This window comes from Hallerella sp., assembly GCF_022776125.1.
GTDB lineage: Bacteria > Fibrobacterota > Fibrobacteria > Fibrobacterales > Fibrobacteraceae > Hallerella > Hallerella succinigenes.
Map to the genome: position 1 here is coordinate 1 of NZ_JALFIA010000082.1, position 57,671 is coordinate 57,671.

Annotated in this window: 42 protein-coding genes and 2 tRNA genes (1 of these 44 running past the window's edge); 10 read left to right on the forward strand and 34 right to left on the reverse strand. The window is 50.5% G+C overall.

Translation table 11 applies throughout. The features are described from left to right. The 10 genes from MR847_RS09780 to MR847_RS09825 form a co-directional block, all read right to left on the reverse strand. On the reverse strand, positions 1-219 hold a 219-nt coding region (locus tag MR847_RS09780), incomplete at its 3' end, for a type II toxin-antitoxin system RelE/ParE family toxin (protein ID WP_287723644.1). Further along, positions 209-580 (reverse strand): type II toxin-antitoxin system Phd/YefM family antitoxin, encoded by a 372-nt coding sequence (locus MR847_RS09785; RefSeq protein ID WP_287723645.1) that lies wholly within the window; start codon positions 578-580, stop codon positions 209-211. The genes MR847_RS09785 and MR847_RS09780, both read right to left, overlap by 11 nt. A 49-nt stretch (positions 581-629) precedes the next feature. Continuing rightward, positions 630-1,409 (reverse strand): succinate dehydrogenase/fumarate reductase iron-sulfur subunit, encoded by a 780-nt coding sequence (locus MR847_RS09790; RefSeq protein ID WP_353846855.1) that lies wholly within the window; start codon positions 1,407-1,409, stop codon positions 630-632. After that, positions 1,409-3,322, reverse strand: a complete 1,914-nt coding sequence (locus MR847_RS09795) for a fumarate reductase/succinate dehydrogenase flavoprotein subunit (RefSeq protein ID WP_287723647.1) — start codon at positions 3,320-3,322, stop codon at positions 1,409-1,411. Before MR847_RS09795 ends, MR847_RS09790 begins: the two co-directional genes overlap by 1 nt. 1 nt (position 3,323) lies before the next feature. Next, a complete protein-coding gene (locus MR847_RS09800) occupies positions 3,324-4,184 on the reverse strand; it encodes a succinate dehydrogenase cytochrome b subunit (protein WP_100424597.1) in 861 nt (286 codons plus the stop codon). A gap of 27 nt (positions 4,185-4,211) precedes the next feature. Beyond that, on the reverse strand, positions 4,212-4,667 hold the full coding sequence (ndk, locus tag MR847_RS09805; RefSeq protein WP_100424598.1) for a nucleoside-diphosphate kinase: 456 nt from the start codon (positions 4,665-4,667) through the stop codon (positions 4,212-4,214). Between the two features lie 48 nt (positions 4,668-4,715). Then, on the reverse strand, positions 4,716-6,773 hold the full coding sequence (locus MR847_RS09810) for a hypothetical protein (RefSeq protein WP_287723648.1): 2,058 nt from the start codon (positions 6,771-6,773) through the stop codon (positions 4,716-4,718). A gap of 29 nt (positions 6,774-6,802) precedes the next feature. Next, positions 6,803-7,162, reverse strand: coding sequence for an STAS domain-containing protein (locus tag MR847_RS09815; RefSeq protein ID WP_100424600.1), 360 nt, complete (start codon positions 7,160-7,162; stop codon positions 6,803-6,805). Continuing rightward, complete coding sequence (locus tag MR847_RS09820; protein ID WP_277002912.1) at positions 7,159-7,944, reverse strand: ATP-binding protein; 786 nt, start codon at positions 7,942-7,944, stop codon at positions 7,159-7,161. Before MR847_RS09820 ends, MR847_RS09815 begins: the two co-directional genes overlap by 4 nt. Then, entirely contained in the window at positions 7,941-8,222 is a 282-nt protein-coding gene (locus tag MR847_RS09825) for a hypothetical protein (protein WP_100424602.1), read from the reverse strand. Before MR847_RS09825 ends, MR847_RS09820 begins: the two co-directional genes overlap by 4 nt. Before the next feature lie 41 nt (positions 8,223-8,263). Between MR847_RS09825 and MR847_RS09830 the strand changes: the two genes are divergently transcribed. Beyond that, a complete protein-coding gene (locus MR847_RS09830) occupies positions 8,264-12,139 on the forward strand; it encodes a translocation/assembly module TamB domain-containing protein (protein ID WP_287723649.1) in 3,876 nt (1,291 codons plus the stop codon). Next, positions 12,139-14,046 (forward strand): BamA/TamA family outer membrane protein, encoded by a 1,908-nt coding sequence (locus MR847_RS09835; RefSeq protein WP_287723650.1) that lies wholly within the window; start codon positions 12,139-12,141, stop codon positions 14,044-14,046. The genes MR847_RS09830 and MR847_RS09835 overlap by 1 nt, the downstream gene beginning before the upstream one ends. A gap of 20 nt (positions 14,047-14,066) precedes the next feature. Here the strand turns inward: MR847_RS09835 and MR847_RS09840 are convergent, their stop codons facing one another. The 14 genes from MR847_RS09840 to pyrR all read right to left on the reverse strand — a co-directional run bounded on the left by MR847_RS09840 (position 14,067) and on the right by pyrR (position 35,193). Beyond that, positions 14,067-15,689 carry a glycoside hydrolase family 13 protein gene (locus tag MR847_RS09840; RefSeq protein WP_502798512.1) on the reverse strand — a complete coding sequence of 541 codons (1,623 nt, stop codon included), beginning with the start codon at positions 15,687-15,689 and terminating at the stop codon, positions 14,067-14,069. A 113-nt stretch (positions 15,690-15,802) separates the two neighbouring features. Then, on the reverse strand, positions 15,803-17,482 hold the full coding sequence (gene ettA, locus MR847_RS09845; protein WP_277002922.1) for an energy-dependent translational throttle protein EttA: 1,680 nt from the start codon (positions 17,480-17,482) through the stop codon (positions 15,803-15,805). A gap of 10 nt (positions 17,483-17,492) precedes the next feature. Continuing rightward, positions 17,493-18,002 carry a hypothetical protein gene (locus MR847_RS09850; RefSeq protein ID WP_287723651.1) on the reverse strand — a complete coding sequence of 170 codons (510 nt, stop codon included), beginning with the start codon at positions 18,000-18,002 and terminating at the stop codon, positions 17,493-17,495. Between the two features lie 56 nt (positions 18,003-18,058). After that, positions 18,059-20,170 carry a formylglycine-generating enzyme family protein gene (locus MR847_RS09855; RefSeq protein ID WP_287723652.1) on the reverse strand — a complete coding sequence of 704 codons (2,112 nt, stop codon included), beginning with the start codon at positions 20,168-20,170 and terminating at the stop codon, positions 18,059-18,061. A gap of 61 nt (positions 20,171-20,231) precedes the next feature. Further along, positions 20,232-25,529, reverse strand: coding sequence for an excinuclease ABC subunit UvrA (gene uvrA / locus MR847_RS09860; RefSeq protein WP_287723653.1), 5,298 nt, complete (start codon positions 25,527-25,529; stop codon positions 20,232-20,234). 102 nt (positions 25,530-25,631) lie between these two features. After that, on the reverse strand, positions 25,632-27,137 hold the full coding sequence (locus MR847_RS09865) for a secretin GspD/PilQ domain-containing protein (protein ID WP_106518980.1): 1,506 nt from the start codon (positions 27,135-27,137) through the stop codon (positions 25,632-25,634). Further along, positions 27,134-29,029: a hypothetical protein gene (locus MR847_RS09870; protein WP_287723654.1), complete on the reverse strand. Its 1,896-nt coding sequence runs from the start codon at positions 29,027-29,029 to the stop codon at positions 27,134-27,136. The genes MR847_RS09865 and MR847_RS09870 overlap by 4 nt, the downstream gene beginning before the upstream one ends. Next, positions 29,026-29,625: a type IV pilus inner membrane component PilO gene (locus MR847_RS09875; RefSeq protein ID WP_100424614.1), complete on the reverse strand. Its 600-nt coding sequence runs from the start codon at positions 29,623-29,625 to the stop codon at positions 29,026-29,028. The genes MR847_RS09870 and MR847_RS09875 overlap by 4 nt, the downstream gene beginning before the upstream one ends. Beyond that, positions 29,625-30,236, reverse strand: a complete 612-nt coding sequence (locus MR847_RS09880; RefSeq protein WP_100424615.1) for a PilN domain-containing protein — start codon at positions 30,234-30,236, stop codon at positions 29,625-29,627. The genes MR847_RS09875 and MR847_RS09880 overlap by 1 nt, the downstream gene beginning before the upstream one ends. Further along, complete coding sequence (gene pilM, locus MR847_RS09885) at positions 30,237-31,328, reverse strand: pilus assembly protein PilM (protein ID WP_157797835.1); 1,092 nt, start codon at positions 31,326-31,328, stop codon at positions 30,237-30,239. It lies immediately after the preceding gene. A gap of 124 nt (positions 31,329-31,452) precedes the next feature. Beyond that, the gene (locus tag MR847_RS09890) at positions 31,453-32,457 is read right to left on the reverse strand and encodes a PilZ domain-containing protein (protein WP_100424617.1); all 1,005 of its coding nucleotides are present in this window, start codon (positions 32,455-32,457) and stop codon (positions 31,453-31,455) included. A gap of 3 nt (positions 32,458-32,460) precedes the next feature. Continuing rightward, complete coding sequence (locus MR847_RS09895) at positions 32,461-33,702, reverse strand: dihydroorotase (RefSeq protein WP_241899409.1); 1,242 nt, start codon at positions 33,700-33,702, stop codon at positions 32,461-32,463. Beyond that, entirely contained in the window at positions 33,695-34,633 is a 939-nt protein-coding gene (locus MR847_RS09900; protein WP_287723655.1) for an aspartate carbamoyltransferase catalytic subunit, read from the reverse strand. The genes MR847_RS09895 and MR847_RS09900 overlap by 8 nt, the downstream gene beginning before the upstream one ends. Then, complete coding sequence (gene pyrR, locus MR847_RS09905; RefSeq protein ID WP_106518984.1) at positions 34,630-35,193, reverse strand: bifunctional pyr operon transcriptional regulator/uracil phosphoribosyltransferase PyrR; 564 nt, start codon at positions 35,191-35,193, stop codon at positions 34,630-34,632. Before pyrR ends, MR847_RS09900 begins: the two co-directional genes overlap by 4 nt. 81 nt (positions 35,194-35,274) lie before the next feature. Between pyrR and MR847_RS09910 the strand changes: the two genes are divergently transcribed. Together MR847_RS09910 and MR847_RS09915 are read left to right on the forward strand one after the other, a co-directional pair. Continuing rightward, positions 35,275-35,823 carry a peptidylprolyl isomerase gene (locus MR847_RS09910; RefSeq protein WP_100424621.1) on the forward strand — a complete coding sequence of 183 codons (549 nt, stop codon included), beginning with the start codon at positions 35,275-35,277 and terminating at the stop codon, positions 35,821-35,823. A gap of 104 nt (positions 35,824-35,927) precedes the next feature. Next, positions 35,928-36,000, forward strand: a tRNA-Ala gene (locus tag MR847_RS09915). Between the two features lie 143 nt (positions 36,001-36,143). Here the strand turns inward: MR847_RS09915 and MR847_RS09920 are convergent. Together MR847_RS09920 and MR847_RS09925 are read right to left on the reverse strand one after the other, a co-directional pair. Beyond that, positions 36,144-36,216 (reverse strand) — tRNA-Glu (locus MR847_RS09920). Positions 36,217-36,242: 26 nt separating this feature from the next. Beyond that, positions 36,243-38,198, reverse strand: a complete 1,956-nt coding sequence (locus tag MR847_RS09925) for a peptidylprolyl isomerase (protein WP_287723656.1) — start codon at positions 38,196-38,198, stop codon at positions 36,243-36,245. Positions 38,199-38,335: 137 nt separating this feature from the next. Here MR847_RS09925 and nadB point away from each other — a divergent pair, with 137 nt between their 5' ends. Then, complete coding sequence (gene nadB, locus MR847_RS09930; protein ID WP_100424623.1) at positions 38,336-39,925, forward strand: L-aspartate oxidase; 1,590 nt, start codon at positions 38,336-38,338, stop codon at positions 39,923-39,925. Positions 39,926-39,992: 67 nt separating this feature from the next. On the opposite strand, the gene MR847_RS09935 is transcribed toward nadB, so the two are convergent. Genes MR847_RS09935 through MR847_RS09950 form a run of 4 tightly spaced genes read right to left on the reverse strand, consistent with a single transcriptional unit; the run spans position 39,993 to position 45,567 of the window. Next, entirely contained in the window at positions 39,993-41,570 is a 1,578-nt protein-coding gene (locus MR847_RS09935) for a glycoside hydrolase family 57 protein (protein ID WP_287723657.1), read from the reverse strand. A gap of 22 nt (positions 41,571-41,592) precedes the next feature. After that, entirely contained in the window at positions 41,593-42,855 is a 1,263-nt protein-coding gene (locus MR847_RS09940; protein ID WP_287723658.1) for a DUF4912 domain-containing protein, read from the reverse strand. Between the two features lie 22 nt (positions 42,856-42,877). Continuing rightward, positions 42,878-44,125, reverse strand: coding sequence for a BamG-related protein (locus tag MR847_RS09945; protein ID WP_106518988.1), 1,248 nt, complete (start codon positions 44,123-44,125; stop codon positions 42,878-42,880). Then, complete coding sequence (locus tag MR847_RS09950) at positions 44,122-45,567, reverse strand: hypothetical protein (RefSeq protein ID WP_287723659.1); 1,446 nt, start codon at positions 45,565-45,567, stop codon at positions 44,122-44,124. Before MR847_RS09950 ends, MR847_RS09945 begins: the two co-directional genes overlap by 4 nt. 111 nt (positions 45,568-45,678) lie before the next feature. On the opposite strand from MR847_RS09950, the gene thrC reads away from it, so the two are divergent. Together thrC and MR847_RS09960 are read left to right on the forward strand one after the other, a co-directional pair. Next, entirely contained in the window at positions 45,679-47,019 is a 1,341-nt protein-coding gene (gene thrC, locus MR847_RS09955; RefSeq protein WP_287723660.1) for a threonine synthase, read from the forward strand. Between the two features lie 3 nt (positions 47,020-47,022). Beyond that, the gene (locus tag MR847_RS09960) at positions 47,023-48,267 is read left to right on the forward strand and encodes a spore maturation protein (RefSeq protein ID WP_100424629.1); all 1,245 of its coding nucleotides are present in this window, start codon (positions 47,023-47,025) and stop codon (positions 48,265-48,267) included. Between the two features lie 72 nt (positions 48,268-48,339). On the opposite strand, the gene pepT is transcribed toward MR847_RS09960, so the two are convergent. Both pepT and MR847_RS09970 read right to left on the reverse strand, forming a co-directional pair. Further along, positions 48,340-49,578: a peptidase T gene (gene pepT / locus MR847_RS09965; protein ID WP_100424630.1), complete on the reverse strand. Its 1,239-nt coding sequence runs from the start codon at positions 49,576-49,578 to the stop codon at positions 48,340-48,342. Positions 49,579-49,644: 66 nt separating this feature from the next. Beyond that, positions 49,645-50,793 carry a TlpA disulfide reductase family protein gene (locus MR847_RS09970; protein WP_287723661.1) on the reverse strand — a complete coding sequence of 383 codons (1,149 nt, stop codon included), beginning with the start codon at positions 50,791-50,793 and terminating at the stop codon, positions 49,645-49,647. Positions 50,794-50,858: 65 nt separating this feature from the next. Here MR847_RS09970 and MR847_RS09975 point away from each other — a divergent pair, with 65 nt between their 5' ends. Beyond that, positions 50,859-52,544, forward strand: coding sequence for a proline--tRNA ligase (locus MR847_RS09975; RefSeq protein WP_106518993.1), 1,686 nt, complete (start codon positions 50,859-50,861; stop codon positions 52,542-52,544). 124 nt (positions 52,545-52,668) lie between these two features. Further along, entirely contained in the window at positions 52,669-54,000 is a 1,332-nt protein-coding gene (locus MR847_RS09980; protein WP_277002964.1) for an MATE family efflux transporter, read from the forward strand. On the opposite strand, the gene mnmL is transcribed toward MR847_RS09980, so the two are convergent. Further along, positions 53,997-54,893 carry a tRNA modification radical SAM protein MnmL/YtqA gene (gene mnmL / locus MR847_RS09985; RefSeq protein WP_287723662.1) on the reverse strand — a complete coding sequence of 299 codons (897 nt, stop codon included), beginning with the start codon at positions 54,891-54,893 and terminating at the stop codon, positions 53,997-53,999. The genes MR847_RS09980 and mnmL overlap by 4 nt on opposite strands. Before the next feature lie 268 nt (positions 54,894-55,161). Between mnmL and MR847_RS09990 the strand changes: the two genes are divergently transcribed. Beyond that, entirely contained in the window at positions 55,162-56,229 is a 1,068-nt protein-coding gene (locus MR847_RS09990; RefSeq protein WP_287723663.1) for a sialate O-acetylesterase, read from the forward strand. Positions 56,230-56,487: 258 nt separating this feature from the next. Here MR847_RS09990 and MR847_RS09995 read toward each other — a convergent pair. After that, the coding region annotated (locus MR847_RS09995; RefSeq protein WP_287723664.1) for a sugar porter family MFS transporter crosses the window boundary (this coding region is incomplete at its 5' end): on the reverse strand, positions 56,488-57,671 show 1,184 of its 1,314 nt. Its footprint extends 130 nt past the window's final position.

The following is a 57,671-nucleotide window of genomic DNA, read 5'->3' on the forward strand; positions in this document are numbered from 1 at the left end:
TACGACCAATTCCCGATATCCACCGATTTGCAAAGCTTCCAATTCTGCAGGGACCTTCCCCATCTCCGGGAACTTTTCCAAGTTTTCACATTCGGTCTTGATCTTTGCAAATATCTGCCGAGCATTTTGCAGACTGTTCTCTGCAATGTACAAGACAATCCCTCTTAAATCTGCTGCGGCGGATTCTGTCCATTCTACAGCGAACTTTTTACTTGGCATCCAGTTCCTTCTCCAAAGAAGCAAAGAGATCTTTTTGACGGATGATTTTGCCTTTCGCAACTTCGCCTTCGCTTTGCGCAAACAGCTTAAAAAGCTTTAAACCGTCTTGCATCGACTGGTAAGTGTCAATGTCCAAAAGGACTCCCCTCGCCTCGCCATTTTGCGTCACAATATAAGGAGATCGCGTCTCACAGACATGATCCAAGACCTTTGCCGCATTGGCCTTGACATACGAGATAGGTTTAATGTTTTTTAATTCCGACATACATCCTCGCACTGGACTGAATTCAATACTAAATATAGTCTTTTCAAAACCGGATACAAAAAAAGGACCGCCTTTTTCAAGGCAGTCCTTTTTCAAAGCTAAGGTTTGCTTCGTGCCTACGGCACTCGCAATGACACTGAGCGGATTAGTCCTTACCGTAGACCTTTTCAGCGTAGGTAGCCGTAGCCATCAGGTATTCGCGGTTCATCTTAGCGATGTAATCCACGGTAATACCCTTCGGACAAGCCGCCTGGCATTCGTAAAGGTTCGTGCAGTTGCCGAAGCCTTCCTTGTCCATCTGGGCGACCATCGCGAGAACGCGCTTCTTCGCTTCGACCTTGCCCTGCGGCAAGAAGCTCAGGTGAGAAACCTTGGCAGAAACGAAGAGCATTGCGGAAGAGTTCTTACAGGCAGCGACGCAAGCACCGCAACCAATGCAAGCCGCAGCGTCGAACGCACGGTCAGCCTGATCCTTCGGAACCGGAATAGAAGCGGCTTCCGGAGCGGCACCCGTATTCACGCTGACAAAGCCGCCAGCCTGAATAATACGGTCGAATGCACCACGGTTCACCACGCAGTCCTTGATGACCGGGAATGCCGAAGCACGCCACGGTTCGATCACGATCGTATCGCCATCCTTGAACTTGCGCATGTGAAGCTGGCAAGTGGTAATGCCATGGTCAGGACCATGCGGCATACCGTTGATCACGAGAGAGCACATACCGCAAATACCTTCACGGCAGTCGTGGTCAAAAGCAAAGCCTTCCTTGCCCTGCTTCATTTCGCGATCGTTGACGATATCGAGCATTTCGAGGAAAGACATATCCGGGGAAATGCCGTCGATTTTTACAGTTTCAAATTGACCTTTGGTCTTGGCATTCGGCTGACGCCAGATTTTCAAAGTCAGATGCATATTTCCGCTCATTATTTGTAACTCCGGGTCACGAGGTGAACATTATCGAATGTGAGAGGTTCCTTGGAGAGTTCCGGCGCCTGTCCGTCACCCTTGTATTCCCAAGCACCGACATAGCAGAAGTTTTCGTCGTCGCGCATCGCTTCGCCTTCTGCAGTCTGATGTTCTTCACGGAAATGACCACCGCAGGATTCTTCACGGTGCAAAGCGTCGCGTGCGAGGAGTTCCGCGAATTCGAGGAAGTCTGCCACGTGGTTTGCATTTTCGAGATTCTGGTTGAAGTCACCTTCGCTACCGAGCACGTTCGCATTGTTCCAGAATTCGTCACGGATTTCCGGAATGCGTTCGAGAGCCTTTTCAAGACCTGCCTTGTTACGGCCCATGCCGACGTAATCCCACATCACCTGACCGAGTTCACGGTGAATGTCGGAAACGTTGCGCTTACCGTGAATATTCAAGATCTTGTTCAAGCGTTCCATCGTCTGAGCTTCCGCAGCCTTGAACGCCGGATCCGAAGCAGAAACCTTTTCAAGCTTCGTGCCTGCGAAGTAACCGCCGATGGTGTACGGAATCACGAAGTAACCATCGGAAAGGCCCTGCATCAAAGCAGAAGCGCCAAGACGGTTAGCACCGTGGTCAGAGAAGTTCGCTTCACCGAGAACGAAGCAGCCCGGGATCGTGCTCATCAAGTTGTAGTCTACCCAGAGACCACCCATGGTATAGTGGCTAGCCGGGTAAATGCGCATCGGAACCTTGTACGGGTCTTCGTCGGTAATCTTTTCATACATCTGGAAGAGGTTACCATACTTGGCAGAAACGCCCGACACGCCCATGCGCTTAATTGCATCGGCAAAGTCGAGGTAAACGGCACGCTTCGTTGCACCCACACCCATGCCTTGGTCGCAGACCATCTTTGCATTGCGGGAAGCCACGTCACGCGGCACCAAGTTACCAAAGGACGGATAACGTTCTTCGAGGTAGTAGTAACGTTCGTCTTCCGGAATTTCGTTAGCCGGGCGGGTATCGCCGACCTTTTTCGGAACCCAAATACGACCGTCGTTACGGAGAGATTCACTCATCAACGTGAGTTTCGACTGGTGATCGCCGGTAACCGGAATGCAAGTCGGGTGAATCTGCGTGTAGCACGGGTTTGCAAAGAGCGCACCCTTCTTATAAGCCTGCCAAGCCGGGCTCACGTTACAGCCCTTTGCGTTGGTAGAAAGGTAGAAGACGTTGCCGTAGCCACCCGTTGCAAGGCAGACTGCGTCAGCTTCATAGCTTTCAAGAGCACCGGTAATGAGGTTACGCACCACGATACCGCGAGCCTTACCGTCAATGACGACGAGGTCCTGCATATCGCGACGCGGGAACAGCTTCACAGAGCCCTTAGCGACCTGGCTCATCATCGCCTGGTAAGCACCGAGAAGGAGCTGCTGACCGGTCTGGCCACGTGCATAGAACGTACGGGAAACCTGAGTACCACCGAAGGAACGGTTAGCAAGAAGTCCACCGTAGTCACGGCCGAACGGAACGCCCTGAGCCACGCACTGGTCAATAATCAAATTCGAGTTTTCAGCGAGACGATGCACGTTCGCTTCACGTGCGCGGAAGTCACCGCCCTTCACGGTATCGTAGAAGAGACGATAAACGGAGTCGCCGTCGTTCGTATAGTTCTTGGCTGCGTTGATACCGCCCTGTGCTGCAATGGAGTGTGCACGACGTGGCGAGTCTTGATAGCAGAACGCAAGAACGTTGTAGCCAAGTTCACCGAGAGAGGCAGCGGCACTTGCACCGGCAAGACCCGTACCGACGACGATGACCTTGAATTTACGCTTGTTGGTCGGGTTCACGAGTTTGAGTTCAAACTTGTGACGCGTCCATTTTTCGGAGATAGAACCACCAGGAATATGGGCATCCAGAATCATATTAGCGAGCTCCTTCCTTGTTCATGACGTAGGAATACTGGAAACCATCTTCAAGCTTCACGGCGGAAGTCTTCTTGGATTCCTTTTCCTGCATCTGCTGTTGCTTCTGAACTTCAAGCTTCTGCTGGTAGACTTCGCTACGAGCCACTTCACGCATCTTCTTGACTTCATCGGTGTTAGCGATGTAGCAAGAGAAAGCGGCTTCGAAAGCGAAACCGAGCGCCACGATTACGCTGTAGACAACGCCTGCGAGGTCGATAATCGGAGTCCACTTCTGGTGAGCGACACCCATCGTCTGGAATGCAGAAGAAATCGCGTGGAACAAGTGCATGCCGATAACGAACATGCTGATCAAATAGAAGACGGTCCAGAACGGACTTGCGAACATGTCGATCGTCGTGAGCCACATGTCACGAATGATCATGCCTTTTTCATTTTCGTACAGGTAGTGAACGCCGAACTTGAGAACCATCAAATGCTGGATCACGAAGCCGAGAACGAAAATGCCGGACCAAATCATGGTGAAGCTTGCAAAAGTCTTGTGACCCTTGCGAGCGTTCACTTCATAAGCTTCAGGACCGCGAGCCTTGCGGTTTTCAATCTTCAGCTTAATAGCGAGGCCGACGTGAATGATGAACAGAGCCACAAGTCCGAGTTCGATGAAATAAATCATCGGCTTCATTCCCGTGAGCAACTGCGTGTAAGCGTTGTAGTGGGCCTGCGCGACAGATTGGTCCAAGTTGATAAGTTGCAAGTTACCAACCATGTGTCCAAAGATGAACAGCGCAAGGCATGCACCGCTAGCACCCATGATCTGCTTCTTACCGATAGAAGAAGTCAGATACTTGATTATCCATTGCATGTGGTTTTGTCTCCTTAAGTGTGAATATTAGCCGAGAACGGTGCAAGCCTTGTTGGAAGCCGCTTCGTACTCATAAAGATCTTCTTTCTTGAACCAGAAAGCCACTTCGCGTTCGGCGCTTGCCGGGCTATCGGAACTGTGGACGACATTTTCGGTCATCGACGGGGCAAAGTCGTAACGGAGCGTACCCGGTTCAGCCTTGGCCGGATTGGTAGCGCCGTTGATTGCGCGGACAGCCGCAATTGCGTTTTCACCAGCGAGAGCGATCATGACCGAAGGTCCCTTGGTCATGTACGCTTCGAGTTCCGGAAAGAACGGCTTGTTCACGTGTTCTGCATAAAAACCGCGGGCTTCTTCAGAAGTCATCTGGTGCAACTTGAGACCGACAACCGAGAGACGAGCGCTCGTGTAGCGATCCAAAATGCGACCGATAAGACCTGACTTCACGCCATTCGGCTTGATCATAGCAAATGTCATTTCCATAATATTATACCGCCTTGAAAGGTTGTCCAAATATAATTATTTCGTCTTTTATTCCTGCTCGGAAATCTTCCGATTCAATTCTTCCGACAGTTTTCCGCCGCTTTGGATGTCTTTAATAAGCCATTCCACCGACTCACGGAGGTCACTTTTCGGGTATTTTTCCATAAATTGAGTCAAAACAGCGAGAGCAGCGGTGTCCTTCTTCAAATTTTCACGCAGCTGGAAGCCACGGGCGAACATCGCCTTTTCCGCGAACGGAGATTCGGGCCACATCGAGAGGAAGGCCGCATATTCCTTTTCGGATTCCGCAAATTTTCCGCGTTCCGCATCGAGCTTCGCAAGTTCGAGGATCGAACGGGCATACAAGGAGTCTTCTTCATCGACCGAAAGATCCTTGATGCGTTCCCACGTGAGCCATGCACCAGAAAGGTTCCTGTTCGCATACATGGAATCCGCACGAGCTTGCAAATCCTCTGTCGAGAAGAGGTCTTCTCGCGGCAGGTAAAACTTGTCGATGACCGAAACCGGATGCTTCTTGAAGGCTTCCCTTCTAAAGCGTTCAAACCAGCTGCGGGCAAAGCCTGCCGCCGCACCCTTATAAACGAGTACCTTGATTGAATCCAAGTTTTCCGTTTTCGGAAGCTTATCCTGTTCACGGTAATATTCGTACAGGAAAGCCTTGTCCGGTGTCTGAGCAAAAACGCCCATGTCGCCGGAGACCTGTTCCAGAGTCGCATTCGGGAAGATTGCCGCGCCATACTTTGCAAAAACTGTCTTCAAAGAATCTTCCGGAGTAAAGAAGCCATTCTTCGCAAGCGAGTCAGAGAAAGCCTTTCGGTAGAAAGACATCTTGGCCATGAGCTGCAACTTGTTGAAGAGATCCGTCTTGTCGAGACCTGCGTCACGGGCTGCCAAGGCTTTGAGCTTCCACGTCGAAATCATCTGTACGCGGCGACGGCGCGGATACTGCGGACGAAGACGCTCCGGAAGTTCCAGATACAAGCCTCGCACATCCTTTTCGGTAACGAACGGCTTGCCGTCGATTGTCGCAAGCACATAGTTCGAATCCAGCGGGAGATCCTTACCGCCCGAAATTTTGCTTTCGATTTCCAAGGTAACGCTGTCGAGAGGCGCGCCATTGAATTCCGCGGCATGTGCGTCGTAATACTTTTGCACTTCCGGATATCGGATCGGTTCCAAGCGATACTTGTAACGCGCCTGTAACAGGCTGTCGCCACTATGCCCCGCCATCAGGTTCTTGAATTCCATCACGAAGCGTTCCGCAATGACCGAGTCGCGGCCTTCTTCCGGCAAAACGTCCGGTGCGCGGCGCAGCAGAACCTTCAAGGCGACAGAAGTCGACGGCCCTTGGATGAGGCGAACTTCACCGACCGCCAAGGAATCCTTGCCAAAGAGAATTTCACGGACGGAATCTACGGCCATAACCCCTTCACGCGAATTCGAAAGAAGGGTTTCTTGCTTCAAGCCTTGGATATCCGCAAGTGGAACCTTACGAGAATCCAAGTCCGCAAAAGCTTTGTTCACAAGAGCCGTATCAGCGGATACCACGTAGGCAAGTTCCACCTTGGAAATCGTCTGGGCATCGAGAAGTCTTTTGGTATAGCCTTGGAGCGTTCCAGAGTTTTCCTTCAGATACAGCTGCTTCGCCACATTTTCGCGACAATCGCTCAGACGATTGCAAGAATCCTTGGCGAACAAAGCCTTATTCTTGTCAAAATATTCCTGCAGAGCCGCATCCGTATGGCAAAGGTTCTGGGAGACGTAGAATTCGTCAAAGGCACGCATCAAGAAGCGATCCTGCAAATTCACCATCGTCTGCTGGATGTTCGGGTTTTCTTCCCCCACAAGCTTCTTCGCTTCTTGGTAGATCATGCGGGCTTCGATGATATTTTCAAGAGCCGCCTTTTCCTGACCCGGTTCCGCAAAAGAACGGGAAGCACGCTTCAAAAAATCCACATCGGACTGGTAAATTTTTTCCGCACCCACCTGAGCGACAATCTTGTCCGCAGGCTTGGACTGGCATCCAAACAACGCGCAAAGGCTCAACGCAGAGCCGACAGACGCAAGTATTCTAAACGTTTTCATCAAAGAAAAACTCCAAAAGGTCTAACAAATTAATTCAGGGAAGCAAGGGCTTCTTCCAAGGTCCTGTGGATTTCCAACAGCTGGTCCGCACCGATGATTTCGATGATTTCCAGAACGTTTTCGTTCACGTTCGCCACTTTGAAAACGCCGCCAACGCCTTTCACCTTCTTGTTTACAAAAAGGAGTGCGCCAAGACCCGTACTGTTGATGTAGCGCAAACGGGAAAAATCCGCGACAAGAGTCGTCACTTCACCGTCCAAGAGTTCGACGATCCGATTGGACGTCGCCTCGGCATTGGTGGAATCCAAATCGCCGACGAAGCGCAACAGGCGCGCCTTAGGACAATTTTCAATGGTTTCAATGCTCAAGAGTTCTGGATTTTCACTCATTTTCCCTCGCGTATCCTGACAATGTCGACTTCCACGCGGCGCGGTTCTACGCGGTAACGCATTTCAGACGACAGTTTTTTTACAAGTACAATTCCGCGGCCTCTTACCGAGTCCGGGTTCATTTTGGGATGTTCATACTTTTCAATCAAAGCCTTTTGAGCTTCATCGGAAAGTTCTTCACACTGGTTCGCCACCGTCAAATTGATTTTCAACTTGTCGAATTTCATCTTTAGTTCAAAGACGCCATCAACCGGCTTACCATGTTCAATTGCGTTATTCGCCAGTTCATCGACAATCGATTCCATGATGAAGGCGTCTTTTTTCCCGTAGCCCTTGCTACGCAAAATTCCCTCGATTAAACGGCGAGTCGGCGGAACGACTGAAGTATTTGCGGGCAAAACCAAATTCACTTCTCGCGAAGCGCCTTTGTATTCCCAACGAAAATGGTCCACGTATGCCTGCAGATTGCGGAATGCCGGAATCACTAGGTCCACGCCCATGAGCTTGAGCTTTTCGGCAAGGCGCGCATGAGCGGCAAAAACGGAAATGCTCCCTAAACGCGCAACGACCCGGGACCGCAGTCCCATAATCGCTCCGACAGCAGGCGAGCTTAAAAAGTTGACTTCGGAAAGGTCCACAGCCCAGTGCAGGGCGCCTTTCCCATAGTATTCGTCCACTAGAGCGGTAATTTGCGGAATTTCATTCAATCCGATATCACCGCTCAGTTTGAGCAGCGTGACTTCGGGCTCTTCGGCTAAGGGCTTTACAACAACTTGATTCATGCGACGGGGATTTCCCTTTTGGCAACCGGTTGATGGTCAGCGCCCAAAACGACAATCGAAATCGTCGTCGGTTCTGCCGAAATTTCAAGCGAAAAACAAGAATCCTTCCACGCAGAGAGTTCCTGTTCAAACAATTGTTCAGTTTCCTTTTCCACACAAGCTAACGCCGCTTCAGAGACGTCCAAAGCGGACGCATAGTCCTCGACGGATTTTTTCAGAGTCGGGAAAAAATCCTCATCGGCAGAAACAGCTAGGTGAATGGTTCGAATACCTTCCATACACCCCCAATATATATAGTTTTCTAGTTATATTGCAATATGTGAAACGGTTAAAGCCCGCTGTCGCCATTGGCATTTTCGCCATATTCGTAGGTTGCCTTGTGGCTTTAGCCTGGTTTGGACGCTATTATCTTAGTCTATATCTGAACACTTCCCACACCTACGGGGTCGTCCAAGTCCACTTCCAAGGGCATTCTTCGGGCGGTCTTTTGGACCACCGGTGGAATTCTATCCGGGTAGAAGGCCCTGGTTTTGACGTTGCTGTGCAAAAACCGCAGGTCAAAGCCCATATTATGCTTTCGCCCACAGAAGACTTTATCCATGTCGATATGGATACGGTGAAAGCAAAGATCCAGCCGTCCCAGTTCCCCAAATCCGAAAACGACACCGCGGCGTTCGCCATCCCGGATTTTCGCATTCCGCTGGACGCACGCGTAAGAATCGGCCACGTGCAAGCCGATGTGGATTCCGTCGGCAGTTGGAGCGTCGATTCCCTCAAGGTCAAACCTCTCGGCAACCGTGCGGCACAGCTTTCCTTCCAAGAAGCTCAAGGGGATTATTTGGAAAGGAAGATTTCGGGCAAGGTAATTCTCTCTTGGCAGGGCGAGTTCCTTTCGGCAAATGTCAAAGCGATTACCGAAGATAACGATAGCGTCACCGTCGCCCTCAACGCCCCGCAGAACTCCCTCAGCGATCTTTCGGGAACGGCCGAGCTTCACGTCAAAAATCCGAAGAAGCTCGTCAAAGGCGCGATTCCAAAAAGCGTTTCTATCAAAGACATCCATGTGAACGCTTCGTTTAGCGCAAATGCGGAAAAGAAGAAGTTTTCTTACGACGCTCGTCTCCGTACAAAGCTTGGCGCCTTTTGGCCATTGCCCGCCTTGAACGCGGACCTGCGGGTGCAGAGCAACGAAAAAATGAACTTCGTTGTGAACGGAAAACTGACCGGGAAAAATTCAAGTCAGCGCATCGACATTCGAGGCAGGGTCGATAAGAACCTGAACGGTAAAGTCAACGTGAACATTCAAGGCATTGAAGCTTTGTTCGGTCCCAGGTTCCAGCCGCTTGACTGTTCCGTTTCTGCCACCAAGAATTCCAAGGACGCGTTGAGCGCCCATGTGATTACCAAAGCAGGCTCGATCGTCAACGCAGAAATCTCCGGTCTCGACAAGGGTCCGTTTAACATTGATTTTACAGGCGACATCGCCGCGAACGAAGCTTGGACAAGACGTTGGAGCGGAGAGCATTTGAAGCTGAACACGCGTCCGCAGGTAAAGGGTTCTTTTCACGATGGGAAATTACATGCCGACGTAGCGATTGCCCCGGTAGAATACGCTTATACGATGAAGGCGGATTCCGTTTTCACCTCTCTTGTTTTGGACAAAAACGGAATCGACTTTATCAAGGGATTTATTCGAACGCCAAAAGAAAACTTCACCTTTACGGGTGACGTGAAATGGAAAGATTCCATCCCGCATACTTCTTGGCAGGTGAACCAATCCGACGGCGGTTACGGCAAAGCGTTCATCACCTTGGATTTGGAAATGGAAAGCGAAGCGCACAAGGTGCGTCTTTCCACGATTCCATTTGCAGACACGACCTTGCTCCAAGGTCTCGACGGTATTGCGACCGGTACGTTCAACCAAAACTTTGAATTTTGGAACGGCAACATTGAGTTGGACGTGGAAACGGAGATTGCCCAAATTCCTTTGAACGGGCACTTCAAGTTGCACAATTCCATCGACAGCATCTCTCTCGACAAGGCTTTGATTTCTACAGGTACAAACTCGATTGAAATCGAAGGCTCCGCGTTATTGCATTACGATTCAACCGAAGCTTTCTTTACCAGTGCAAAACTCGTGGACGTTTGGGCGTCGACCGACAAGTTTGACATTCCGCTTCTGCTTGCGCCTTATGAAAAGTCTCCACTTGCCACGGGTATGTTTAGCGGAAACGTTTCGTACCGCAAAGGCAGCGGTCTTCAAGGTTCCCTGCAGTTCTCGAACCTGAGTTTCAAGAATGTTTCCCCGGACTTTTTCTCGATTCCCAAGCTCGATGTCTTTGCGGAAACAGAAAAGATGCAGATTTCAGGCAACATCAGCGCGGGCGAGCGCACCTGGAACGGTGACTTGCAGATTGACGTGAACGGACTTCTAGAACCGAAGCGGCATATCTTTGCGTACTTCACAACGCCTGTCGGCGGCACCGCTTGGCTCGACGGCGACATTGATTCAACATTCAAATGGTCAGGCAAGGCCCAGCTGACCGGTTCTTGGTTCCTGCCCGAAAACATGGGTGAAATCGTTTACACGGATTTCAAGGCAGACGCGACTGGTGACTTGCGACACTTCCTCGACAGCTTAAATCTTTCGTTCCATTCCGACTCCACAGCAATCGACACTAAACGCGGTTTTCCAATTTTGCCGGTTTCTTTTAGTGGAACATTCAAGGATGGCATTTTCAACATTCCAGATGCAAAGCTGACAAACTCGCAAGGCGAATCCATTCTCGCAAGCGCAAGTTACAACCTCAAGAGTGGAACGCTAGGCAGCGTGGACATCAACACCGACCAGTTCTCGCTCACCTGGAATCAAATCCACCATATTCGTTTGAGCAAAATCAACGGTCACTTGGAAGATTCCGAAAAGGAATTCACCCTTTCGCTGCAACTGGACACGATTTCTTACAAATTAAACAAGCCTGAATGGGGCGACGCAGACGCATCGGCACACGGTACCGCTATCGTTCACTTGCCGCATGCCGTGAACGGAAGCTTTGCAAACCCCACGATTGAAGGGAACTTCCTATTGAACCGTGCCGTTTACAAGAAAGACTTCTCGGTGGAAATCGGATTTGGCAGTTTGAGCAAAATTTCAGCAACGCTTTCCGGATTCTTTACCAAGGTGCGCCGTACAAGACCTCCACTGAAAAAGACCGCCGCCAAATCCCGACCGCTTAACCTTTCGCTCCACATCAGCGATTCCCAGCGTGATACGATTGCAATCCTTACCAACCTTGCAAACTTCCCGCTGACCGTAGACCTTTGGGTTCTCGGAACCACCGACCATCCGCTGCTCCGAGGAGACATCAACAACTCCGCAAACGGAACGATCGGTCTCAAGGATCTTTTCCAGTTCGATCTGGAATCCTTTGCGATTTCTTTCCAAGACGTTCCATGGGACAGAGGAACTATCCACGTTTCAAGCGTTCAGAATTTGCCGTACTGTAAAACGACAGAGAACCGTGACGAAGATGAAACTTGCCCGGTGCACCTAGACATTCTCGGTACGCTGACCGCGCCAAAGCCAATGCCGAGCGCAAACTGCGGAGTAGACGATTCCCCAGCTTCGCTATATTACAGTGTTCTTCTCGGCTGTATGTCGGAAGAAGAAAATTCGACAATCGACAGAAATAAGGTGGCAGGAAAACTCATCGGTAGCGTTCTCACGACAACGGCAAACAAAACGCTTGGCGGTGAATATGTGGGCGACATCAGTATGAAGCTCAAGCTGTTTGACGAAGAAACTATCTCCGAAAAGGATTCGAGCTACCTCATGATTCCGATTTCACTCGACCGTTGGGTCAAAGATTTAAGCTTTGTCTTTGGATACAAGCAGGACCAGAGTGAAACACCGACATACGACCGCGCTCTCGAAGCGGGCATCACTTATACGATTCCCGCCTTCTCGGAAGAAGACAAGACCAAGAACCCGGAACATTACAGTCCAAAGCTCGACTTCGGTGCAAACCTGATTTCAAAGAACTACATTACCACGACAGATGAAGACGAACACCGTCTAGAGAAAAACGTGGGCTTTCACTACAGCTACAAATTCTGGTCTCCGCGCCTATTCGGATTTGGAAAAACTTCCGAAGAAAAGAAGAAAGAAAAAGAAGCTGAAAAGGAGAAGAAGTGATGCAAAAACTCCTTTGGATTCTCCTTTTCTTTTCTGTCGCCCTTTGGGCTATAGAACCGGATGCGGACACTACAGCCGTTCCGATTAAAAATCCGTGGAAGGTCTCGTTCATCGGCAACCACCTTTATTCCGACGAAGAGCTGGCTATAGAACTAGACATTCCGGAGGAATTCGGCATTGTCGATACGACGCGTCAAGACTTTTTGATGCGCGTCGCCAGAACCAACTTGGAACTTCTGTACTATTCTGCCGGTTACTTCAGCTATACGGCAAAACTTGAAGTGCTGCGCAATCACGTCGACAAAAACGACTCCGTTCCCTATACGCTCTACCGCTTCCGCATGGAAGAAGGCAAGCCTTACAAATTCAGCAAAATGCATATCGAGGGAGACTCCACCGCCGACACCGTGAAGCTCACGGGACTCCGCTTTAAGGAAGGAAGCGATTACGACCCACTCGTCGTCCCGGACGATGTGCAACAGATCCAGGTTCTTTACCGTGAAAAGGGATACCTGCATGTTCGCGCGGATTACCTCGAATACCTCGACACCTTGAATCACCAGGTAAACGTCGAAATCTACATCGAGCCCGGAAAACAGGTGCGTATGGGAGATTTCTCGAGCCATACTCAAAAGCCGCCACGCATTGCAAAGCTTGACACCACCGATACCGAAGGCTTATCGGATACCGCCTGGCTGAATTCTCTTTGGCGAATTCCCAAGGGAGAAGTGATCAACGGAAAAACCTATGCAACCTTCCGCAGCAAGCTTCTTTCTACCCAGATATTTACCTCGATTCACCTGGAAGACTCTCCACGAAACGACAGCCTTTCCGACATTCACTTTAGCGCCGTCGAACGCATGCCTGGCGAAGCACACTACTCCGTCTTCTTTGAAGAAGTTTACGGCTTTGGTGCATCGGCAATGGTCAAGCACAAGAACTTCCTTGGGCACTTCCACGAAGGATCGGCAAGCATTCTCGTGGCGCAGAATAAACAGGAACTCACCCTCGGTTATGCAAACCCGCTTTTGTTCGGAACGCGCTTTAACTTCATTCCGACGGCAATCCGTTTTGATGACCACATCAGTTTTAACCACGAAAAGACTTCCCCGCCAGCGTACCCGGACAGCACCGAAGAACGCTATGAAGTCATCAACCGTGGAGACTTGACCTTCGGTCTTTCCAAAAACATCCGCTTTCGCGCAACCCTCGATACGCGTTTTGTGCAAAAGAATGAATCGCGTCTGTTCAAAGTGAAAGGCGAAACCGCGTTGGCATTTGACTTTACCGATGATTACTTCAACCCGACAAAGGGTCTCCGCTTTGCTCCGCGTCTTGGTGCAGGTGCAAACTTTACCGGTAGCATCCGGAACGCCGAAATGAAGGGAAATCCGTACACCTATGGCGAATTGACATCGACCGGATACCTGCCGCTATTTGGGCCGTTCCTTTCTGCAGGCAGCGTAAGCTATGGACGTTTCTTTGACAAAGCGATGGAAGACGATGCCCGCATCTTCTACCAGGGTGGTTCCCGCACCGTCCGCGGTTACCGTTTCCGCAGCATTTATCCGAGCTATACAAGTACCGATGAAGAAGGCGAAGAAGTCATCCACACGGGACTTACACCGCAGTATTTACGCTTTAACGTAGAACTGCGCATCAATTCCCCCTTTGAAGCCATCAAGAACTGGCAACTGGTGGAATTCTACGACTGGACGCACGTCAGCGACAAGAACAGCGGTCTTTACAGCGGAAAGACAAACGCCGCCTTCGGAACGGGCATCCGTTACAAATGGGAATTCCTGACTTTACGTCTGGACTATACCTTCAAAAAGGATTTTTCGAACTGGGGAATGGAATCGTTCTCCTTTCAGAGAATCAACTTCGACTTGTCCCAAGCGTTCTAAACGCGCCGACGCAAGAGCCTTTATTCAAAAAGATTCGCTTCGAATGGACGGAGAACGCCAAGCGTCGGCGCTTCCTCGTTCGAAAGCAAAAGCTTTTGACCGCTTAAAAGAGAGAGAGCATAGCGGGCGTCTTTTTCAGAAAGGTTCACAAGTACAGTCACCGTTTTACCGTCAAGCGATCTGCGGAAGGCAAAGATCTGCGGATCTTCGGCAAGGATCGGCGTAAAGGTTCCCTGTAGCAGCACCGGGTTTTCTTTGCGAAGGCGTACCAGTTTGCGGAAATATGCCAACGGAGAATTTGAATCCTTTTCCTGAGTGGCAACGTTCAGCTGCACAAAGTTTTCATTCAGCGGAAGCCAAGGCTTTCCCGTCGTAAAGCCCGCATTGAATTCGGAGTCCCACTGCATCGGAGTGCGGGCGTTGTCACGGCTCAGGGCTTTCACAAAGCCAATCGCCTGTTCATGCGAAAAGCCTTCTTGGAGCGCCATCTCGTACTGGCTGCGGGAATTCAATTCGTTATAAGCGTCAATCGAATCCCAGTCCACATTGCTCATCCCGATTTCTTCGCCTTCATATACAAAAGGCGTTCCCCGAAGAGTCAATAACAGCGTCATCAAAGCCTTACTCGCTAGAGCCTTATCCGCCGAATCCGGGAAATAAGCATTGACAGAACGTGGCTTATCATGATTTTCAAAGAAGACCGGATACCAGCCATTCGTCGCCGTTGCCTTCTCGCTTTGGAAAATCGCCTTCTTCAAATCCAAAGTCGAAAGCAAATTCGGATTGTACCAAATGTCCCCACCCTGCAAATGGTTGAATTCAAAGAGCATGTCGAACACGCCTTCGCTCCCTACCCAATGCTTCAATTCTTCGGGACGAATGCCGTTCGCTTCGCCGACAGTGAAAACATTCTTGCCGTCCAAAACCTTCTTTTTGAATTCGTGCAAATAATCGAGAATGCCGTCCCGGTTGGCGGTCATTTCATGTATCAGCACCATACCGTCCGAAGCGTCCGGCTTCCCGTCTGCAAAATCCGCCGGTTTTTTGATGTAGACGACCGCGTCCATGCGGAATCCACCCACGCCTTTTTGAATCCAAAAATTCGCAATGTCGTAAAGCGCATTTCGCACTTCAGGATTTTCCCAGTTCAAGTCTGGCTGAAAATCGCCAAAGGTATGCAGGTAATACTGTTTGCGTTCTTCACACCATTTCCAAGCGGAACCGCCAAAGATTCCTCGCCAGTTGTTCGGTTTATCTCGCCAAATGAACCAGTCGCTCTTCGGATTATCCTTGCTCTTTTTCGATTCTTGAAACCAGGCGCTTTCTTCCGAAACATGGTTGAACACAAGATCCATCACAATTTTGATGTTCCGTTTGTCCGCTTCGGCAATCAGGTTTTCCATATCTTCCATGGTGCCATACAGCGGATTGATCTTGTAAAAATCCGCGACGTCATAACCGTTATCCTTCATCGGCGAAGCGTAAACAGGCGTAACCCAAATACAGCCCACACCCAAGCTCGCAAGGTAATCCAAGCGACTCGTAATTCCCGGAATATCCCCGATTCCGTCTCCATTCGAATCCTGGAAACTACTCGGATAAATTTCGTAACAAACGGTCTTTTTCCACCACTCGAAATCCATCTGCTTCATAAATGTTTCTTCTTGTTGATGACAGCCCAAGCCAAGGCTTGAGCCTAGACAAAAGAAAAAGCATTGGCCGATGAGGGCCAACGCTTTGATAAGTCTATATCGCTTTATTCACGTGTGAGCGTCTTATATTTGAAGCGCTTCGGCGTATCCGCGTCATCGCCCATACGTTTCCGGTAGTCCGCTTCATATTCGCTCCAGTTGCCTTCGAACCAGACAACCTTGGAATCGCCCTCGTAAGCGAGAATATGAGTTGCCACGCGGTCTAAAAACCAGCGGTCATGCGAAATAATCACGGCACAGCCTGCAAAGCGAAGAATCGCCTGTTCCAAGGCCTGCAGCGTTTCAATGTCCAAATCATTCGTCGGTTCATCGAGAAACAGCAAGTTGCCCGGACGCTGCAAATTCTTTGCCATGAGAACGCGGTTGCGTTCACCGCCCGAAAGCACAGAAAGTTTCTTCTGCTGATCGGCACCGGTGAAGTTGAAAAGTCCACAGTAAGCGCGAGCGTTCATCTTGCGTTCCCCGAGGATGATTTCTTCCTTGCCGTTGGCAATCGTTTCAAAGACAGTCTTCGTGTCGTCCAAGCTTTCACGGCCCTGTTCCATGGTGATCATTTCCACCGTATCGCCGATCTTGACGCAACCCGAATCCGGTTTTTCCTGACCCGTGATAATTTTAAACAGCGTAGATTTACCCGCACCGTTCGGACCGATAATGCCCACGATACCCGAACGCGGAAGCGTAAACGAAAGATCTTCGAAAAGGAGCTTGTCGTTGTATGCCTTGCGCAGATTTTCCGCCTGAATCACCACATTGCCGAGGCGCTTTCCGTTCGGGATGTAAATTTGGGCGACCTTGATCTGTTCGCGGCTGTCTTCCGCCAAAAGATCTTCGTATGCCTTCAAACGAGCCTTGTTCTTCGCCTGACGCGCCTTCGGGCTCTGCTTCACCCATTCCTGTTCACGGGCAAGGCGCTTCTGGCGATCGGATTCGCCCTTTTCTTCATTCTTCATGCGGTCCAGCTTCTGGTCCAGCCATTCCGCATAGTTGCCCTGCCATGGAATGCCACGGCCACGGTCAATTTCCAAAATCCAGCCCGTCACATTATCGAGGAAGTAACGGTCATGCGTCACGAGGATCACGGAGCCCTTGTATTCGCGCAAATGGCGTTCAAGCCAAGCGACCGATTCCGCATCCAAGTGGTTCGTCGGTTCGTCAAGGAGCAAAAGGTCCGGTTCTTCGAGAAGCAAGCGGCAAAGAGCCACTCGGCGCTTTTCACCGCCCGAAAGATTCGTCACCTGCCAGTCACCCGGCGGGCAGTTCAGGGCGTCCATCGCGATTTCGATTTTGCGGTCAAGGCTCCATAGATCTTCCGCATCGATCTGGTCCTGAAGCTTCCCCTGTTCTTCCATGAGCTTGTTCATTTCGTCATCGCTCATCGGTTCGGCAAACTTCATCGAAATTTCATTGTAGCGGTCAAGAATCGCCTGTTTCTTGGCGACCGCCTGCATCACGTTTTCTTTGACAGTCAGATTCGGATCGAGCTGCGGTTCCTGCGGAAGGTAGCCCGCGGTGCGGCCCGGTTCAATCCAAGCTTCGCCTTGGAATTCCTTGTCGATGCCCGCCATAATGCGGAGAAGCGTCGATTTACCACTGCCGTTCGTACCGATGATGCCAATCTTTGCTCCGTAATAGAAGCTCAGCGAAATGTCCTTGAGCACCGTCTTTCCGGGCGGATACATCTTGGTCATTCGGTTCATGTAAAAAACAAATTTTTCGGCCATGTGGATTCCTTTACTTCGATTCCGAAGGGTGATGGTCTTGAGTATTTTCTTCTTTTTGCTTCTGCTTGTTCAGCCTGTAATTCTTGATAATGACCGCCAAATCCATAGCGATACCGATTACGAGCAAGAATGAAATGCAATACGCACCGACCGCCGGTTCAACGGTCAGGAAGTCATAATGCTGCCGCACAACAGTTGCGCTTAAATTGTAGATAAAAACCCAGAGCGATGCAAAGGCAGCAAGCGCCATGGCAAGCGATCCAACGGGTGTAATGAATGCACAAGCCGCCGCTAGGGCCACAGCGACCGCAACCGGGATGATTGCACGCGAAGTTTTGATCGGCTGTTCAAAAAAAGCCTTCACCCGAGGGTCTTTTTCCTTCATTTCGTTCACGGCCTTCGACGTTTCTTCATCGAGAACCGTTTCCGGCGTCACCCCGGAGATGAATTCATAAACATTCGGTTCGGCAACAACCTTTTCCGAACAAGAAACATTCACAAGCGGAAAAAGGAATGCCAAGAAAATCAATAAGAATGGAAAAGAAGCAAGTCTTTGAAAAAGTTTCAATTCAGAATTCATGGTTCTGGCTTACCTTGAGCCTTTGAGGGGAACACGCAACGGAAACCAAGCGTATTCGCCCAATAACGCGGATCTTCATCGTCTTGATCCGTCAGATCCAATTCATCTTCGGTTTTGCTCTTCCAGGAACCGCCCTTGAACACGCGGGAGTCCCCAAAGAAGGAACCTGTCGGGTCCTCATCTTCCACGTAAAAAGAGAACCACGAATAGGAATCTCGCGTCCATTCCGCCATGTTGCCAGAGACATCGTAAAGGTCCCAGGCATTGGGCTTGGCCGAAGCGACGCGCTGCGGACCGTCTGCACGGAAAACAGCATACTGGAACGCCTGATCGCCTGTTCTTAAGCGCCAAAGCGAGCCTTCATTCTTTCCCGTACGAGCTGCAAATTCCCACTGCGCTTCTGTCGGAAGATCTCCGCCAATCGCTTTGCAGAATTCACGAGCCTTGTTCCAATTTACATTGTGAACCGGCATCAGACTATCGGTGAACGTGAATTTCGTCGTCGAATCCTTCATTACATCACGATATTCTGCAATTGTGACTTCTGTCTTGCGAATTCCGAACGGAGACATGTGCACAATGCGGTTCTTGAAGCGGAAAGTGCCCGAGTCGATTTCGGCAACGGCACGGCTGAGTTCTTCGATCGAAGGCTTAGCCACAGGCGCCTTTTCCTCTTTTTGCACCGTATCCGCGACCACTATCGGAGCCTTTTCTTCCTTTTTCGGATTCAGCCATTCCTGAACTTCCGGTTCTATAAGAAGATTCGCCGGCAAAATGAACTTTCCATCGCCCGCGTAAAGCGTGTTACGGAAGCGGACGTGAAGGCGCACAAAGCGGTACTGGTGACGGCTCTTAACACGGTAACCGTCATACTTCCAAACAGGCTTGTTTTCAAGCGTTAACACAAAGCGCATGGCATCCGGATTTTGAGATTCTGCTATCCACACGGAATCCTCAAGAGTCGAATCCAAGAGACCGACCCATTCCACCTGCGTGCGCTTCAAAGAATCGTTAAAGCAAATACGAATGCCCGAATCGGTCTTCGCAATCGATTCCGGGATCACTTCAAGCTGAATCGTATCCTTCTGCTGTTCCTCTAAGCGAGCGCGCAGAACTTGATTCATGGTGGTGATTTTTGCAAGGCGTTCCGAGAGCCACATCGCGCGAGCGCGGGTACGGGTCGCTTCAAAAGTCGCTGCATAGGCAACATACTGCGTATGCATAGAATCCATTCCTTTCGGAGGATTCTTTTTCTTCGGATAGACCGAATCAAAGGCTGCAGTTCCACTGCGATCGATATTCGCTGCGGTCAGATCTTCAATGAACCGGTCATAGAGAGCTTCCGTTTCTTCAAGAGAATGCGTTGCTATAACCTGCTCTTTTGTCACTTCCGTCTGAATTTCATACTGCAACGTATCCAGAGGGATAACGACCGATTTCAGCTTCGCACGCTTTCCATTCGTTACGTGCACGCCGGCAGTATACGGATACGCATTGGGGACAAATACAGTGGCAAAGAAAAGACCCGTATCGACAGGAGCAAACGTCATCGGAGCCCGGTAAACATCCGCACCGATTCGGATCATCGTACTATCGGGCAAGGAATCCACTTCGACAATTCCTGTAAGCGATGTCGGCGTCAGCTTTTGCCACTTACCGTTCTGGATAAAATAAAGCGTTTTGACACGGGAAGAATACAGATATTTCTTGTCGAAGTAAACCTGGGATTCGTCCTGGAACGGTCTCATGTGCGGCGTCGCATAAAAACGCATATGGACCGCTTCCAGAGCCGTCAAATGATTTGCCTGCAGATTAAATGCGTTTAAATCCTTGTAACAATCCGATTTGATAACACCCGAGAACCAACCGTACTGATTACCCTTAAGCTTGGATCGCAAATAGAGCGTTGCCGATTCCAACGGGAACTTCAGATGAATCGCTTCCAGGTGGGAAGCCTTGTCCCTATCGATGCATACGTTTTCACCATTGAGAATCTTAGCGTTATCCTTGAACTGTTCATCGGAAACGGAATACCGAAAATCTCTCGTCCCCCCTGCGATTGCAAATATCGACAAAAAAGGGATTACCATCCACGCTTTAAATTGCATAAGTCCTCCTGCCGGATTCTTTCAATTTAAGTTAAAAACGGCAGAATGTAATAGATTTCGTCTATTTTTTGGCAGAAGGAGCCCCCATATAGGTCACAAAACCGCCCGCATCACCGCCAGAAGGCCCAAGTTCCACGATATAATCGGAAAGACGAATCACATCCGGATGATGTTCGATTAAAATAATGGTATTTCCCTGCGCCGAAAGACGCCTTAAAAGATTCCACAGAATCTGTACATCCTTCAAATGCAAACCGGTTGTCGGTTCGTCGAGAAGGTACAAAACGCCCTTGCGGCCCGTTCCACGGGAAAGTTCCGCAGCAAGCTTCATCCGTTGCGCTTCTCCGCCCGAAAGCGTCGTCGCCGACTGCCCAAGGCGCAGGTATCCAAGTCCCACGTCCAAAAGGACCTGAAGTTTTTTTACAATCTTCGGAATGTCCTTAAAAAATTCACAGGCTTCATCAATGCGCATATTCAAAACGTCTGCAATGTTCTTGCCTTTGAATTCCACCGCCAAGGTTTCCTGATTGTAACGCTTGCCCTTACAGACATCACAGGTTTCCCACACATCCGAAAGGAAGTGCATTTCGACAGAAACCATACCACGGCCTTCGCATGCTTCGCAACGTCCACCGCCATTCGCCGAATTGTAGCTGAAACGGTTCGAGCCAAAGCCTTTCATCTTCGAAAGTTCCATCTTTGCGAAAAGATCGCGAATCGGATTCAAGACTCCGGTAAAGCTTGCAGGCGTCGAACGCGGCGTTCCCGAAATCGGACTCTGGTCCACGGCGAGAACTTCCTTGACCGTATCCGGGAAGATCGCCTTTAAGCGAGCCTTTTTACGCCTTTCACCACGGCCGTACGCCGCTTCCATCAGCGGAAGAATTTCATCCATCACCAAGGAACTCTTGCCCGAACCGGAAACCCCGCAGACCGTGGAGATGCAATTTTCCGGGAAGCGGACTGAAATGTTCTTTAAATTGTGCGAAGAAAGGTTCTTGAATTCCAGATACGAAGCGTCTTTCGAAATCGGTTTGAGCGGCGGATTGTACATGGGAACGGAACCGGTCAGGTACTTGACGGTCTCGCTATGCGGGTACACCTTGAGGGAAACTTTTTTCGAAAGCTGTTTCGGAGAACCTTCCGCAACCACCTCCCCGCCATATTCGCCTGCCATCGGACCCATATCGATCAAATGGTCAGCGCCCCGGATCATTTCCAAATCGTGTTCCACCACAATCAGCGTATTTCCCAGATCGCGCAGCCTGTACAGCGAATCCAAAAGTTTTTTCGTATCGCTTTGATGCAAACCGATCGTCGGCTCATCTAGAACGTACATCACGCCTTCAAGCCCACTACCGATCTGGCTTGCAAGACGAATGCGCTGCGATTCACCACCCGACAGCGTATCGCCCGTGCGGTTCAAATTCAAATATCCAAGGCCAACGCCTTCCAAGAATTCTAGACGTCCGAGAATTTCACGGAAGAGAGGCTTTGCGACTTTTTCACGAGCCCTATCCAACCGAATCTTTTTAAACCAATTCCGCGCCTCGTGAATACTCAGTTCCGAAGCTTCGGTAATGTTCTTTTCAGCGATCGTCACCGAACGGATTTCCGGTTTCAAACGAGCACCATGGCAATCCGGGCAAACTTCACCCGACTTCAAAACGCCCATACCAGCACAACGTTCACAGGCACCCCAGTGCGTGTTAAAGCTGAACTGCTTCGGGTCAAAATTCTGCGTCAAATAATAATGGCAATGCTTGCAGCTCGGGTAAAAAGAATACGGGACGATCTTTCCATTTTCCACACGAACGCCTGCGGAACGAGAACCGTCGTGATAAGCGCGTTCCAAAGCTTCGGCAAGGCGCGGCGCATTCGCATCGGAAACCGGTATAAGATCCGCAACTGCATACACTTCCTTCACATTCTTGGGAAGTTTCTTCAGCGGAAGTTCTGCGCGCGTTCCATTCACCAGAAGACGTCGGTAACCGAGTTCCTGTAAACGATCCGAAAGACCCACGATTTTACTTTCATCCGGAGCCATCCATTCGCAGTTGGAATCCGCTATAAAGATCGGCGTGAGAATTTCCACTTTTTTGCCTATGGATTTTTCAAGCAAATTTCCGATGATCGAAGAGATCGGTGCAAACTCCAAGGGGCGTCCACATTCCGGGCAATGCGCTTCGCCCGCTCGCGCCCAAAGAATTCTAAAGTAATCGTAGATTTCCGTAAGCGTCGCCACGGTACTTCTCGGGCTCTTCGAAGCGCTTCCCTGATCGATTGCAATCGCAGGCGAAAGTCCGCGGATAAAGTCCACCGATCCGCGATCCGGACGTCCGAGGAAACGGCGCGCGTACGTGCTGAGCGTTTCCACAAAACGGCGTTGTCCTTCCGCAAAAAGCGTGTGGAAAGCAAGGCTCGATTTTCCAGAACCGGAAACACCCGAAATCACCGTCAACTGATGACGCGGAATCGTCACGCTAAAGTTTTTCAAATTGTGCTTCCGCGCGCCGACGATCTGAATATCCAAGCAGTCCGCCACTTCTTTTTTGCGAGCGATGGACTTCGCTTCTTCTGTTTTCGGTGAAAGGACTTTCGCAAGGAATTTCCCCGTCAAAGACTTCGGATTTTTCGCTACTTCTTCGGGGGAACCTGTTGCGATAATTTCACCGCCGTTCACGCCCGCATCCGGGCCAAGGTCAATAATCCAGTCCGCGCATTTGATCACGTCCATATTGTGTTCGATGATCACCATGCTGTTGCCGAGATTACGCAGGCGCTTCAAGCAATCGAGCAAGTGGCGAATGTCTTCAAAATGCAGGCCGGTCGTCGGTTCATCGAGCAGATACAGCGTTTTTCCCGTACCCGGTCGACGCAGTTCCGTCGCAATCTTAATGCGTTGTGCTTCACCGCCCGAAAGCGTTGTCGACGGCTGACCGAGCGTCAAGTAGCCGAGACCGATTTCTTTCAACAGCTTCAACGGTTCCGCAATTTTCGGAATGTCCTTGAAAAAATCGCAACCTGCATCGATCGTCATTTCAAGCACATCGGTAATCGTCTTGCCCTTAAAATGCACTTCCAAAGTCGGATCGTTAAAGCGCTTTCCGTTACAGACGTCACACGGCACTTGCACATCCGGGAGAATCTGCATCTGCACAATTTTTACGCCTGCACCTTGGCAAGCTTCGCAACGTCCTCCTGCAACGTTAAAACTGAAACGGCTCTTCGTATAACCGCGGGCTTTACTTTCGGGAAGGCTTGCAAACAGGTCGCGAATGTCATCAAAAACTCCCGTATACGTCGCCGGGTTTGAACGCGGAGTGCGACCGATCGGCGTCTGGTCAATTTCGATGACCTTGTCGATGAATTCCGTTCCGGTCAGCTTATCGAATTTACCCGGCGTTTCCGTTGCCCCGTGGAACTGCCTTGCGAGTTCCTTCTTCAAAATCGTATTGATGAGAGAGCTCTTGCCCGAACCGGAAACGCCCGTGACGACCGTCAAAATTCCATCCAACGGAATCTTCACGTTCACATGTTTCAAGTTGTTTTCCGCAGCGCCAAAAATTTCCAGACAATGCGTATCCTTCAAAACCTTTTTGCGTTCTTTCGGAATTTCTATCCGCAATTTGCCCGAAAGATATTTACCCGTCAGCGACTTCGGATTCTTTTGCAGATCTTCAACCGTACCAGCGGCTACGACCGTACCGCCTTTCACACCGGCATCCGGGCCAATATCCACCACGTAATCCGCATAACGCATCGTCTCTTCGTCATGCTCCACCACGATCAGGCTATTGCCCTGCGAACGCAAACGCTCTAGAATTCCGAGGAGCATTTCATTATCGCGCGCATGCAAACCGATACTCGGTTCATCGAGCACATACAGCACACCCTGCAAACCGGCGCCCACCGCACTCGCCAAGCGAATGCGTTGCGCTTCACCGCCCGAAAGGGTCCTTGCGCCTCGCGCAAGCGTTAAATAGCCAAGTCCCACGTTCACCAAAAAATTCAGGCGATTGCGGATTTCCTTAAAGAGTTCGTGGCCAATATGCTCTTCCTTGTCCGAAAGCTTTAAGTTGCGGAAAAAATCTTCGAGCTTGTCCACGGGCATGTGACACATCTGATCGATCGTCATATCGCGGAATGTAACCGCATTCGCCACCGGGGAAACGCGCGTTCCATGGCAAACCGGGCAGTTGCTCTCATACATAAACTTGCGGAAATGCACAATGTGCCACTGGTTCCACAAATCCTGCATCAGCGGAATAATGCCATCTGTTCCCGCCTTCGGGGAGCCGTAAAAAATCGCATTCTTCGCACTGTCCGGAAGATCTTGCCACGGCGTTTCGAGCGAAAAGCCTTCGGCACGCGCCACACGAGAAAAATCCGACCAGCCAAAATCCGTAAAGATGACCTTTCCATCGGACTTCTGGCATTTGAGAGCGCCACCGCGAATCGAAAGGCTTGGATCCGGAACAATCAACTCTGGAGCAAAAACATAATCGCGTCCAAGCCCTTTACAATGCGGGCATTGGCCCTGAGGATCGTTGAACGAAAACAGTCTCGGTTCGAGCTCCGGAATTGAAACGCCGCAATCCGTGCAAGCGAGCTCCGTCCCCTGAATCCGGTATTCCCCATCGTCAAAGAGAAAAGCGACAAGCTTCCCATCGGTCAAATGTAAAGCGCCTTCCAAAGCCTCACGGATGCGAGAAACATTCTTGTCCTCGATCGAAACTCGGTCTATGACCGCTTCAATCGTATGCTTTTCATAGCGAACCAGCAGAGGAACTTCATTTGTGCGCAAAATTTGGCCATCGACACGCACACGGGCAAAGCCTTTTTCGGCAAGATCCGCCAGTTCCTTGCGATACTCGCCCTTGCGCTCCTGCACAATCGGAGCTAAAACCGTCAAGCCGCGGCCCTGATTTTCCACATAGAGATTATCGACAATCTGATCGATCGTCTGAGCCTGGATTACCTTTCCGCATTGAGGGCAGTGCGGCACACCGAGGCGCGCAAACAGCAAACGGAAAAAATCGAGGATTTCCACTGTCGTTCCAACCGTCGAGCGCGGATTTCGATTCACCGTCTTTTGGTCAATCGAAATCGTCGGAGAAATGCCCGTTACCGACTGTACATCAGGACGCTTCATCACCCCAATGAACTGGCGTGCATACGCCGAAAGCGAATCTACATAGCGCCTTTGACCTTCTTCAAAAATCGTATCAAAGGCAAGGCTCGATTTACCGGAGCCCGAGACTCCCGTCACCACCACAATAGAATCGCGAGGGATATCTAAACTGACATGCTTTAAGTTATGTTCGCAAGCATCACGAACGACAATGGATCGCGTCATGTTTAAAATATAGTGAACGTATGTTCACTTTTCAACTATTTTTATCTGCAAAAAAAAGAGTCCTGATTCAGGGACTCTTTTTCAACTGTTTAGCGTAAAAGCTTATTCTTCCCAGCCGTTTTCCGATTCCACGGCACCATCGCCAGCAACCGCAGCTTCGTCTTCCTGCGGAGCCGAATCTGCGGTTTCGGCCTTCGGCCGCACCTTTTCCGCATCTACAGCCGGAGCGGTCTTCACAGCAGCCTTTCCAGCTTCTGCGGCAGAAACAGCCTTGGTCTTCGGCGGTTCGGAAAGCGGGAACTTGCCGATGTAATTGTGAATGATTCGAGGCGTCACGAAAATCACGAGGTCATTCTTCGTCACCGTTTTCTTCGTGTACTTGAAGAGATTGCCGAGTACCGGAATGTCCATGAGGAACGGAATACCGGATTCTGTTTCCTGATGTTCATTACGGGTAAGACCGCCGATTACGACCGTTTCACCGTCTGCCACGACCACCTTCGTTTCCGCTTCCTGCTTGCTGATCACCACCTGACCCATTTCGTCATAGCGATAAGAGTCGTTCTGCGGATGCAAATCGAGCATAATGCGGTTGTCTCCAGAAACGTGCGGCGTCACCGTGAGCTTAATACCGGTTTGCACCATCTTAGTCGAGGATTCACCGTCATCGTCAATCACGCGGATCGAAATTTCGTCACCCATGTAGATGTTTGCTTCCACGTTATCCATCGTGGTGATCTGGGGAGTGGCGAGCACTTCGGTCGAAGCGTCGGAAAGGATGTTTGCGATAGCGACCTGGACGTTGTTATCCAAAACGCTTGCAGAAATCGCTGTCGTTGCATTGGCAACGCCCGGAGAAACACCGTTGTTCGGGAAAGACTGCATTGCAACACTCGTACGAGAAGCTCCCGCAGCGCTTCCACTCGGCGTACCAGCCGCACCCGGACTCAAAGAAGTCGTACCCATCTTAGCGGACCAGTCCACACCGAGTTCACGGGCGAGGTCGCTAGACACAACCACGAGCTTTGCCGTAATCATGATCTGCAGGGTTTCGACATCCAATTCTTCCAAAGCATTTTCCATTTGGGAAATGCTCTTTTCGGTATCGTAGACGATGATCGAGTTCGTGCGTTCCACGGTCGTAATCTTACCGCGGTTCGTCTTCATCGATTCGAGAACCTTCACAAGTTCTTCCGCCTTCGCATGTTCCACCTGGAAGTTCTTACGAACGAGCGGCGCATTGTTTTCTTCTGCAGCCTGCTTGTCGGCGAGCTTCTTCTGCTTTTCCTGATAAGCGGAGGAACGCTGGACGTAGATGTAATTGTCTTCGATGGTCCACGTCAAATCATACGTGTCGCAGATCAACTTGAGCACATCCTGCCAAGACTTCTTCGTCACCTGAAGATTGGTAATCTTGCCCGAGACATCGGGAGCAAGCACTATGTCGACGCCCGCAGTCGCGGATATCGAGTGGAACGCCGTACCAAAGTTCATATCCACGAACTTGAAATCGTACAGTTTATTATTTGGGGCGGATTCCTGTGCAATCGCAGAAGCGAAGCAGAGCGCAATCAGCGCAATCAGTGAAAATTGAACGATCTTTTTCATTTCGCGTCTCTCCCATATTTATCGGGCAAACTCATGGAATATCTACGACTTACCCCAAATTCTTGTAACAAGAACAGCACGTCGGTCTGGGTAATCTTCAAGACCTTGCCGTTCAAAATGCGGTCGCCTTCCTTCACAGCATAAGACACAGAAGGATTCTTCGTTTCCGCAAGGATTGCAATCGGAACTTCGGATTCCCAAATGATACCGACAAGTTCCACCTGATCAATATTGATTCCTTCTTCCATCAGACCCTTGATTTCGATGAACGGGTCACGACGACCGAAGGAACTATACGAAATCCGTTCTTCGATCGGACGATCGAAATGGACCGCGTTGGAATCCAAGGTTCCACCCTTTTCCAAAGCGATTTGTTTCAAACGTTCCGACTGCACAGCCGAAAGTTCATCCGGGAACGAAACCGCTCGGCGGTTCACATAACCGATCTTGGAGCCCAAACGAACCTTGTGATACAGACCATCCAGTTCGATATCTTCCAAGCGAACGCCAAATTCCAAAGTTTCCAATTCCTGAGCGTTTTCCGAAGGCTTTGTAAGGAACGGAGTCGCTTCTGCCACTACGATCAAATTACGAGCGACCGGACGCAGACCGAACGACTGGGAAACCGTCACGAGTTTCTTCTTGTCCTGATCCATATTCTTCGAGAAGTCTGCGAAGGATTCCGTCACGGCAGACGGGTTCGTCCACTTGCGCACATACACGCCAGCCGGCTTTGCCATATAGCAAACAAATCCCGGAGTCTTCGCCATATGGGAAATTTGAAGGATCAACGAACCCTTGTAAACGAGAATCAACGGTTGCACGTTCTTCTGTAGCTGAATGCGAAGACCCGAAGACATCCACGTCACCGACTTCACAATGTTACTCGTCGAAACATTGAACATCGGAGTTTTCTTCGGACCCGGAACATTCACATGGATAATCGAAGACTTTTCACGGTTCTGCACCATCGAAAGTTCGATATCGGAATCCGTATCAATGCGGAACTGTTCAATTCCATGGCTCTGGATGCCCGTCATTTCCTGAATGCCTTCGATCAAAGCGGAAACAACCTTCTTTTTAGACTGTTCCTTTTCTTCACGAATACTGTCGAGGCGAGCCTGCTTTGCAGCGGCGATACTGTCTGCCTTCGCTTTCTTGGCTACGGCAATGCTGTCGGACTTTGCCTTCTTTTCGGCTTCCGCTTTCAACTTGGCGGTCTTCAAGCTGTCGGACTTCGCTTTCTTGGCTGCGGCGATGCTGTCGGACTTTGCCTTCTTTTCGGCTTCCGCTTTCAACTTGGCGGCCTTCAAGCTGTCGGACTTCGCTTTCTTGGCTGCGGCAATGCTGTCGGACTTTGCCTTCTTTTCGGCTTCCGCTTTCAACTTGGCGGCCTTCAAGCTGTCTGCCTTCGCTTTCTTGGCTGCAACGGATTTAACTTCAGAAACCTTGGCGTTTTCCGCAACAGCCTTCTTCAAAGACCAAGAAGCACTCTTTGTCTTCGGAAACGAAATCACAAAGTATTTGCCCTTGGAAAGGCTCACCGGATTCTTGTCATTATGAATATCCGGTCCCACATCAAATTCAAAGTTCAACAGAGGAACTTTGAAAGAAGCATCCGTAAAAATGCGAACGCTGCGGAGACCCTTGGACTTTGCATCCACAACATAAGAAGCGTCTCCCGAAACGAGCTTCGTATCGGAGAATCCAATCGTCAACTGATGCTTTCCTGCATCATACTTTTGGAAAAAGTTCGGTAAATTCTTTGCCGATGCAAACTGGAACTTCAAGGAGCAATCCTTGGAGCCGCAAGAATAGTCCACATTCTTGATTTCAGCGCTAAACGCCCATGCGGACAAAAGCGAGAGAAGGAGCAACAATTTTCTCATCATTGGGCAACCTTCTTGGATGTATACGTGGTCAAATTAAACGAAACAGAGATCGTAATCGGAGTCCATCCATGAGATTCCGCCTTTTCGATTTCCTGCTTGATTCCCGAGTAACGGGAAATCTTCAAATCGGCAATCGCTGTCGGATAGTTGAAGTTTGCAATTTCCGCAAACAGATAGCCGAGCATGTGATAACCCGCATTCACAGCTACTGAATAACGATGTTCAAAGAAGTATTCCCTTTCGGTACGAGGACCCGGGCTGAACTTCTGAATCTGGACGCCAGCACTGCGAAGAACCGCGTAAAGGTCCTGCAAACGCATCGGAACCTTTTCTTCTTCCGGGAACATTTCCTTCAAACGTTCGAATTCATTTTCCGCAGCGACGAGTTCCGCTTCGAGCTTTGCAATTCGACCCTTCTGGACATTGATCTTCGAAAGTTCCGATTCCGCATTGCGGAGCTCGCTTTCCAAGCGCTGTTCTTCGAGGGTGAACGGTTCCCACATATACGTATAAACGAAGTAGGCTCCTGCGAGAATCAACAGTGAGATGGCAAGCGCGTATATGGTCTTTTTGTCTTTCAGGTTAAGTGCTTGCATTATTTCGAACCTCCTTCCAAGCCGAGGTCCGGTTTAATGCCGGCCTTGATGACAAAGCTATAAGCTTCTTCGCCATCGATCTTGGTCGTCGAAATGTCCGTGAGCGTCACCGATTTGAAGCTCGCCTGTTTTTCAAGCTTCACCATGTATTCCGCCACTTCCGAAAAATCGTAAGTTACACCGCGGAGTTCCATGTCTAACGGAGAAACCTGGTTCAACGACACAAGCCACATATTCGGCGGCATCATCGACGAAATATTTTCGAACAAAATAACCCAACGTTTTTTGCTGACCTGAATGGACTTCAAACCAGTATTCTTTTGGGCAATCACCTTGAGCTTTGCATCCAAAGCAGTGATTTTATCCAAAATCGGACGCTGTCTTTCCACTTCTTCCCGCGTGGAATCCAAGCGGTTCTGAAGAGTTTCTGTGGTTTCAGAGATATAAGATTGCACCATGAAGACCGCGACCAACGCCACGAGCAAAGCAATCGTCGGCCACACAACACGTCGGTCAACGATCCACGTCAGGTCAAGCTTGGTCTGCCGGTCTTCGGCAGGCAACAAGTTGATTTCTACGCAAAGCGATTTCTTTTTTCCCTTGGCAGCCATTTAGAACTTCCTTAAAGCAAGTCCCAGTGCGGGAGTATAAACGTTCGACAGTGCCATGGGCATTCCTTCGTCACCGACAACACCCGGATCACAAGGAATTCTTGCGAACGGATTCAAGCCTTCGCATTCAATTGAAAGCTTGTCCTTCAAGTATTCGCAGAGATTCGGCAGGTTTGCTCCGCCGCCGCAAACCATGAGACGGACAGGCTTTTCACCAGATTCGCTCGTCGAGTAGTAGCGCAGACCGAATTCTACAGAGCTCACCACTTCTTCGTAAGCGAGCTGCAGAACGGACTCCACTTCCGAGACCGAGCGATCCTTGACCATGGTCAGGTCATTCTTTTCAAACATTTCATGGCAGGTACCTTCGTCGATGCCCAGGTGACGAGTCAAAGTCGAAATGACCGATTCCACCGATCCTATGGTCATGGTTCGAACCGAGTGGAACTGACCTTCGCGGAGGAACGTCATCGTGGACTTCTTTTCTCCGATATCGAGAAGGGCGACTGTCTCCTGAAGCCTGTCTTCCGGAACCGTTGCCACATAAGCATTGGCAATGCCAAAAACATCTACATCGATGGCTGTCAATTTATAACTGGCAAGCGAAAAGAGTTTCGAATAATCCCCTAAAATTTTGTTCTTGGCAGCCACGACCAGGGACTTCACTTCGCCCTTTCCGTCGCGTTCAATTACCTGATAATCCAGCATGATGTCTTGGTCATCAAACGGAGGTTTTGCCTGTGCGGTCTGCACCACGATGGCGTCTTCGTTTCCGTTCTTCGGAACCTTTGCCACGCTTTTATCCGCAAGAACACCCGCAGACCAACCGATCGAAGTCACCAAGTCATCCTTCGTGAAATCCGGAAAGTTACGGGTCATCAAGCGGACGACCGCTTCACGAAGTTTTGCTTCATCTTGAATTTCGTTATCGACGAAAGCACCTTCAGGGGTCGGTTCCATGTCCACAGCCATGATACTGCGAGAATTACCTCGTCCGTGATGCACACGAACGACCTTAATACGGTAATGACCGATGTCAACGCCAATGGTCTGGCGCTCACCTCGGATTTTAGCGATAAGATCCAAAGCCAAAATACAACCTCTACCCAAAGAATTTCGGGATTAATTTAATTCTACTTTTCCTAAAGCTCGATGTCAATAGTCTTTTGCCTAACTGCTTGAAAAAGCAACGACTTAGGCGTTTTCTCCACCCTCACTAAGATACCTTTTGTGCACGTCTTTCTTGGAATATATACTGTAAGACGCGCTCCTGAGTTTCACTGAAATCGCCGATAAAAGAGGCGCTGTGATCTATTCCACCCGCCTTCTCGTTGATTTGCCCCTGGTGCAACTGTCTCAAGATACGGATTTGCAGATTTTCTTCTCCAAATCCCGGCAGATTAAAACGGATGTACACCAAGGAATTTTCAGGGACCTGTTCCGGCAGAGTTAAAAGAATACCGCCGGCGGAAAGATCCACCAAATAACCATCCATCTGTTTTTCGCCAAAAGCCAAATGGACCGGAAAACGCACCGCAAGACGCAACCAACGACGGAGCTGCTCTTTATGCAACTTTGTCGAATGCTGCAAAAGAAGCGTATTCTGGCTAACGCCAGCCACGCTGACCTTCGCCGAATATACGGCTTCCCCTGGGATATTCAAACGGACCTGCACCTTTTCACCGACTAGCGATTCTGCAAAGAAAACGTCTTTCTTCAAAACGCCCCAGTAGACCTCGTTCATAAAATTAATCTTGGTATGGACCGTTTGTTCCACGCCCTTGCCTTTGGGCAAAAGAAGCGTCGCCTCTTTTCCAAGCGCAAATTGACGGGTAGAGATGCAAGAATACTGGGCAGCCTTGTCCAGATGGCCAAGCTTTTTGCGGAGCGTTGAGATCAGATGCCTGTCCGCGGGAGAGATTTTTTCAGCGCCGCCGTTTAATTTGTATACAAAATTCACCGCTTCTTCAAACAGGAGCGGAGAATTCAGTATCGAATCCTTGTTCGAAAAAGAAGACTGTCGAACCAAGCGTTCAAGCATATCCTGCTCTTTTTCGCTCAAGTTCAACGGTTTGATCTTCTCTTCAAATTTTTCGGTGGCAAACATTCTGCCGACTTCTCGACGATGATTATTTCGACTGATTTCCATCAAAACGATGAGAATTAAAATCATCGTTGCGACAAGCAAAATCCAGCCGAGCATTTCGATCGAGAATTCCAAACATTACCCCCAGATTCCAGCGACGTAGGAGCCAAGGATTTTGCCAGAGAGCGTTTGACCCAGGAACGGAGAATTTTCCACGCCACCTGCAAAAGTCTTGGAAGTGACGTCGGTAACGCCATTCGGATCAAAAACGACGAGCGAAGCCTTTTTACCCGGAGCAAGGCTTACCACGTCCGCACCGGCAATTTCTGCTGGCTTTGAAGAAAGAACTTCAACAGCACGCTTTTCACCAAGACGTTCCGTTAATCTATTCCAAAGTGCCGGAAGTGCAATTTCGAGAGAAATCGCGCCGGGGACAGCGTCTTCAAAATTCACTTCCTTGTCTTCGCGGTGTACCGGGAAGTGGTTGATGCTCACCGCCTGGATCGTGCCGTCTGCAAGCCCCTGCCAAAGCGCATCACGATCATCGGACGAGCGTACTGGCGGATGCAGGTTCAAACTGGTGTTCAAGGTTGCCACTTCTTCATCGCAGAAGAGCAGATGATGAATATCCACGTCGCAAGTCACATCGACGCCCATTTCACGGGCACGGCGAATCAAATTGAGTGCCGATTTGGAAGTCACCTGCTTGATGTGCATCGGCACACCGAGCCAGCGGGACATTTCAAGAAGCGAGAAGAGCGGAAGCGTTTCCGCCTGTTCCGGAACACCCTTCATGCCAATCATGTCGGAGAAGTTTCCTTCGTTCACATAACCACCGTGAGCGAGAGAATAGTCATACGGCAAGAAGAAGAAACGTTTCTTCGTCATTGCACCATATTCAAGGCAAAGGCGTAAAAAACGCATCGAACCGAAAGCCTTGTTGCCGTCGCCGAAACCGGCAACGCCACCGTCGGCAAGTTCGCACATTTCAGCTAGAGCCTTCGCTTCATAATCCTGGTTGATTGCGCCAAGAACGCGGATGTCATAACCCTGATAACCGAGAGCCGCCTTTTCTGCGACCAAGCGCTGAATACCATCAACCGGGTTTGCGGTACTTTCATAAAGACCACCATAAAAGCCACCACGGTGCATGGCGCGAAAACCGTCACGATACGTATAAATGTCGTCACGCTTCGGTTCCTGGAAATCGATTCCCAAGGCAAAGAGTGCCGGAATGGCAAGAGCGCCATTTACGTCCACGACCGGAGTTCCTTCCGGTGCAGAATCGCGAAAGACACCGTCCACAATCGAAATCGTCGTCGCCGCTTCAAAGTTTCCGTTCACAAAAGGACGGACATTTTTCAAAATCACATTATCCATTTGCACGACCTCCCGAAAGGAGATAAAGAGCCGACATACGAACAGCCACGCCATTCGTCACCTGAGCGAGAATTACAGAATGTTCACCATCCGCGACGTCCGAATCGAGTTCCACACCGCGGTTGATAGGCCCCGGATGCATAATTAAAGCGGAATCCTTGGCCTTGTCCAAAACTTCTTCAGTCACACCAAAGTAATTGCGGTATTCGCGAAGACTCGGAAGCAAGGAATCTTCCATGCGTTCCTTCTGAAGACGGAGCGCGATTACCGCATCTGCACCAGCAACAGCCTTCTTCACATCGGTTTCCCAAGAGACGTTCGGGAAGTCCGCACGGTAACGCGGAAGCAGCGTACTCGGTCCACAGAGCGTAACCGAAGCTCCGAGAGTCGTCATACCCCAGGAGTCGGAACGGGCTACGCGGCTGTGGCGAATGTCGCCGACAATCGCAATCTTTTTACCCTTCAAATTTCCAAGTTTCTGTTCAATGGTGAACATGTCCAGAAGAGCCTGCGTTGGATGTTCGTGAGCGCCATCGCCCGCATTCAAAACGATTGCATTCGAATGATCCGCGATGAACTGGGGAACACCTGTCCCCTTGTGACGGACCACGACAACATCGATCTTCATCGATTCAATATTGCGAAGCGTGTCGAGAAGAGTTTCGCCCTTCTTCACACTTGAACTGGAACTGGAGAAGTTTACAATGTCTGCAGAGAGACGCTTTTCTGCGAGTTCAAAGCTTGTGCGGGTACGCGTGCTGTTCTCGAAGAACAGGTTTACAATCGTGAGACCGCGGAGGGAAGGGACCTTTTTAACCGGACGTTCCAAGAGCTGACGGAATTCAACCGCCGTATCCAGAATCGTGCGGATGTCGCTTTCGCTAACGCCCTGAAGGCCTACGAGATGACGGATGGACAGAGAAGATGTCATACATTCTCCACTTGAACAAGATAAACGGCTGTTTCCGGATCGACCGGTTCAATCAGCACCCGAACTTCTTCATTTGCCAAAGTCTTGACCGAAAGGCCCGTGGCATCTGCCGCAATCGGCAGTTCCCGATGGCCGCGGTCCACCAAGACACAAAAACGAATCGCCGCCGGACGTCCCATATCAAGAATCGCTTGGATGGCTGCACGGGCAGAACGTCCCGTGTAAAGGACGTCATCGACAAGAATGACCGTTTTCCCTTCGACGGACGCAGGCATTTCCGTAATGCGCATTTCTGTAGTCGCGAGAGGCTTGCGGTAATGGAAGTCATCGCGGTAGAATGTCGCATCGAGGCTTCCACATGGGATTTCGACGTGATAGCGGTTCGACAAACGTTCTGCAAGCTTACGAGCAAGCGGAATTCCACGGCTCGCCATGCCGAGAACAAGGACATTTTCTGGAGAAGAAATCAGCTCCGACACAGCCGACGCCATGTTGTCCAAGGCGGTTTCCATCGCCTTTGCGTCGAGAAGCTGACGGATCCTTTTGCAATTATCCTTCACTACAGGCTCCTTTTTCAAGATTTTTCCAATAGGAAAATGTAGTTTTTATGTCAAAACATAACCAACTTGGAGATTCCATTTATGTTCAATCAGCTTGACCTCCCAAAAAGCGGAGAAACAATCGCCATCATCAAGACGAACCACGGTGAAATGCGCGCACGCCTCTTCCCGGAAATCGTTGGCGAATGCGCTACGAATTTCATCGAACTTGCCCAGCAGGGCAAATACGACGGCGCTCCGTTCCACCGCATCATCAAGGGTTTCATGATTCAAGGCGGTGACTTTACCCGCCGGAACGGCACGGGTGGCCATGCAGCACAGGGTCCAAATTCGACCATCGGCGACAAGTACGACGAACGCCTCACCCACTTGCGCGGTGCTCTCAGCTGGGCAAAGACCATGATGCCTCATTCCATCGGAAGCCAGTTCTTCATCGTTCACCCGGCAGAAGGAACGCACTTCCTCGACCATCCGGCTAAAGGCGGTCCGGCAGAAGGCTACTCCGTTTTCGGCCAGCTCTTTGACGGTTTTGATGTTCTGGACGATATCGCCAGCGTTCGCACCGACGGTCAGGACTATCCGTACGAAGACGTCCTTATCGAATCGGTAACGATTGAAACGGTCGCCTAATACTTTTTCATCAAAGTTGAGTGCCATTTGAGAAGCGCCGAAAAAAAATGTTCTGCGCCCCTTGACAGGGAGAATTTTTTTTTCTCAATTTGGTGCACTCAAACGGGGTTATAGCTCAGTTGGTAGAGCACAACGCTGGCAGCGTTGGGGTCAGGAGTTCGAATCTCCTTAGCTCCATAACAGAAAAGGATCCGCATCAAGCGGGTCCTTTTCTGTTTTATGAACATTCAGATGATGAGAACTCCTGGGCGCTGGATTTCGATGAACGAAATTCTATAATAACCAAAAAATCCCGCATTTCTGCGGGATTTCTTCTGACATAGCATGTAAGGGACTCGAACCCTTGTTACCGGCGTGAGAGGCCAGCGTCCTAGACCACTAGACGAACATGCCAAAATTCAGGACAAATAGTAGAAATATTATTCGCGGTAGTAAAGGTCAAGATTGCTTTCCACGTTAGCAGCCTTTTCCAGGTTCTGCACGTATTCATTGAAAAGCATCGCATAACCGAAGCGCCAGGTATTGGCCAAGTCTTCCGTAAGAGCGGTCTTTGCAGCGGTGGTATCCGGAACAGAACGGTTCAGGATTTTCACCATAGCGGCACCGTCATTCGTCACGACCGGTTCACCCCATTCGCCAACCTTCTGCTGGGAAAGAATGCGGAAGAGAGTCGGGTTCGAATAGCCGATGCCCGGAACAAAGCCGTCGAAAGAAGCGGTAGCCTTTTCGATTGTCACCTTTTCCACGCTCGTATCAGCCTTGGCAGAACCCGTAGCGGAATCCGTCACAAGTTCCACAGCCTTCACCTTTTCAGCAACGGAATTCAGGTAGTGAGCAGCGGCGTCCTTCGATTCCTGAAGGAGAAGGTTGCGCTTAATTTGTTCGTAATACGGACCGATATTGCGCTTGCCTGCTTCGAGAGTTTCGATACGGTTCACAACAATCACGAAGTCGTTGTTCTTGAGAGCGCCAGAGACCTTGCCTTCTGCGAGGTCCGGACGTTCCTTGTTCACGAATGCGAAAGCGGAAAGACCGCCGACAAAACCCACTTCCTGGATTTCATCGTCACGACCGAGCCAAGCGGTTTCACGAACCGGAACCTTACGAGCGGCAGCGGCATCGATGAAGGAGGAATCACTTTCTTCCACAGCGGACTTGATGCCTGCGAGGATCTTTTCCAAGCTGTCGATGGTTTCCGGAGAAGCGGTCACGGAGAAGAGAATGTGAGCGGCCTTCACCTTTTCAGTCCCGGTCGAATCCTTCATCTTGCCGAGGCTCTGAATGATGTGGTAACCAAACTTGGTGCGGACCGGTTCGGAGATAGCGCCGGAATCGAGAGCGAAAGCAACGTCTTCGAATTCCTTGACCCAAGTGCCACGAGCCGTGTAATCGCCGAGGAGACCGCCATTTGCAGCCGTACCGACGTCTTCACTTGCAACCTTGGCCATTTCTTCAAAGCTGGAAGTGGAGTTCGAATCCTTCACCTGGTAGTAAACGGTCATCGCATACTTGCGGATTTCTTCTTCATCCTTTGCAGTCGGTTGAATCGGAAGGTATGCATAAGCGAGACGAACCTGATCCTTCGTCACGAAGAAGCTGTCCTGATGAGCGTCGAAGTAAGCGTTCACCTTGAGACTATCTACGGAAGCCGAATCGACCTGGAAATCATTTGCCGACGTAAAGGCGACTTCGACATCCTGGGAGACGAGGCGGTTGTTCACGTTCCACTGGGATTCGAGGCTCGTCGGGTGAGCGTTCGCGGTCACGAAAATCTGCAACTGGTGCAGAGGAATCGTCATTGTCTTGAGTTCCTGTTCGTAGTTCTGCATGTTGAGCCATTCGTATGCGGCCGGAGTTTCGAGCCAAGCATCAAATGCAGCCTTGTCGAAAGCGGTGTCGAGAAGGAACTTCGGAAGGGTCTGGATGAACGTCTGAACATTCTGAGCGGCTTCCTGTTCGCTAGCGGAGTTCGCCTGGATTGCGTAAACGCGCTGCTGGGCTTCTTCACCGACGAGACGGCGAACGACATCTGGATTGTTCTTGAGTTCAGCCTTCATTTCTGCGACAGATGCATAAAGCGCATTTTCATCGAACTGAGCCTTGAGGAGTTCCTGCTGGACGAAGGACTGGAAAATGTTGTTGCGGAGCTGGGCGCGCTGTTCGTCGCTCAGGTTCTGCCCCCGGTAGTTGGTCTCGGTGATGCGGTTCACACGGTTGTTGAATTCCGCATACGGAATTTCCACACCGTCCACACGGCCGATCGGATACTGGTGAGACTGTTCCGGCGTACGGTCCATCGCAAGGAGACCGAGCGCAATGCCTACTGCAAAAATGGCAATGACCCATTTCGCGTTTTCGTTAATCCATGTCAGCATAGAGTAAACTCCATTTATTTTCCGCCAAATGTAATAAAAAAATCCACTCTAACGGAGCAAGCCCTTTTATATAGCCGTATTTTAGGATTTTTTCTATTATGGGAAACGCCTTCAAACATCAACACTTAGAGGCTACAGTGTACGATATATTGATCCTTGGTGCCGGTATCGCCGGCTTAAGCGCAGCCATTAAGGCGGCAGAACACGGTCATTCCGTTCTCATTTTAACCAAGGGGGCAAAACCGGATGGTTCATCCAACTACGCCCAGGGCGGCATCTGCTCCGTCACTGACCCCAAAGATTCTTTCAAATTGCACCAGGAAGACACCTGCGAAGCGGGTGCAGGACTTTGCAAAAAGAACGCCGTCAAGATTCTCGTCGAAAACGGTCCAAAGACAATCGATCAGCTGGTGAAATGGGGGGTAAAATTCACCCCGGCGGAATCGAACGATGCGAACATCCGCTTTGACCTTCACCTCGAAGGCGGCCACAGCCATCGCCGTATTCTCCATGCCGCGGACTTGACCGGCAAGGAAATCATGAGAGCCCTCCTTGTGAAGATCCATGAATTCCCGAACATCACCTTCCTTGAAAACGCGCTGATCGCCGATTTGATTTTGAACAAGAACAAGACCCGAGCCCTGGGCGCAAAGGTCATCCACCAGAAGACCGGGGAAATCGAAGCGATTTTCGCCAAGGTGACCATCATGGCTACAGGCGGTGCTGGACGCCTCTGGTTCCACACGATCGACCCTCCTGATGCTTGTGGTGACGGTATTGCGATTGCAGCACGAGCAGGCACCGCGATCCAAGACGTGGAATTTATGCAGTTCCACCCGACATCCCTCTATGCCCCGAGCCTCAAAAAGGCGTTCCTTATTTCGGAAGCGGTTCGCGGATACGGTGGAATCCTCAAGAATTCGAAGGGCGAAGAATTTATGAACGGCGTGCATCCGCTCCGTTCCCTTGCCCCGCGCGACATCGTTGCCCGCGCTATTCACCGTGAAATGAAGCGCACCGGCGAACCTTGTATGTTCCTCGACGTCACGGCCCATAATCCGAAAGACACAAAAACCCACTTCCCGCACATTTACGCAAAGTGCCTTTCCGCTGGTGTCGATATGACGAAGGAATGGATTCCGGTCGTTCCGGCAGCGCACTATATGTGTGGCGGCGTTCTCGTAGACACCTGGTCCAAGACGCAGATCGAAGGACTTTACGCTTCGGGCGAGGTGGCTGCTACAGGCGTACACGGAGCAAACCGTCTTGCTTCGAACTCACTTCTCGAAAGCGTTGTCTTTGCTCTCCGCGCAGTGGAAAACATTGAAAAGACTGGCATTCTCAAAAAGTCCTTCCGCACACCGACCATCAAGTCGGAAAAGGTCAAAATGACCGGCGGCGAACATTGGAAAAAACGCACCGTCGAAGCCAAGAAGCTCATGTGGGAAAAGTGCGGCATTGTTCGCTCGGTAGCTGGCTTAAACGAAGGACTCGCTAAGCTTCGCGAATTCAACAGCGAAGTCGAAGCCGAAATGAAGAAGCCAGGAACCAAGACCGTCGCCCTTCTCGAATTCCGCAACGCCGTCGAAAGCAGCATCCTGATCGTAAAGAGCGCTCTCGCCCGAAAGGAATCCCGCGGTCTGCAGTCGATTCTCGACTACCCGAAGATGTCCCCGAAGCTTGTACATCACAACATCTATTTGAAGTACCCGCTCGAGAACAACTAATCTTCCAAGCAAATCACAAAAAAGCTCCGTGGAATTGCGGAGCTTTTTTTGTTGACCAAAAGACCTTTTAGTTTTTCAGTCCAATCCACGGGAAGATGTTGTCGCGGGATTCAATTTCCGAAAGCAGAGCTTCATCTTCGAATTCCCCGTTGAACATCGCCGAAAGCTTCATGAAGTCGCGTTCGTGATTTGCCAAGCGTTCGCGGGCATAGCCTTCCGCGGAATTGTTGTGAATCATGAACGCCCAGTCCGAAGCCTGGTACAGCACAAGTTCGCGTTCCATCTGTGCGAGAATTCTCTTTTGAAGAGCCGTCTGCGAAGGCACCTTTTGGGCCGCCTGAAAGAGCGAGAACATCTTGAAGAATTTCGGATAGATGTATTCGACCTGAGGATTGACCCAGACCGAAGCAAAACCATTTTCTCCCCATGAGGAGAAAATCGGATTGTGAGCCACCGTATCTTCCGGATCCATCTGCATTTCGTTCACCGAAGCGAGCTGCAAAATTTCGGAAGAGGCGGCACGTTCAAAGACAGCTTCAATAAACTGCGGGCCTTCAAACCACCAGTGGCCAAAGAGTTCTGCATCATACGGGCAAAGAACGCAGGGACGGTGGGATTCCATCTGCGAACCGAGTTCCGCCATCAAGGCTTCACGGTTTGCCACGAAAAGTCGGGCGTGCTCGCGGGCCAGGTTCATCGCCTGCCAAGGATGGTAGAGAGCCTTCTGTTCCCCACCGGTAATGCGGCAGTACTTGAATCCGGAATCGATCGGAGAATTTCCGGCAAAGAAATATTCACCGAGATACTCGCGGTCGAGTTCCTTCGAAATATCTTTGTAGAATTCGCGGTAATCCGGATGACCCGGATAGCCACGCTGACGACTCCAGACTTCCACCGAACTAGCCTGCTCACGTCCCAGAACGAGAAGTCCGGACGGAGTCTTGATCGGAGCGAATACACCGTACTTCGGGGCCGGATCGGCAAGCAGCACGCCATGGGTTTCCATGAAGAAATACTGCAAGCCCTGTTCCGCCAGATATTCGTCGAGTCCATCAAAGAATCCGCATTCCGGAAGCCAAACACCCTTCGGGGCGCGGCCAAAGGCATGTTTAAAAGCTTCAATCGTCAAGCGAATCTGCAAACGGATGCTTTCCGGTTCCGCCTGGTAAGCAGGAAGGAACGGATGCGTTCCGATACACGTCAAAAGAGAAAGCTTTCCACGGCGTTCGAGAGCTGCGAATTCCGAAAGAATATCGCGCTGCAAGCGATTTTCCCAAAGTTCGGAAAGTTCCATGATACGAGCCGCATAGAACTTTGCAATCTGCAAACGCTCCGGATCCTTTTCCAAACGGCGCAATTCCTTGTGAGCGAGTTCCTGCAGCTTTTCCAAGTGGCGAGAATAACGTTCGCAAAGAAGCTTGTCCGAAAGCATCGCAATCAGCGTCGGAGAGATGCTCAAGTTGAGCGTCCCTGGAACACCCTTTTCCGCTAAATGCGAAAGGGACTGCACAAGCGGCAGATACGATTCGGTCAACGCTTCAAAAAGCCAGTTTTCTTCCAAAAAACGGTCATATCTCGGATTGCGCACGAACGGTAAATGCGCGTGTAGCAACAGATAAAGCTGACCATTGCAAGCAGTATTCAAACTAGACCCTAAACCTTAAAAATTACTCGGTACGCTTCACCACAACCGGAACGATCGTCGTCGGGAAGTCGCCATCCTTATCGGTTGCAAAGACCGGTATGATCTGCGTCGAATCCGGAAGATCCTGTTCAAAAGAAAACGTGCCATCCGGGTTCAGCGGGAACGGTTCGCCACGTACCTGGAGATGTGCGTCCGGACGGGTTCCGCCGTACACGATCAAGCGTGTCTTGACCCAGAGGAAGAAATCCTTGCCGTAATTGACGGAACCCGGAGTCGGCTGAAGAACCGAGCCGCTCGAAAGCAGACTGGATTCGCTCGAAAGGGAGCCCGAGAAAAAGGATTCCGAAGAACTGGCGAGATGTTCGAGCCAAGTCGCCACCGACTGACTGGAAAGGCCCGAACTTCCGAATCCGCCGATACCGGCTCCACCGAGGGAAGCCTTAAAGAAGACGCTTTCGGAATTTGAAACGGACTTCTTGACATTTTCATAACTGAAAACCTGCATCGCCGGAGCTTCGACGATCGGTTCAAACTTGCCTTCCGGAGTCTTGGTGCCGAGAGATGCGCTGAAAGAAGTTGCAACCCGATTCTGAACATACCAGCTCTTGGCATCGGCAGGGACTTCAATATCCTGAAACTTGAGCCTCTTGTTCTTGCGAACGGTCAAGTCCTTGGAAACGTCATACAAGCGGAGAACGAGAGTTCCGTTACCCTGAAGAGCGCCCTTTAAACGTTCTTCCTTCACGTCCCAGAATGCGTGGAGGAAGTTCGGATCGCGCTGCATCAAGACGAGGTATTCCGGAGAGAATTCCGACGGAATCTTCTGGATGTTTTCAATCTTTTCGGCCACCTTGGTAGCCGCATTTGCGACAGCCTTCGTAGCCTTTTTCACAGCCGGCTTCACCACGTTTTTGACAGTATTCGTGGCAGCGTTTCTTGGAGTAGAGTCCTTCGTAGCGGGCTTTTTCGTTACAGCGGTCTTAGCCGGAGCCACCTTTGTCGCAACAGTCTTGGCTGTAGTCGCCTTCGCCGTTGCAGACTTTGCGGTCTTGCTTGCAGCGGTTTTCTGCGTCACAGTCCGCTTGATTTCTTCGACCTTGGACTTCACAGAAGCCTTAGCCTTGCGCGACGCTGTCTTGAGTTCGGCGACCTTGGTTTCCGCCTTCTGCGAAATCGCCTTCAGCTCCTGAACCTTCGCCTTTTCCTTTTTCACTACATCTTTCACAGTCTTCTTGACCGCGGTAGTGAGACTAGACTTTACTGTAGCCTTCTTTGTCGTGCTCATGTTTGACACTCCTTTGGCGCAATCAATGCACCTTTTTCGGCTTATTACCCCAATTGCCTACGCCTGTAAGACCGATTGCAATTCCAACGAACTTTTCGTCCCAAATGGAAGATTCCTCCGACTTACGAACGCCGCCCTGGATTGCGATATCCACTTTCGTGCTTCGCCTCCCAAGAGGAAATCCGGAGCCTATACCAACTCCGTACTCCGTGACATCGGAAATGTAATAATTTCTATACCAAGCTCCGAGTCTAAAGTCCATTCTTTGGACATAATTCTTAAAGTAATCTGTCGAACCGGAACGTTCGTAGCCAATTGCGGCCATAAATTCGCTCTGCGTTTTGGTCGTATCTTTCAAATTCCAAGATCCGCCGACGTTACGAATGTCGGCGTCCCAGCTTCGAAGCATAAAGTCAAGTAAAATATTGTGCTTTTTGTGGAAGCGGTAAGCAAACCCGGTAGCCATGGTCGGCGGCACTTCAATTTCACGGTCGAGCTTTGTCGGAACAAGCGTATCCGTTTCGCTGAACTCGATGTTGTATTCCAGATCGTTCTTGAGCGTGTAGGCAGTCGTATAAGAGAAGTAGAACGAGGAATTGCGTCCCTTGTAATGAACAGCACCCGTGTAATAAGCCGGATGATCCTTGATTTTCCAAGAACCTTCTGCGGTTTCCGTAATATCGGAGCTGTTGGTCGCCCAAGCATCCGTTTCTGCAACTTCACTGTTATCACCGCCCAAGGTCAGTTTGCGGGAAACGGAACCCATCACAAAGTGAGCGGTAAATCCCAAAGAAAGGCGACGGAAAAACGGAAGGCGTACCGCATAACTCGGTGTGATTTCATAAATATTGCCCTGATACTTGAGACTTGCAAGATTTGTCTGCGTCGAATCACTGACTTCTTCATCAAAATTCGACGAATACTTTTGCGAAAGAGCCACGGCAATCGTTCCAAAATCGTGCATGGCAAAAACAAAGGAAAGCAATGGAATTTCAAGAGTCGAAGACGCGTAAGACTTATCGCTCTTTGAAGCCACGTTTTCTTCAAAAGTCATAGTCGCATTAAAGGACGTGTACTTTTCAAACGCAAGAGAGGCCGGGTTCCAATCCACAATGCCACTGCCCACTTTAGCTCCGCCCGCATATCCGCGGCCAAGCGTAATCGCGGAAGCGCCTTCGGTCGGCTTACCCAAAGCTTCAAGACCCATCATCGAAGCGGCACTCGCCGCGATCGTTACAAGGAAAACGGAAAGAAGAATTTTGCGGATCATTCGTCATCCCCCCGCTTGGTAGCAAGCCAGAGCTTCAAATTCATCGGCTGACTGATGTAGTCAGTGAAATCGTAACGCGAGTAAGTCTGATAATCCATGAAGATGTACACGGAGTCACCGTCGTCAGTAATATGGTCGTAATAGAGCGTATCGTAAGGGGCGAGCATCGGATAGCCCATGCGCAAAACGACCCGCATCTTCGCCCCCTTGCCTGCGTGGTTGATAAAGGAGCGCATGCCCTGAGTCAGCTGAAGTCCGAGGGTATCGCCTTCCATGAAGACGAGGTTCGGATGTCCATACTTTTTGATGTATTCACGGTTTAACTTGTACGTTTCCGAAGATTCCATATCGACGCCGTTCGAATCCACAAACGTCGCAGCGACAACTTGGACTGGAAACCCTAGTTCGGAGCCTTCCGTCGAAGAACTACGACCCATCTTGAGCTGGGCAAGGACGACCGCCTGGCGGACATCGTTGCTATCGCCTTCCGTGTACGGGAACTCATCTCCATAGAATTCATTCAAGGCGGACATGATTCTTTCACTCGGAATTTCCACGAGCAGGGATTCCAGAACGCCACCGTGCAAAACGATGCAGTCCGAACATTCATCCTTGTAGGAACTGATGATCGCGGAGCGGAATGCCCAGATGTTTTTGTAAATGTCCCTTCTCGTCGTATCGCCATCGGAAACCGTCGTCTGCGTGTATCTCTTGACACGAAGGAACGGTACCACGTCGGCGCCCGGTCCGTAGAAGCGATAGAGGCGCTGGGCTTCCGGAGCAGAAATGCGAAGCTGCACACGGGCGGCTTCCGTGACCTTCGCCAAATCCTCGTAGAACGCATGCGGAAGGTCAATCTTCAAAGCGGAGTCCAAAGAGGAAATCTTGACTTTATAAGTGGTATCTGCGGAAGTCGCCTTTTTGAATGATTCGCGAAGACCTGCGACCCAAAGGGAATCCTGGATGTTGCCTAGACTGTCGACAAAAGCAGAACCTTCACCCGTTTCAATGATCCAGGAGAACGTGAGTTCAAGAGTTTCCTTGAGCGGAAGGGAATCCGATTTGAAGCGAGCCTTATCGTAGAAGCCGGAGTCCGGATAGAGGGCAAGGAAAGCGGAGCGATATTCTTCCGAGCTGTCTGCCGAATATTGCGCAAAGAAGCTCTTATCGCGGAAACCGATGTCCAGGACCCAATCGTGTTGCATGCCGTTGACCGCGCCGACGACACCCTGGTAATAATTGATACGCGGTGTACTGTCAAAGCCCACTTCATACGAAGAGAGTTCAAGGTCGCTGATTTCGACCGTTTGCACTAAATAGTTCGAAGGAAAGCCCTGATCGTCCAACCAGGTGACCAAAGCGTCTCCATCCGAGTCGAAAATGCACGATGCAAGCAAGAGCATCGGCAAGATGGCAAATACGAAAAACTTGAATTTCTTCACGGAAACTCCGAAAAAAGGAAACTACACGTGCAAATATACAAAGTCTTCTTTCGCAAGATTTCTAGATTTTGCCCGTTAAAACTTTTTTAGGGACATCTCCCTGAGGCCATTATGAAACCTTTCCACGCATATTTCCAGAACATCAATGGAACTGATACCTATCCGCTCGACGAAGTCATTTATCGCAGCAAGGTCGATAACAGCCTTCTCGAAGTCCATCACGACCGTGAAGCCCTCGCAGAACGCTCCCCAGAAGAATGGAAGAAACTCTTTGCCGAACGTCGCATGAGCTTTAAGCCGGAAGACATGAGCGGTATCTGGAGCAAGCGTGAAATGGTTCTCCCGGAAATGCCTGTCGAAGACATCGTGACGATGCGCGAAGGCTGGAGCCCGCTTTTTGACGCAGCCCCGCTCGCCAAAGAACTCGGCATCAAGAGCCTCAAGGTCAAGCTTTGCGGCAATTCCCACACCGGCTCTTTTAAGGACCTCGGCATGACGGTTCTCGTAAGCCAGGTGAACCACATAATTAAAAAGCAGATCCATGAAATCGACGCGGTCGCTTGCGCATCTACCGGCGACACCTCTGCAGCTCTGAGTGCTTACTGCGCCAAAGCAGGCATTCCGTCAATCGTATTCCTCCCGGCAGGCAAGACGAGTACCGCTCAGCTGATTCAGCCGATTTCGAACGGCAGCATCGTGCTCGCCCTCGACACGGACTTTGACGGCTGCATGAAGATTGTGCAGGAAGTCACAAAGGATAACCGCATTTACCTCGCGAACTCGATGAACAGCCTCCGCGTGGAAGGCCAGAAGACGATTTCTCCGGAAATCTGCCAGGAACTCGGCTGGAAGGTTCCGGATGTGGTCATTATCCCGGGCGGCAACCTCGGTAACGTAAGCGCTCTCGCCAAGGGCTTTGAAGACTGCAAAGCGATGGGTCTCATCAATAAGATTCCTCGCATTGTCGTCGCTCAAGCGGAACACGCAAATCCGTTCTACCAGGCTTACGAACGCGGCTTCGACAAGCTCGTTCCGGTTCAGGCCAAGAAGACCCTCGCAAGCGCGATTCAGATCGGCAACCCGGTCAGCTATCCGAAGGCAGTACGCGCCATTCAGAATACGAACGGCATAGTCGTGAGCGTGACGGAAGAAGAACTTGCAAACGCCGCTCACCGCGCAGACCGCATCGGTCTTTACGCTTGCCCGCACACGGGCGTCGCACTCGGCGGTCTTGAAAAGCTCGTTGCCGCAGGCAAGATCGACAAGGAAGAAGAAGTGATTGTCATCAGCACCGCCCACGGTCTGAAGTTCACCGAATTCAAGGTCGGCTACCATGAACAGAAGCTCGAAGGCATTCAGAGCAAGTTCGCAAACCCGATTTTCAAGGCTCCGGCCGAAATCGGCGCTGTGATGGATATTCTCAAGAAAGAAATGGCGAACCGGAGACGCTAAGAAATGGTTTTGAATGCCATCTGGCTCATCTTCTTTTTTGGAGCTTTTATCGCGTGCTTTGTCCAATGGATTGCCTTTGGAGATTCGGGGATTTTCAACAAGACAATCCTTTCTGCATTCGATATGTCCAAGACGGCGTTTGAAATCTCGATTGGTCTCACAGGCATTCTGAGCCTTTGGCTCGGCATTATGAAAATCGGGGAAAAAGCGGGAGCCATACAAGTTCTTGCAAAGATTGTTCAGCCGCTCTTTACCCGTCTCTTTCCCGAGATTCCCAAGGATCATCCGGTCATCGGCACGATGCTCATGAACATCAGCGCGAATATGCTCGGTTTGGACAATGCGGCAACGCCGATGGGCTTACAGGCCATGAAGCAGTTGCAGGAGCTGAATCCGAACGAAGACAAGTCCGTTGCAAGCGATTCCCAAATTCTCTTTCTCGTTTTGAACGCAAGCGGTTTGACGCTCATCCCGGTCAGCATCATGACCTACCGTGCGCAGATGGGCGCCGCAAACCCGAGCGACGTGTTCCTTCCGATTCTTCTTGCGACTTTCTTCAGTACGATTGCAGGCATTATCGCGATCAGCTTCTTTCAAAAGATCAAGCTCAAGGATCCGGTGACGCTTCTTTGGCTAGGCGGTCTTTGCGCAGGCGTGATCGCACTTCTCGCCTACTTTAGCCGTTTGACAGCCGAAGCGCTCGGAACGACAAGCCTTTTTATTAGCGGGATCGTTCTCTTTAGCGTCATCGTTGCCTTTCTGGGCCTTGCGGTCTATAAAAAGATCCGCCCCTATGAAGCCTTTATTGAAGGAGCGAAAGAAGGTTTCCATACCGCAGTCATGGTCATTCCTTACCTCATTGCCATTCTCGTCGGCGTGGCGGTTTTCCGCGCGAGCGGTGCAATGGACCTGGTCATGAACGGCATCTCTTATCTGCTCAATCTTTTTGGCATCGGTAACGATGTGGTTCCGGCGCTTCCGACGGCCATCATGAAGCCGCTCAGCGGTGGCGGTGCCCGTGGCATGATGATCGATGCGATGAAGACTTTTGGCGCAGACAGTTTTGCAGGTCGCTTGAGCAGTATGTTCCAAGGCGCAACCGACACCACGTTCTACGTGCTCGCGGTTTATTTTGGATCGGTGGGCGTTCGCAAAACGCGCCACGCACTCACCTGCTGCTTGATTTCGGACTTGGCGGGCATTCTTTCGGCGATTACCATCGCCTATCTGTTCTTCCCGCCGACCTAATCCTTTTCACTTGAAAGCAAAAAACGCAGTTCAAACGAGCTGCGTTTTTCGCTCTAATTTTTGATTGGAAAGCTATTCTGCAGTTGCGATGTTCAAAATGATTCGCGAAACAGTTTCAATGCCTTCCACCGTCACATGTTCAAACGGACCGTGGTACGCATAGCCGCCCGTGCCGAGGTTCGGACAGGGCAATCCCATCAAGGAGAGCCTTGCACCGTCCGTACCACCGCGAACAGGATTGCTCACCGGTTCAAGACCTTCCTTTTGAATCGCCCTGCGGGCACGTTCAAGCACCTGCGGATACTGTTCAATCACCTGCATCATGTTGCTGTAGGAAGGCTCGATCTCTAGCGAAAGAATTGCATCTTCCGAATTACCGCCGAACTTAGAATTGAAGATAACGGCAAGGTTTTCCAGATACTTCAAACGCTTTTCAAACATCTGACGATCGTGATCGCGGACGATGTAGGTAAGCGTTGCACTGGAAACATCTCCCCGCATATCGATCAAATGATAGAAGCCTTCCCTGCCTTCGGTCATCGCCGGAGTTTCATTCTTCGGGAGCGCCGTTATGATTTCTGCAGCCATGAGGCTTGCGTTCTTCATAATGCCCTTGGCATTACCCGGGTGAACACTCTTGCCGCGCACTTTAAAAATCGCAGTCGCCGCATTGAAGTTTTCATACGCGACTTCACCTTCATAGCTGCCATCCACCGTATAAGCGAACTTCGCCTTGAAATACTGCAAATCAAAGAGGTCCGCACCACGACCGATTTCTTCGTCGGGCGTAAAGCCTACCCAGATATCGCCATGCGGAATTCCTTCCCCGTTACGATCGCTTTCGGCAAGGAGTTCCATCGCCGTCACAATCGCTGTAATTCCCGACTTGTCATCCGAGCCGAGGAGCGTTGTGCCATCCGTCGTGATGAGCGTTCTGCCTTTTAACGTAACGAGGTCCGGAAATTCCGAAACCTTCAATACATCGCCCGTTCCTTGGAGAACGATATCGCTTCCATCATAGTTTTCAAAAATCTGCGGTTTGGGATTCACACCGGAAAAATCCGGAGCCGTATCCATGTGGCTGATAAAGCCTATCGCGTCGTCCGATTCATGTCCAGCCGTTGCCGGGAGCATTCCGTAAACGTAGCCGTGTTCGTCGATCTTGACCCGTAAGAGTCCTATTTCTTTTAATTCTTCGGCAAGATATTTGCCGAATTCGAGTTGTTGCGCTGTACTCGGGCAAGTGTTAGAAGCTTCGTCCGAGGTCGTCGTAAAGCTTACATACTTGAGAAAACGATCTAGAATCTTCATGCCCTAAATTTATAAATGAAAAAGCCTCCCCTACTGGGGAAGCTTTTATTTTACGCTTTTCAGAAATTACTTGGCGAGCTTAGCGAGTTCAGCCTTGATCGAATCCTTTTGGGCTTCGAAGCTCTTGAACGTGCTGAGAGAGCCGTCTTCCTTGACAATGTAAGCCTTTGGAACGTAGCCGTCGCTGTAGAGTTCACCGAATTCACGGGCTTCATCAAAGAACACATCCATGCCCGCTTCTTCGAGCTTGAATTCTTCCATGTAGCTGCGGATGTCGCGTTTGTTATTTCCTCCGCTTGCCACAGCGATCGACTTGATGCCCTTGTCCTTGAATTCATTGGCGATAGCCTTGATTTCCGGCGTTGCGTGACGGCAGTGGCCGCAGGTCGTCGAGAAGTAAAACACAAAAAGCGGCTTACCGGCATAGGCTTCGAGGTTTTCTGCAGACACGGAAATGCCCGTCGCTTTCACCTTGAAGTTGAGCTTTGCCTGAGTGCCGTCAGAGAGCGTATCGCCACGGAGCGGAGCGACAGATTCCTTGAGCTTCTTTTCTTCTTCCTTCTGCTTTTCGATCGCAGCCTTGCGCTGTTCCATGATCTTTTCACGCAGACGTGTGCCCAGAGCATTCAACGTATCCTGCGGAAGCTGGAGCTTCTTCGAAGAGTCGGCCGCATTTACACGGACATCGTTCATCGACTGCTTGAACGCAGCGACGTCGAGGTCCAAAGCGGACTGTTCGGAAAGCGAAGCGATCTGCGCACCGAACTGAACACCAAGAAGGTAGGAAGCGTCGCTCGCCTGTTCGGCGGTCAGCGGAGCCGGCTTTTCCGGAGCCTTCGGAGCGGCTGCGGTATCCGTCGAGTCCTTCTTCGGCGGGAGCGGCATCTTGAGAGCCTGGAAGGCGCGAGCACGGCTATTCATCATCATGGCGATACCCGTCATCACGGAGTCAGAATACTTGATCTTAAACGCAGTGTCCTTGACCATTTTGTAGCCATCATCCACGGCAGCGGAGAAGGTCGCTTCATCCAGCGGGAATTCGAGCTGGTTCTTGGTAATGTTCTGCACCTGCATACCGAACTGGGTGCCGAGCATGTAAGCAATCTTTACTTCGTCCTTGTCGTTGAGACCCACTTTTACATTTTCAGTTTTCTGCGTATTGCAAGCAACAAGAGCGGTCGTCGCAGCAACAAGCGCGATAGAGCGTAACTTCATTCTAATGCCTCCTTGGCATATCAATTTGGCAAATAAACTAGTAAATTTTCTAATTTTCGGTTACTATGAAGCTCTCTAAGTTCTTTTATACCACGCTCCGCGAAACGCCGAGCGACGCCACCATGCCGAGCCACATCTTCCTCATGCGCGGCGGTTATATTAAACCTCTGTCCACCGGTATCTATAGTTACCTCCCGATGGGCTTCCGTGTCCTCAAGAAAATTGAAAACTTGATCCGTGAGGAAATGAATTCCATCGACGGTATCGAAGTCGATCTTCCGGTTGTGCAGACAGCAGAACTTTGGGGAGAATCGGGTCGTTACACGGCGATTGGCGAAGAACTCCTCCGCTTCAAAGATCGCAACAACCACAACATGGTTCTTGCGATGACCCACGAAGAAGCGATGACGGACCTTGTGCGCTATGTGGTTTCGAGCTACAAGCAGCTTCCGTTCATGCTCTACCAGTTTAAGACCAAGTACCGCGATGAAGCACGCGCCCGTGGCGGACTTATCCGCGTCCGCGAATTCTTGATGAAGGACGCTTACAGTTTCCACACTTCCCAGGAAGATTTGGACAAGCATTACGAACTGGAATACAAGGCTTATCAGAACATTTTCCGCAAGGTCGGCATTGAACCGGTGATCGTCCAGTCGGATACGGGCATTATGGGCGGTAAAGTCGCTCATGAATTCATGCTCGACACACCGAACGGCGAAGACTACCTGATTCTCTGCAAACACTGCGGCTACCAGGCAAACCGTGAAATCGCAACCTTCGAACGCAAACCGTTCCAGGGCGACGCCAACGCCGCTCTCGAAAAAGTTGCAACACCGAACGCTTCGACGATTGAAGACCTTTGCAAGTTCTTAAATGTGAAGGGCGAACAGACCGCCAAGTGCGTGTTCTTCGACTTCAACGGAAAGCTTGTGACCTGCGTAATCCCAGGCGACTTGGACGTTTCGGAAATCAAGCTTCACAACCTTCTCAAGGCGAAGGAACTTTACCCAGCAGAAGAGGCTCTCATTGAAAAGTGCGGCATGGTTCCGGGATTTGCAAGCCCGATCGGCGCACACGACACGATTGTCATCGTCGATCAGGCTCTCGAAAACGCATACGACCTCGTCTGCGGCGCAAACGAAAAGGGTTTCCACTACGTTCACTTCAACCCGAAGCGCGACATGAGCGGCTATCAAATCGCCGACATCGCCGAAGCGGAAGAAGGTTGCAAGTGCCCGAAGTGCGGCAAGCCGCTCTCCGAAACCCGTGGCATCGAACTTGGAAACATCTTCAAGCTCGGTACCAAATTCTCGGAAAGCATGGGCGCCACTTACCTCACCCCGGACGGCAAGAGCGAACCGATCATCATGGGCTGTTACGGCATTGGCGTGGGGCGACTCATGGCATCTGTCGTGGAAAATTCCCACGATGACTTTGGACCGATCTGGCCGAAGGCAATCGCACCGTTCCAGGTGGAAATTGTGAACATCACGAAGGACAACGAAATTGCGGACAAACTCGAAAAGGAACTGACCGATGCAGGTTTCGAAGTCCTCGTGGACGACCGCGACGAACGCGCTGGCGTGAAGTTCAAGGACGCAGACCTCTGGGGCATTCCGCTCCGCATCGCTCTCGGCAAGAAGGGTCTTGCTAACGGCGAAGTGGAATGGAAGCCGCGTGCCGAAAAGGAAATGACGATGGTGAAACTCGAAGACGTCGTCGCCAAGGTCAAGGAATTCTACAAAGACTGATTTCTTTGTTTGAACACTTGAAACGCTCCGCCCATGTGGAGCGTTTTTTGTTTACAAAAGGAACCAATACCCCTCTACAAAGCGAAGTCTCCAATTTCTATTATATGCGATGAGGAATTTCTCTATGGCAGACAACGTCAAAGACCGTGGCATTTTAAGTCTCTCCTGGCCTCTGATCATCACCTTCGGAATTGGAGTTTTCCAGCCGATGATGGACAGTTGGTTCCTTTCGCGGACAAGCGAAAGCGCAGCGGCGGGCGTCGGCGCCTTAATGCCGATTCTCGGCACGATCTTCATGGCGATTCAAGCCTTTTCACAAGCAGGCGCCAGTATTGCTTCGCAGTTCATGGGAGCAAGTGCCAACAGCCATGCGCGAACAACCATTTCCATGGTGATCATCGGAAGCGCCTTGCTCGGCATAGCAATGACAATGCTCGTATTCCCATCTTCCGGTTGGATCATACGCGCCATGGGTCTTTCGGGCAATACAGCAAAATTCGGAATGCAGTTCATGCAGGTTGTCTGCTTTGGATTTGTTTTCCGCGCTCTGCAAACGACCTTGACTGCGATGATCGCTACACACGGCCTCACGATCTGGAACCTGATCGGAAATTCCATCACCATCGCATTCAACATTCTTTTGAACATCATCTTTTTGAACGGCATGTTTGGACTTCCCAAAATGCACGTGGAAGGCGTCGCCCTGGCAACGGCTCTCTCCTGGGCATTTTCCAGCGCTGTTCTTTGGGCAGTTTTAAAATACAAGATTCACCACAAAACAAAACGCCTCGACATAAAGCGTTCCCGCGTATTGATCGGAGACTGGATTCGAATCGGGCTCCCGGCTGCCGCAGAACCGGTGAGCTTTCAATTGTTCCAAGTGTTTATTACCGCAATGGTCGTGCACCTTGGAACCATGGCTGTTACAGCAAGAGTCTTTAGCGCAAACTTTGCGATGTTCGCCATTATTTTGGGAGTGGGCCTTGGCAATGGAAACCAGATTCTTGTCGCCCATCTTGTTGGTGCACACGATTACAAAAAAGCGAACCGTCGAACTTACCAATCATTGATCGCAAGCTGTTCCGCAGGTTTTGTCATCGCTTTGATCGTCGCCCTTTTAGGATCGCATTTGCTGAGCCTTTACACCGATAATCCCGACGTCATCGCCCTCGGCTCTGCATGCCTTTGGTGCGATGTCGTACTGCAACCGTTCAAATCGGCAAACGTGATTTTAACAGGCTCTCTCCGTGCCGCAGGCGATTCCAAATTTCCAGCGATTTTTGGAAGCTTAATGATGTGGACGCTCGGAGCGGGAACCGCCCTCTTCCTCGCATTCGTTCTGGACCTTGGATTGATCGGTCTTTGGCTCGGCATGGCGAGCGATGAATTCTACCGTTCCTGCGCAAATCTGTGGCGCTGGAAGAGCGGACGTTGGAAAGCGGCGACGGTCGTTTAACCGGGCTGATTGGACTGTAATAGTTCTTCGACGCGAGCGACGATCTTGTTGCGGTTTCCGCTCCAATCCGGAGCGATGAGAGTTTCGTTCTGCGCTTCGCCACTAAAGCGTTCAATGGCGATTTGCATTCCCACGATTTGAATGAACCGCGCCACGGCATTGCAGTAACCTTCGAACGAAAGCAGTTCAAATTCCCCACGTGCAAATTCTTCCGCCATGCGCGTTCCGCGGACAATATGCAACGGGTGAATTTTGACAGCGCTCACGCCCGAACTTTTAATCGTCTCTGCTGTCCGTTCAAAGTCTTCCATCGTTTCGCCGGGAAGTCCAAGAATCACGTGCGACGTCACAATCAATCCTGACGCATGGGCCCGTTTGACAGCATCCAAAAAATCCGCAACCGTATGACCGCGACCGACACGTTCTAACGTGACATCGCTCGCCGTCTGAAGCCCTAGTTCAAGAATCACTTTTTTTCGCGTATTTTCATAAGCGAGAAGTTCCATCACATCAAACGGAACACAGTCCGGACGCGTCCCGATCGCTACACCGATGACTTCTTCCGAAGCAAAAGCCGGCTCGTAAATTTCACGCAACCGATCGATAGGCGCATAGGTATTCGTGTACGGCTGAAAATAGGCGAGGATTCCCGCATCTTTATACTTGCAACGAATCCGCGGCAAGAATTCCGCAATCTGCTCCTGCACATCCACACCCGCCTTATCCCAGACCGGGCTAAAAGACTTATTGTTGCAGTAACTGCAACCGCCCTTTCCTCGAGAACCGTCCAAATTTGGACAGCTCATTCCCCCGTTCAACGGCAATTTGCGTACGCGCTTCCATTCGGGAAAAGTCTTGGCGAGAAATTCTTTATATGTCGTGTAGAAGGGCATAGCTTTAAGCGTTCTGTTGTGAAGAATAAGATAATTAAAAAAACCTCTGCATAACAAAAAATACATTCACAAAAACCTTTATTACACGAAAAGAAAACATCACCCTTAGTTCGGAACTCGATGATGTTCTAACCCATCACCGAACTTCCTTTTTGCATCTCACAATTTCGGGGTGTTTTTGCTGTTTAATATTTAACAACAGAATCTTTTTGACAAACCTCTCTTTTGAATTTTGCCGATATAATTTGTGAGCAAAAGGAGAGATTGGATGAATAAAATTTTATTTGGAGCAGCTCTCGCTGTTTCCGTCATCAGCGCCTTTGCAGAGCCTGATCCCAACTTTCACATTTACATCGCCTTTGGACAGTCGAATATGGAAGGCCAAGCGACCGTAATCAAATCCAATAAAATTCCGAATGAAAACTTTCAGGTTCTCGCCTCCATGACTTGTCAAAACATGGGAAGAACACTCGGCGAATGGGCTGTCGCAATTCCACCGCTTTTTCACTGCTACACGGGCCTCTCTCCCGCAGACTACTTCGGCAAGACAATGGCAGACAGCCTTCCTGGCATTAAAATCGGCGTAATTCCCGTTGCCGTCGCCGGAACAAGCATCCAACTATTTGATAAAGACCAATACGCCTCTTACCTTCCCACGACCGAAAGTTGGCTTCAAAGCAAAGCGGCCGACTACGGCGGTAATCCCTACGGTCGCATAATCGACCTCGCCAAGGAAGCTCAAAAAGTCGGCATCATCAAGGGCATTCTCTTTCACCAGGGTGAAACCGACGGCTACAGCGACAGCTGGGGCAATGCGGTCAAAAAAGTATATGAAGATATGCTAACGGATCTCGGACTTTCCGCAGATACGGTTCCGTTCATCGCAGGCGAAGTTCTGCAGGGAGGTCAATGCGCAAGCGCCAACAGCCAAATCAACGCTCTGCCGAATAAAATTGCAACGGCGCACGTCGTCAGCTCCGCAGGCTGCGCTGGAGGCTCCGACAACTTGCACTTTAGCAACGAAGGTTACCAACTTTTAGGCAAGCGCTATGCGGAAAAAATGCTTACCCTTTTGCCGAGCCGTGCCCCCGTTCTGTCATCTAGCTCTGCCGAATCCTCGAGTTCTGCGGAATCCAGTTCTTCAGAAGGAACACAAGCCATCCAGCCAAGATATTCCATTCCAAAAACAGAAGAAGTTCCATTCAATATCTATGATTTAAGCGGAAAAAAGATCGGGACCTTTACAGCACAAAGCAACGATTGGAAAGCCATCTGGAACTCCATCCGCGGTAAATATCCTGAAGGTCATTACTGTATTCAAAAATTTTCTCGTTAGTTTTCTCTCTTCTTAAACACTCTCACATCACCTAAAAGCTCTCGCCCTTCGGGGCGGGAGTTTTTGATAAGTCGAATTCTTGGTCTGTACATTTCCGTGGCAAAGGCAAAGGGGCTCGAATTTCACGGCTCGGCCAAATTCCCCGCTGTTTCCACCACGATGACAGACTTACGAAAACCTGATTCTTTTTTACCACACCTTACAAAAAAGCCCTCGATTTCTCGAGGACTTTTCTTTTGAATAGGAATTCGAAACGATTTACATTTCTTCCAAGTGCTTACCATTCGTTTCACGCACAAACTTCGCAACGAAGAAGATACTGATCGCCGCAAAGAAGGTGTAAAGCAGGTAAGTCGGTCCGACGCCGATACCGCTATCGCCGGTAAGAATCGGGAACGACCAGGAAACGAGGAAGTTCGCAAACCACTGTGCAAGACCGCAAATCGAGATGGCGACAGCGCGGATACGGTTATTGAACATTTCGCCGAGCATCACCCACATCACCGGCCCCCATGTGACAGCAAAGAATGCCACATAGAAGTTTGCCGCAACGAGAGCGACCACAGCGCCACCGCCCAAGGAACCATCTGGGTTCGCATTCAGGAAGCAGAGTGCCAAGGTTCCCAATGTAATCATCATCCCAATACTACCGACCAACAGAAGCGGCTTACGGCCAACCTTATCGATCAAGAGGATCGCCACCACGGTCATCACCATGTTGATGCTACTGTTGATCAAGCTCGAAAGGAAGGCATCACTTTCACCAAAGCCAACGCTCTGCCAGAGCATCGAGCCGTAGTAAAAAATCACGTTGATACCGACGAGCTGCTGCAACACGGCAAGGCCAAGGCCCACCCAAACGATCGGAGCGACACGCTTCTTTCCGTTCGAGAGAGTTTCAAGAAGATCCGAAAGAGTGTGGCGCTTTTCATTGTTGAAGGACTTCTGAATCGCTTCCACGTGTTCATCCAAACGATCCAGCTTGATCTTGGCAAAGACAGCCTTTGCTTCTTCGATATTTCCCTGGGAAATCAAATATCTCGGCGATTCCGGAAGTCGGAGAGCCGCAATGCCGTACATGAGTGCCGGGATGATTTCAATCCAGAACATTAACTGCCAGGCCTTAAATCTTCCGAAAATCGGATTGTTCGCAGAGCCGGCCACCTGAACGATCAAGTAGTTCGAGAGCAGCGCTATGAAGATACCCACCACAATCGCCATCTGCTGCATAGAGCCTAGACGTCCACGGAGATGCGCCGGAGCGGTCTCCGCAATGTAGATCGGAGCGATAATACTCGCCATACCGACACCCACACCACCGATCACGCGCCACATGATAAAGTCCGTAACTCCAAACGGAATTCCCGAACCGATTGCGCTCACAAGGAAGAGGATTGCTGCGGCGAGCATACATTTGATACGTCCGAAAGCATCCGCCAAAC

Coding starts and splice junctions, on each gene's coding strand:
- MR847_RS09790 (WP_353846855.1), bottom strand. CDS start 1,409: ATGAGCGGAAATATGCATCTGACTTTGAAAATCTGGCGTCAGCCGAAT.
- MR847_RS09795 (WP_287723647.1), bottom strand. CDS start 3,322: ATGATTCTGGATGCCCATATTCCTGGTGGTTCTATCTCCGAAAAATGG.
- MR847_RS09800 (WP_100424597.1), bottom strand. CDS start 4,184: ATGCAATGGATAATCAAGTATCTGACTTCTTCTATCGGTAAGAAGCAG.
- ndk (WP_100424598.1), bottom strand. CDS start 4,667: ATGGAAATGACATTTGCTATGATCAAGCCGAATGGCGTGAAGTCAGGT.
- MR847_RS09810 (WP_287723648.1), bottom strand. CDS start 6,773: ATGAAAACGTTTAGAATACTTGCGTCTGTCGGCTCTGCGTTGAGCCTT.
- MR847_RS09815 (WP_100424600.1), bottom strand. CDS start 7,162: ATGAGTGAAAATCCAGAACTCTTGAGCATTGAAACCATTGAAAATTGT.
- MR847_RS09820 (WP_277002912.1), bottom strand. CDS start 7,944: ATGAATCAAGTTGTTGTAAAGCCCTTAGCCGAAGAGCCCGAAGTCACG.
- MR847_RS09825 (WP_100424602.1), bottom strand. CDS start 8,222: ATGGAAGGTATTCGAACCATTCACCTAGCTGTTTCTGCCGATGAGGAT.
- MR847_RS09835 (WP_287723650.1), top strand. CDS start 12,139: ATGCAAAAACTCCTTTGGATTCTCCTTTTCTTTTCTGTCGCCCTTTGG.
- MR847_RS09840 (WP_502798512.1), bottom strand. CDS start 15,689: ATGGATTTCGAGTGGTGGAAAAAGACCGTTTGTTACGAAATTTATCCG.
- ettA (WP_277002922.1), bottom strand. CDS start 17,482: ATGGCCGAAAAATTTGTTTTTTACATGAACCGAATGACCAAGATGTAT.
- MR847_RS09855 (WP_287723652.1), bottom strand. CDS start 20,170: ATGCAATTTAAAGCGTGGATGGTAATCCCTTTTTTGTCGATATTTGCA.
- uvrA (WP_287723653.1), bottom strand. CDS start 25,529: ATGACGCGATCCATTGTCGTTCGTGATGCTTGCGAACATAACTTAAAG.
- MR847_RS09865 (WP_106518980.1), bottom strand. CDS start 27,137: ATGAAAAAGATCGTTCAATTTTCACTGATTGCGCTGATTGCGCTCTGC.
- MR847_RS09870 (WP_287723654.1), bottom strand. CDS start 29,029: ATGATGAGAAAATTGTTGCTCCTTCTCTCGCTTTTGTCCGCATGGGCG.
- MR847_RS09875 (WP_100424614.1), bottom strand. CDS start 29,625: ATGCAAGCACTTAACCTGAAAGACAAAAAGACCATATACGCGCTTGCC.
- MR847_RS09880 (WP_100424615.1), bottom strand. CDS start 30,236: ATGGCTGCCAAGGGAAAAAAGAAATCGCTTTGCGTAGAAATCAACTTG.
- MR847_RS09895 (WP_241899409.1), bottom strand. CDS start 33,702: ATGGATAATGTGATTTTGAAAAATGTCCGTCCTTTTGTGAACGGAAAC.
- MR847_RS09900 (WP_287723655.1), bottom strand. CDS start 34,633: ATGACATCTTCTCTGTCCATCCGTCATCTCGTAGGCCTTCAGGGCGTT.
- MR847_RS09910 (WP_100424621.1), top strand. CDS start 35,275: ATGTTCAATCAGCTTGACCTCCCAAAAAGCGGAGAAACAATCGCCATC.
- MR847_RS09925 (WP_287723656.1), bottom strand. CDS start 38,198: ATGCTGACATGGATTAACGAAAACGCGAAATGGGTCATTGCCATTTTT.
- MR847_RS09940 (WP_287723658.1), bottom strand. CDS start 42,855: ATGAGCACGACAAAGAAGGCTACAGTAAAGTCTAGTCTCACTACCGCG.
- MR847_RS09945 (WP_106518988.1), bottom strand. CDS start 44,125: ATGATCCGCAAAATTCTTCTTTCCGTTTTCCTTGTAACGATCGCGGCG.
- thrC (WP_287723660.1), top strand. CDS start 45,679: ATGAAACCTTTCCACGCATATTTCCAGAACATCAATGGAACTGATACC.
- MR847_RS09960 (WP_100424629.1), top strand. CDS start 47,023: ATGGTTTTGAATGCCATCTGGCTCATCTTCTTTTTTGGAGCTTTTATC.
- pepT (WP_100424630.1), bottom strand. CDS start 49,578: ATGAAGATTCTAGATCGTTTTCTCAAGTATGTAAGCTTTACGACGACC.
- MR847_RS09970 (WP_287723661.1), bottom strand. CDS start 50,793: ATGAAGTTACGCTCTATCGCGCTTGTTGCTGCGACGACCGCTCTTGTT.
- MR847_RS09975 (WP_106518993.1), top strand. CDS start 50,859: ATGAAGCTCTCTAAGTTCTTTTATACCACGCTCCGCGAAACGCCGAGC.
- MR847_RS09980 (WP_277002964.1), top strand. CDS start 52,669: ATGGCAGACAACGTCAAAGACCGTGGCATTTTAAGTCTCTCCTGGCCT.
- mnmL (WP_287723662.1), bottom strand. CDS start 54,893: ATGCCCTTCTACACGACATATAAAGAATTTCTCGCCAAGACTTTTCCC.
- MR847_RS09990 (WP_287723663.1), top strand. CDS start 55,162: ATGAATAAAATTTTATTTGGAGCAGCTCTCGCTGTTTCCGTCATCAGC.